The sequence below is a fragment of the Diplocloster modestus genome (assembly GCF_019042245.1).
Taxonomy (GTDB): domain Bacteria; phylum Bacillota; class Clostridia; order Lachnospirales; family Lachnospiraceae; genus Diplocloster; species Diplocloster modestus.
The window spans coordinates 429,364-478,266 of sequence record NZ_JAHQCX010000002.1; the positions used below are offsets into that span (position 1 = coordinate 429,364).

Genomic DNA, 48,903 nt, shown 5'->3' on the forward strand with positions numbered 1-48,903 from the left:
TGATCCTGATATACTTCATCCAGTTCCACAAAATATCCGCTCCAGCCCCAGACCCGCACGATCAGGTTCTGGTAATCCTTCGGATGTTTTTTTGCATCCAGCAGTGTATCCTTGTTCACCGCGTTGATCTGCATCTGATGCCCGCCCATATCCAGGAAGGATTTGACCAGCATGGCTACTTTTCGGATACTCTCCCCGGTTTTGAATACCGTATCGTGCAGCTCGATGGTCAGGGGGCCTCCGTTGGCCGTCAGTTTCAGATCCGGTTTGCTAAAGGATTTGACCAGGGACACCGGCCCTTTCAGCCGGCAGAACAAGCTCGGAGAATAGTTACAGGCGAAGGCTTCCCCCGCCCGGCGTCCGTCCGGTGTAGCCGGAAGATCCTCTGACTGCCAGATATAATACATGGCGGATCCCGTTCCCGCCCGATAGATACCGCCCCGTTCATTCGTACAGCCTTCCAGCGCCTCAGCAAACCAGGCCAGCAGGCGGGAAGCGATTCGATCAGGGTCTTCCTCATCATTCCCCATCTTGGGTCCTTCATAGCGCAGCCGGTTCAGCAGCAGCTCGTGGCCTTTGTAATCCTGCGCCAATGCATCCAGCAGTTCCTGTTTTTCCACACTCTGCTCGTCGTAGACAAACCGTTTTACGGCAGCCAGGGAATCCACTGCGGTAGACAGGCCGCTGCCATGGATCCCGAAGTTGTTATATTTATTTCCCAGAGAAATATCCTTCGCCTGTGAAATACATCCCTCCATCATCAGCGACATCACCGGAGACGGTTCCAGGTACAGGTTTTTATATTTAGAAACCATCTGCACACACTGTGCCCGGATCTTCTCATGAACCACCTGTATAAAGTCTTCAAACTCCGTACATTCCGTCAATAAAGGCAGGGATTTTACTACTACATCCGCAAAAGAGAGGCCGTCGATATTGGGAATATCCATACCTTTCCCGGGTATGATGAATTCCCAGCAGGCTGCCACTACATACTGGTAAGCGTCCTCCGGTTCATACCCCCAGCGCAGAAGGGCCGGTATGACCACATCATCATTGGAATACTGGGGAAATCCCAGTCCCTGTTTGGTCATCCGGGTTCCTTTTTCATATAAGGCCAGCGGCGTATTCTTATGTACCCGCAGATTGATCTTCGGATCGATCAGCTTTAATTCCAGGCTGGCATCCATACACAGATCTGACAGGAGATTATAGCAGTCGCTCCCGTCCTGGGCACAGCCCCCCAGTACCATGCTCTGTCCATTGTCCCCCTGCTGCATTCCGGTGTACAGATCGCTGTCCCGGTTGAAGCTGATAAAGAATTCCTCCAGCAGTTCAAATGCCTCCTCTTTGGAGAGAATCCCGTTCTCCAGATCTCTCTTCAAATACGGATACATGTACTGGTCAAACCTTCCGATCGTATTGTGGTAATTAAAGGTACACCACAGACAGTAGTGAAGGAACCGGAAGAACTGAAGCGCTTCTTCAAAGCTTTGGGCGGCCTGGGCCGGAATTCTGCGGAAAGTCTCCGCAACTTTTAAGTTCCCGGCTTTCTCTGCCGCCTCCCGATAACGCCCGGCAAATAAGAGCATCTCGTCTGTCATACGGAGCATTGCTTCCAGATAGGTATACTCCTCCTGCTCCTTCTGACCTTCCGCCGGCTCCCTTTTTTTCATTTCTGTCTGAATTTCTTCCTGTTTCTTTAAAAGACCGGTTCCGATTACCTTTGCATAGCAGGGGTTGATATTGCAGACTTTGCCCTGCTCGTGGATATAGTGCTCTCTGCCAATCGTTTCCTGTTCTTTCGGAGTATGTATTTCCGGCAGCGTCACTACCGTACGGATCATCGCGATTCGTTCGAAAGGATAGACCACCGGCTGTTCCTTTTCCAATACATAGGAAAAACGCCGTACTACCCGCTCCAGATCTGAATATCCTGCCTTTTCAAATTCTCCGGCCAGGCGGAACGGATCTTCTTTCTGCTGGCGGAATGTGTGATGTTCCTTATTCCGTATAAAATAATCCAGCTGATTCCTGATATTTTCTGTCATAAAGTACCTCCTTTCTTGCTTCTGGCTGTCTGATGTCATAGGTGCTTACTATTACATGTCCATGTGTAGGTATAAGGCCGTATCTTGTTACATAATCTTATAGGGAATTCCTCTTTTTTCAAATGGGTCCATATGATATTGCGGCTTCTGTTCCGTCTGAAATTCAGGCTGATAGTTTTTTCCCACCATGCCGTATTTTGCGCCCGCTGTCTTATGATAGGGGAGCAGTTCCACCCGGACCAGCGGACCGGCGTTTGTAAGAAGAGCGGCTGTCTGCTCCATATTTTCTTCCGTATCATTGACTCCTGGTATCAATGGGATCCGTATCATATATGGAGTATCTCCTGTTTTAAGCTGTTCCAGGTTAGCCAGAATCTTCCGGTTGCTGACACCGGTATAATAGCGGTGCCTGTCATCGTCCACCAGCTTGATATCCATGATTACAAACTGCAGCATCCCGACGATCTTTCTGAACTGTTCCCTTTCGCAAAATCCACTGGTTTCCACACATGTATGCAGACCGTTTAACTCACGGATACACGCTTCCAAAAATTCCGGCTGGGCAAGTGGTTCCCCGCCGGAGAAAGTCACACCGCCTTCATTTTTCAAAAGGAATTCCCGGTCTTTCAGAAGCCGGCCTGCCAGTTCCTCAGGTGTCACAGCTGTCCCGCAAATTTTCCGAAGGCGCATGGGGCAGACTTCTATGCATTTACCACAAACCAGGCATTTTGAAGGAGAAGGGCATACCTGTATACACCGTCCGCAATGCAGGCAGCCATTGGGACTGGTCATCCGTTCCGGCGCAAAGCTCATGCCCTCCGGATTATGACACCACATACATTGAAGCGGGCAGCCTTTGAGAAAGACAGTGGTACGTATCCCAGGCCCGTCAAATACAGCAAACTCTTTGATATCAAAAATAATCCCGTTCATTATGTTCTTTTATAATTCCAGAATCCGATGCTCTTCTTCCGGGATCTCCACTTTATGGCAGTCATTAAAATAAGTCCGTTCCGGCAGCAGCACGATCGAAGTCACCGGTTTATCTTCCACCGGCATCTGCGCATAATGCCATACTCCCGCCCGAATCCAGATCATAACGCCGCTGGGAATGTAGAACGCCTCCAATTCATTAAGCGGGATCTGTTCATCCGCCGAAGCCGGTGCGAACGCCATCACCACATCGCCGTCCAGCATCATAAAAGCCTCTCCTGTATGGGTATGGTACTCCATGATCTTAACTTTCTTCTCTCCTGGGAGTGCCACCCCCGCGGAGATCGAAACCTGACCCCCAGCCTCAATCTGCATGATATCCCGGTAAAAGCAAACTGGATCTTCCTCTGTGCCCAGGTGCGGTGTGTCAGGATTCAGAACTTTTGCATAGCTTCCGAATTTATAAAAGCTGTCTAATGTCAATGATTTTACTTTAACCGATTTCATTTCGCTCCTTCTTTCTATCCTGCCTTATCCACAGAATAATCCTGCAGAATCCTACCCCAGAATCTCATCGATTCTGGCCAGCTCATCGGCAGTGAACTTCTGGTTCTCCAGCATTTTCACATTTTCAATAATCTGTTCCTTACGGCTGGCACCCAATAATACGGATGTGACTCCGCCCTCCCTGACGTCCCAGGCCAAAGCCATCTGTGGCAGAGACTGCCCGCGTTCCTTTGCCATTTCGTTTAACCGTATGACCTTATCCAGGACTTCCGCCGTGATGTCCGCTCCATTTAAGAACGGGCAGTTCTGATTGTCAGCCCTGGATCCTTTGGGAATCCCGGCGATATATTTAGTGGTCAGTAATCCCTGTTCCAGCGGGCAGAATGCCACGGAACCGATCCCTTCCTGTTTCAGCACATCGAAGAGGCCTTCCTCCGGAATACGGCAGAACATATTATACCTGGGCTGATGGATCAGCAGTTTTACACCCATATCCTTAAGCATCCGGGAAGCTTTCCTTGTATCCTCCGCATTATAATTACTGACTCCCACATACAGCGCTTTCCCCTGCCGGACAATATCGGCAAGCGCGCCCATCGTCTCTTCTAACGGTGTATTCTCATCCCGCCTGTGATGATAAAAGATGTCCACATAGTCTAACTGCATCCGTCTAAGACTCTGATCTAAGCTGGCCATCAGGGATTTTCTGGAACCCCAGTTTCCATAAGGGCCATCCCACATCTCATATCCGGCCTTGGTGGTAATCACCAGCTCATCCCGGTAACCCTTCAGGTCCCGCTTCAGAACTTCTCCCAGTACCTCTTCTGCACTTCCCGGAGGCGGCCCGTAGTTATTTGCCGCATCGATATGATTGATTCCCAGATTAAAAGCGGTCAGAATCATTTCCCTGCTGTTCTCGTAAGGGTAGGCTTTCCCGAAATTATTCCAGATACCCAGACAAAGCTTCGGCAGATACAGGCCGCTGTCACCGCATTTCACATAAGACATATTTTCATAACGGTTTCCCGCGATCATCTATACTCACTCCTCTGTCATTTTCTTATAATCTTCCACAATCCGGATTCCGGAACTGGTTCCGATTCTGGAAGCACCGGCATCGATCATCGCCAGCGCCGTCTGTACGTCGCGGATACCGCCGGCTGCCTTTACCTTTAACCGGTCTCCGACCACGGACTTCATCAGACGTACATGCTCCGCTTTAGCCCCGTACTCGCCGAAGCCTGTGGAAGTTTTAATAAAATCAATTCCGATCTCCAACGCGATCTCGGCCATCTTAACGATTTCCTCCTCCGTCAGATAGCAGTTCTCGAAGATCACCTTCGATGTCACCTGATATTTCCGGCACATCTTAACGATCCCGTCCATTTCTCTGCGGATGTAGTCATAATTCTTATTCTTAAGTTCCACCAGATTCGCTACATAATCAATCTCACCGGCCCCTTTACGGATCGCATCCTCTGTCTCGAACACTTTCGTTTCCAGCGTGGACTGTCCAAGGGGGAACCCTACGGCGCTGTCCACCAGTACCGGTGAATCCTTCAGCTGTCCGTAGCAGATTTCTGTCGTCGCACAATTAATCGCCACAGTTTTAAAATTATATTGCTTTGCCTCATCACACAGCTTCACAAACGCCTCATTCGGTACATACTGTTTCAGATTCGTATGATCGATCATGTTCGCTAACTGCTGCCAGGTCAAATTTTTGTCACTCATCCTTTTCTCTCCTTATACGATACTTTCATGTTTAAACCTCTATCAGGTCCTGTTCAAAATCAGATGCGGTTCAGCTGATGATAAACCGGTTCCAGCGCGGCATACGCCTCATTGAACAGATGGTACATCTTCTCATAAACCTCATAATTCTCCGGCTGTGGCTCAATCACCCGTTCCACAGGATTCAGCGTATGGATCACTCTAAAATCCGGAAATGCGCCGATACCCACTCCTGCGCATACGGCTGCTCCCATGGAGGTCGCCTCCTCCACATATCTGGGAATCAGAATCCGTTTCTGCCAGATGTCCGCCAACATCTGTGCCCATACGGTACTGGAAGCCCCGCCGCCGATCAGTGTCAATTCTCCCGCCGGAAGATTCCTCTCTAAGATATCCAGAATCACCTTCAGATTATAACCCACACCCTCCATAACGGAACGTATCATATCATCTTTCGTATGAATCGCACCTAATCCGATAAAAGTCCCTCTCGCATCCAGATTCCATCTGGGGCTTCGCTCTCCCAGTAAATAAGGAAGAAACAACAGACGATTCGCCCCTGCCGGCCGTGCCGCCGCCCGCTCATTCAGATATTCCGGGAGTTTACGCCCTTCTCTCTCAGCGAAATCCTTTTCATAGTCACAAAGAGTCCTCATCATCCACTGAAACGAATACCCCGCGGCCTGCATAGTTCCGCAGGGCGTATATAAGTTCTCATCCAGTGCCACCCAGTTAAAAGTCCGCATGTCCCCGTCAAATACCGGGACCTTCGCAGCATTGGAAATCCAGGACGAAGACCCCAGCACATTATACATCCGGCCCTCTTCCACCGCGCCTGCGCCTGCAGCCGCACAGCTGCCATCCCCGCCGCCCATGATCACCGGAGTCCCTTCGAGAAGCCCTGTCTGCACCGCAGCCTCCTTCGTGATTCCTCCGATCCTGTGAGTGGATTTATAAAGCTCCGGCAGCAGATCCATCCGCAAACCATATGCATCCACCATCCGTCCGGACCATTCTTTTTTCTCCAGGTCCAGCAGGTTCGTTCCCGAAGCGTCTGAATAATCCGTAGCGAATTCCCCGGTCATCCTGCAGATCACATAATCCTTCGCGTTGAGAAGCTTAAAAGCTTTCTCATAAACTTCTGGCCTTCTATCCCTGATCCAACAACATTTAGCCGCAGAATAAGACGCGCTCAGCCGGTGTCCCGTGATCCGGTAAGCCTCCCGGCTGTCCACCTTATCTTCCACCCGGGCCATAAGTCCATCCGCCCGGGTATCCGCCCAGATTAAAGCCGGATGCAGATGCCTGCCTTCCTCATCCACCAGCACGCATCCCATCATCTGTCCGCTGAATGTCACGCAGGCCACCTGGTCTCCCCCGATACCCGCGCGTTCCATCAGCTCCTTGCCCGATCCGCAGACCGCCTTCCACCATTCTCCCGGATCCTGTTCCACGAACCCGTTCTGCGGCGTCTGTGTCTCATAAGGAGCCGTTAAACTGGCCGCCAGTTTTCCCTCCAGATCGTACAGCGTAGCCTTATTCCCGCTGGTCCCCAGATCATGGGCCAATATATACTCCTGCATCCCTCATCACTCCTTCCATAAATTCTCCGCAGCTATTATTTCCCGCGGCCCCCCCTTCAGAAAGTAACCATAACCTTAAACGCTTCCTGGTTCGCAGTCATCGCAAATCCATCCAGGATCTTTTCGAAAGGTACCACGTGAGAATAAAATTCTTCCGGATGCAGGATCCCGGTCTGGATCCAGTTCATCACCTGCTGATGCGCCTGCGCCTCCTCCCACTTGGTGGGCCACTGAACGAACTGCAGCTGCCAGTTATACTCTGAATTCGTCCAATCCAGTTCCATCGAATTATTCGGAGAGATCCCGTAGACACAGATCTTGCCGTTAAAAGTCACCAGGTTCATGGCCTGATTAATGATCTGGCTGCGGCCTACCGCATCCACCACATAATCCACACCCTGGGGGCAGATCGCCCGGATCTTCCGGAGTAATTCCGGATCCGTACTGCTGAAGGTTTCATCCGCCCCAAGAGTTCTGGCCTTCTGCATCCGTTCTTCGGTCAGGTCACACACGATGATCGGCCCCAGTCCCAGAATCTTGGCAAACTTGGTAAAGGAAGCCCCCACCGGTCCGCATCCATAGATCACAATACTCTTATTAGGCTGTAATGCAAAGGTTTTCATAGCGCTCAAAACTTCCCGGAACGTAATCATCATCGATCCATGGACCGGGTCCATGCTTTTCGGAATCACCTTCTGGGTATATGCGGACACAGGAAAATCCGGGGAATCCTGCGAAACCCCGCTCTTTACCAGCGCTTTCCAATCCCAGCAGACCGCATACTCCGCGAATGCGCCCCATCCGGAATGGTAAGGACCGTTCATTCCTTCCTGGAACGGGCAGAGCACATGATCTCCCAGTTTAAAGTTCTCTACAAAACGTCCCATCTCCACCACTTCTCCGACACCTTCATGGCCCAAAATGGCCGGATATGTATGGAATCCTTTGAATTTGCCATGAATGATTTTGGCATCGGTCCCGTTACAAATTCCACCGGCCAGCATCCTCACTAACACCTGATAATCATTTATTTTCTGTTTTTCTATCTCTACGATGTGAAGCGCACCGTTTTCTTCTACCGATAATGCTTTCATAACCATTACCTCCAATGCCGCAATTTTTCTTATTATGCATTATTCTGTATAATTCCGGATCACTTCCTCCGGAATATAGGCTGATTCCCGGATCACAATCTTCTGGGGCAGCACCTCATGGGCCGTCCGTTTCTTGCCCTTGATCACACTCTTGAACAGCTGATAGCAGCTGCGTCCCAAAAGTTTTTCATCCTGAGATACCGTTGTCAGGGACGGATTGAAATATTCCGACACGGTGATATCATCGAATCCCACCACCGCAATATCCTCCGGCACGCTGATCCCCATTCTGCGGGCCGCACTCATAAAACCGTGGGCGATCATATCGTTGGAGGTTAACACCACCTGAGGCCATTCCTCCCGCGGTATCGAATGCAGGAATTTTTCCAGCAGGGTATAGGAAGTCTGTACTTTTAAATGATGCAGTGTATTATCCAGAATCGCCGTAGAATCCTTTTCATTGACCCGGCAAAGCTTCAGCCCTTCCAGATAGCCACGGTATCTGGCTTCCAGGTTATCCTGAACCGTAACCGGCTCTCCCGCATATGCAAACCGCCGGTATCCGGCATCGTACAGCGCGCACACCAGGTTCTTCACCGACTGCTCATTGTCAAATTCCACCGACGGAAGCTCCCCGTGATGCCTGTCTCCTAAGACCACCGGTACATTGGCGTCCAGGCAGTCTTTGATAATATCGTCATCGTTCCCGCCGCCAATAAAGATCAGGCCGTCCACCCGCCGCTCGATCAGCGCATGTACTCCTTCTCTTACGTTATCATTGTTAAAGGATGCGTCGCATAAGAGCACCACATAATTATCTTCCCTGGCCGCTTCCAGTATACTGGCCGCACACCGGGCGTAAAATTCACTGGAGATATCCTGAAGGACCACTCCGATCAGACGAGTTCTCTTCTGCCGCAAAGCCCTGGCCAGCGCGTTGGGTGAATAGTTCAGCCGTTCAATGGCCTCCCACACCCGCTCCTGAGTCTCCGCCGATATCGGGGCTGTCCCGTTAATCACATGAGATACTGTCGACGGCACTACCTGCGCCAGACTCGCCACATCCTGAATGGTCGCTTTTTTCTTTTTTATCCCGGTTTTATCCAAATTTGTACTCACAATATCAACTCCATATTTCCTCATTTTCATTTATCCTAATACTAACATATTTCTTCGAATTTTCAAAGTTTACCGGACAAATGCCTGAAGAAATATCATACCGGTTTCGTATAGTACTGTTTAACTCTGGCAGATCTTCTCTGGAAGCAGAATATGTGTCTGCTCCAGAATCTGGGAGCGGGCCTGTTCCATCATCAGGAAATGTGCCTGGCCTTCCACTGAGGTACCGGGATACAGGAAATCAGGCGAGCTGGCGCAGTCCATCAAAAGTCCCTGATCCGAAACTTTATCTAGAACCGCCTGCCGGATCTGATCCGCCCGGTCCAGATATTTCACAGGAAGATTCTCCTCCCGCACCGCCCGGTAGATAATATAGGCCACCATCTCGGAAACTTCGGTTTCCTCAAAGGAGTCCGGCCGGTCCAAAATATCGTGGAACAGATGATTTTCATTTTCCCACAGCAGCATTTCATCCAGCAGTTCTTTAAAATTAATGTAAGTATCCCGTTTTTCTTCCCGGCAGCTGTCGGGAAGTTCCAGATAAAGCCGGTACAGGCCGGTCAGAATCCAGCCGTTCCCAATTCCCCACAGTACCTTTCTGCGGTATTCACCGGTATCCTCACACCATACATGATAATAGAGCTTCTTTTCACTGTCATATAATTTTTTCAGATAACCCTTCATTTGTGCAAAGGCTTCCCGGTAATGTCCGGTACGGGCCAGCGCGGCCGGTGTAAATGCGGCGGAATCTGCCCAAATCTCCTGGGTCCCCAGCATGTGGCAGATCACGCCATCCGGTGTCCGGGGCGCGTGATGCAGCAGATAATCCATATTTTTTTCCACTGCCTCTATGTACTTGCTCTGCTGTTCCCGGCTGCCGATCTCCAGTACCGGCAGCACGCAGAAGGTGGAATCCGTGACCGCAGGCGTATTTTCCACATTGCAAAGCCTTCCGTCCTCACTCTGTCTTAATACCATATCCCGAACCAGAAGGCTTAACCGCTCATAATCCCCGGTCTCCAATAGTGCCTGCGCCGTAATCCCCTGCTCCCAGCATTGCCTCGTCATACATAACATTGCTTTCTTAACCTTCAAAACAACACTGTTTTCATTCATATTTTCCTCCATGTGTGCGTTTTTCAAGCACATATAGGTATGGGTGAACATCTTTTTGTTCAACCGTTCCCGCCTTGCAAATTATTTTTACGCCTTGGATTTGGATGAACGCAGAGCGTCGATAAATACAGCGAAGATTAAAACCAATCCCTTTACCACCTGCTGCCAGTAAGCCTGCACGTTCAAAAGAGTCATACCGTTTACCAGAACCGCCAGCACCAGAATACCGATCAGGGTACCGCCGACTTTTCCTTTCCCTCCGGCCAGGCCGATGCCGCCTAAGATAACAGCAGCGATGCCGTCCATATCATTTCCGTATCCATGGTTGGGCATAGCGGAGGAAGTCTGGCATACGGTGATGATACCGCCCATCACGGCAGTCACACCGGCGATGATGTGGGAAATGAATTTTACCCGGTTCGCATTGATACCGGCCAGCTTCGCCACCTGAATGTTGCCGCCTACCGCAAATACCTGGCGACCGTACTTTGTGTATTTAAGCAGGTACCACACGATGATATAGGTGACCAGCATCACCATCAGACAGAACGGGATTCCGAAGATCTTGCCATTGCCGATGAAATAATACACGGGATCATCAATCCGGATATACCGGCCGTCGGTGAGCAGGAACGCCGCGCCGCGGAAGATGAACTGGGTTCCCATGGTGGCAATGATGGGATTTACCCTCATGATGGTGATGATAAACGCATTGATACAGCCGCCCAGGATACCAACCAGAATGGTTACGATCAGGGTAATGGGAACGGAAAATCCCGCTTCAATCATCATACCCATGATCATACCGGCCATAGCCGCCAGGGAATACTGGGATACGTCAAGGCCTCCAAGTAGCATGGCTACGGTAAGGCCGGCCGCCATGGTACCCATAATGGAAGCATAGGTCCCGATGTTCATGATATTTCGGAAAGTAAAGAAATACTCCGACTGAACTCCGAAAATGATACATAACACAATGAGCATAATGATGGTGCTGAGTTCGCTCTTTGAGTTTTTCATTAAACTTTTTACTTTCGACATGGTTAACACTCTCCTATCGCATATTTTAAGAGGCCTTCCTGTGAGTAGTCACCCTTGCTGACCTCTCCGGTAATTTTCCCTTCACACAGTACATAAATGCGGTCACTCAGCGCCATAATCTCAGGAAGCTCCGACGAAATCATGATTACGGCTTTATTCTGGGAGCACAGCTCATTGATCAGATTGTAGATCTCCACCTTGGCGCCTACGTCGATCCCTCTGGTCGGTTCATTCAGGATCATGACACTGGGGTCCGTATTCAGGCTTTTCGCTATAACCAGCTTCTGCTGGTTACCGCCGCTCAGTGTTCCGGCTTCTGTCATCACCGACGGTGTTTTTACAGATAATTTTTTCACCCATTCTTCCGCCAGCTGTGTTTCGTATTTGAGATCCAGTTTGCCTTTTCTTTTTATCTTATCCAGATTGGACAAGGTGATATTATCCCGGACCGGCGCCACCAGGTTGACCCCTTCCGTCTTCCGCTCCGCTGGTACATAGGAGATTCCGCGTTTCAGCGCTTCCAGCGGTGTCGCATTCATGAATTCCTGTCCGTTCATCACCAGCGTTCCCGCATCCGCTTTCTGCGACCCTACCACACAGCGGCATACCTCGGATCTTCCTGCTCCCATCAGCCCGAACAGTCCTACCACTTCTCCCGCGCGGACCTGGATACTGATATCCTTTAAATAGGAGGTAGAAAGTCCCTTTACCTCAAAGGCTACATCGCCGATCTTACAATCCCTGGACGGATACATGTCGTTGACTTCCCGTCCAACCATATAAGCTACGATCTCATCTGTATTTGTCTCTTTTACATTCAGAGTTGTTATGTATTTGCCATCCCGCATGATTTCCACACGGTCCGCGATCTGGAACAACTCCTCCATACGGTGTGAAATATAGATAACACCCACACCGTCTTTTTTGATATCCCGGATCAGTTCGAACAGTTTCTTGGTCTCCACCTCGTTAAGCGCGGAGGTTGGTTCGTCCATCACCAATATTTTGACGTTTCTGGAAAATGCTCTCGCGATCTCAATGAGCTGCTTTTCCGCAACGGATAATTCCGATACCATATCCGTGGGTTTCCGATACCCTAATCCGACCCGCTCCATGATCCCCTTTGCCTTTTCAAACATATTCTTGTAATCTATCTTCTTTAAGGGGCCGGAGGTCGGAACCTGACCCAGTAATATATTCTCTGCGATCGTCAGGTCGTTCAGATAATTCAATTCCTGATAAATAATCCCGATTCCTAAATCGATTGCTTCCTTCGTGGTAAATTCCTTATAAGACTTTCCGCCGACTATAATTTCTCCCTCGTCCGCTTTATACATACCCGATAAGATCTTGATCAGTGTCGATTTTCCCGCACCGTTTTCGCCCATCAGGGCCAAAACCTCGCCTCCGTACAGATCCAGATCCACCTTGTCTACTGCCACGACACCGGGAAATGCTTTGTAGATGCCTTTCATTTCCAGTACTTTTTCCACCACTCGTTCACCTGCCTTATCTTCTTTCCTATGGGATTTCCAAACCTCTTATCCGCCCAAACGTTCTATGAATCCCCTTTTATGGATATCAATGGACAACTGAATGGACATGTCCCTAACCGGAATGGACATGTCCCAAACTGAAATGGACATGTCCCCGGTTTACCTTTTCCAGTCCTTGTTGCTTATTGCATTGCGGCAATCGCAGCGTCTCTGTCTTTTACGTATTCATTTACATTGTCCAGTGTTACGATTGTCACTTTGGTGTATCCGTTCTGCTCTACTTCTTCTCCGTTCAGGATCTTGGTCGCCATGTCCATGATCTGCTCACCGTACAGATGGGAGTTATAGGATGCGGTCGCCACCCATGCGGTATCTTTGTCCTCTACATGTTTCTGCAGATTTTCAATGGGAGCCGGGTCAGCGTTGTGCGAAACTACGATACAGTCATCTTTTCTGCTTTCGCCTTCTACCGCTGCGTTGGCTGCGTAACCCCTGTCATCATTCTGCCCTACGATTACGATCTTCGTGGCGTCGGGATGGGAGTTGAGCCAGTCTTTTGTCATGGTCTGGGATTTTACATCGTCCTGTTTGGAATCCAGCCATACCACATTGTCATCGGGCACGCCGTATTTTTCCTGAAGTACGTTTACAACACCGTCGTTTCTCTTTTTGATCTCATCACCGGAAGCCGCATCGTATACATTTACGATATATTCCAGTTCTCCGCCGAATTTGGAGTCTACGTACTCAGCGGCAGTCTGTCCCAGTATCTCGCCGGCTTCCAGGTTGTTGACACCGAAGAAGTAAGCTCCGTCATAGATACAGTCCACGCTCAGCATCGGGATATCTTCTTTGGCCAGATCGGAAGCGATCGCAGAGCCTGCTTCAGCCATTACGTTAAAGTCGATGATGATGTCTGCGCCTTTGGTTACCAGTGCTTCAATGTTCTGTTTCATCTTGGTAGCGTCACGGTCGGAAATCGTCGTATTGTATACATATCCGGCATCTTCCGCCGCTTTGTGAATTCCGCCTTCTACCGTAATGAAGAAATCTTCTTTTAACTGCATATTGCTGTAGCCGATATTATAGGCTTTTCCTTCGGCGGAACCTTCGTCACTTCCGGTTGTATCTGCCGGAGCCTCTGTGGTGTCTGCTTTCGGCGCGCTGGTCTCTTCAGCCGGTGCTGCCGCCGGTTCTTCTTTCGATCCGCACCCCGTCATCATGGTAGCTGCCATAGCCGCACACAACAATACACTTAATAGTTTTTTCTTCATCTGTTTTGCCTCCCTTGGACTTTTTGTTTGTTTTTCTGTTTTATATTGAATGCATGAATGCATTAATACCTATTGTTTGAAATAATAGCTTTAAAGAATATCCGTCAGTATCGTTTCGTATTCATGTACACCCGCGCCCGCCTCATAGGTCTGTGTTCCCCGATCGGAGGGCAACTGAATCTGTGCCTTTGTATTTCCCGGAATCTTGCAGGTAAGTTTCAACCGGCCTTGTTCCCATATCCAATCCACGGCGATCTCACCGTAATTGCTCCAAAGAGTAGCCCTTGCCCGCGTGACTTCCCGGGATGGCCCCGGCTGGATCAGTATCCTCCGGAATCCAGGTGCTGCCGCATCGATACCGGCCAGACCGCTGATCAGATACTCTCCCACTGTGGTAAAACCGATGTGGCTCCAGGCGTTCATGGGCTGCGGGTGCATCGTCCCGTCCTCAAACAGGGCATCCCAGCGTTCCCACACAGCGGTGGCGCCCATGGCAATCATGTAGCCAATGCCTGGATAGCGGACGGAGCTTAAAAACTGATTGGCAATTCCTGTTTTTCTGTATTTTCTCATCACATACAGGAAGTAAGGACTGGTGGATGTACCGCCTTTCCAGCGGACAAAGCCGTCTTTTGTAAGCTCCCGGACCAGATGATCCACTGCCTGATGTTCGTATTCCGTCGGGATCAGCCCGGCTGCCAGCGCCATCACATAGTCTCCCTGACCGCCTCTCCTCAGAGATCCGTCCCGGGCAACAAAGTTCAGGCAGAACGCCCTGCGGATCTGCTCATAAAGCTCTCCGTAAAACTTAGCCCGTTCCGGCTCTCCCGCGGCTTTTAAAAGCCTCTGCATCATGCAGACTGCCACCGCGTAGTGAGCGGTACCGATCATACCCGGCGATCCGTCTCCGTAACCGTGCAGGATGTCCGAGTGGTCGGTCTCTTCCAGTATTCCCAGCCAGTCACAGCCGGTTGCGAACCGGATATGCCGGTCCGCATTTCTTTCCAGAAATTCGAAATATTTTTCTGCCTGGCTCTGATACCTGCGGAAGGTACGGATGTCTCCATACATCTGCCAGAGCGCATACAGCATGTGAATGCCGTGATTGGACTGAAGATCTCCCACGAACTGCTCGATATCCTTCATCATCATCGATGGGGCGATGGCTTCCAGGCCGCCGTCCTCGTGCTGGCCATCCCAGATGTCCGTGGTCCACTTCCGGATAAAGGCTTCCTGATGGCTGAAATAGCTCATGGCATAGGTGAAATGATTCCCCTCTGTCCCCCAGCCCAGTCTCTCATCCCTGGCGCAGCAGTCCGTAGGCACCTCGAATTCATTGCACAGCTGTGTATTTTTTATAATTTGAAAAACCTGGTTTACTGTTTCATTGGAGCAGTGAAACTCCGTAGGCTTTATAAGTTCCGTGCTGATCCTGACTGCCCGTACTTCCGTAATCTCTATCCCCGGTGTCAAAATAATCTCGGCATAGCGGAATCCGTGATACGTGAAGCGGGGCTGACAGCTCTCTTCCCCGGTGCCTTTTAAAATATAGGTGTCCAGGCATCTGGCGGAACGGTTGCCCCGCAGATAGAGCTTCTGGTTCTCATCCAGCATTTCCGCATGCCGGATCGTTACTTTACCACCCTTCGGGCCTTTTAACTTCAGTGCCACGACACCGGTTAAGATCTTGCCGAAGTCCAGGATCATGCTGTGATCTTTTGCCGTGACGGTCTCTGCCGGAGGGATTCTTTCCTGTTCCACAACCGGAGGGCCCGGATGTACTATCGGATATACTCCTGGCGCCCGTTCATCTCCCGTAACCACCGGTTTCCAGTCACGGTCATCGAATCCTGCTTCTGAGAATCCCGTCAGTTCCCGGTTCGCATCATAGGTTTCCCCCTGGAAGATGTCGCTTTCCAGTAATGGCCCGTAGGAGGCTTTCCAGCTTCCGTCGGTTACTATGGTCTTGGCTGTACCGTCATCAAAATACAACTCCAATTGTACCATTGCCCGTGGCTTGCTTCCATACCATTCTCTGGAAGTTAAGCCCATATATCCGGCATACCAGCCATCCGCCAGGATGACACCGACTGCATTTTCCCCTTCGCGGACCAGATCGGTAACATCGTAAGCCCTGTAGTATACCGTGTGCTTGTAGTCCGACAATCCCGATACAAAAAGGTCCTCTCCCGCTTTCCGGCCGTTTACCTGTACTTCCAGAAGTCCCAGCGCAGCCATGTAGATTCTGGCTTTCTTTATCTTTTTATCGGCCCGGAATTCATGCCTCATGTATGGGAGCGGCGGAAGATAATATTGGTTGCTGCCTTTTTCAAAATCGTCCGCGCAGTAAAATGTCTGGCTGGGATCATAGGGATTCCCGTTCTCTTCGTCGTAGCCGATCCAGTCCGCTTTCCATCCTATTCCCATCAATCCGGTTTCGAACTGTGCCGCATCACTCCACTCGGATTCCTCATCCTGCTCATTCCAGAACTTCACTTCAAACTGATATGTACTGAGACATTTAAGCGCCTCTTCCCCCCGATAGGGATTCTGAATGCTCTCGCCGCTCTTTATTCTCCCGGAATCCCAGATCATTCTCCACTTATTCGATTCGATATCTTCCTGGTATAATCGGATCTGATATGATGACTGTGCTGCTGCATCCTCTGCCGGAAGTTTCCAGCCGAATACCGGAGCCCCGTCTTCGATCTGTATGGAATTCATCTGTCCATTACAAGTCAAATCAAATGCTTTCATTGTGTCTCTCCTTCAATTTCATGAAATCCTTTTTATTAACAAAAAATAAACTATTTTCCTGAAATTCGTCCATTTTTTTAAGTATTTAATGAAATCTATTTCATGATATTTTCTCAATTTCAAGGCCGTTCTAGTTAGGATAATTATATTTTATACCACCATAATCATGAAATGGATTTTATTACGAAAAAAATATAAAATTTATCTCTTATTTATTTTTTGCAATGAAATGGTTTTCATGATCACATTATAAGATGGTTATTCACGGATGTCAAGAACTTTTTGTAATTTTTTTATATTTATTTCCCGGTCCACTCTCTTACGCTATCCATATTCACGAAAATCCGGCTGTGAATCCGGATCACCGTATACACAGTGACCATGTGATATGCCGGTTTACGCGCAATATTATTTGATATCATAGGGTCGGCTATACTCTTCCTCATCAGATAACAGTTAGTATCACCGCCGTATATTTCTCACAAATTAGAACGTCCCTGATATTCGCTTCGGATAATTCGATCCATCTCTTCCGGTGTTTCTTTACAGCCGCCGGCCAGCCACATTTTCACAATCGCATTAAACCCGCTTCTGAAAAACTCGACGTGGTATTCGATATATTGATTATCGAAATGGCGTTTGGCCTGCTGCATGTCATAATCCTGAAGCTTGAATTGGTTATCATACCCGAGCTTGAAATAAGTACGGTAAAACAATTGATTTTCCTGGATATGGCAGAACAGCCGCAAATAATTATTGCTGTTGAATTTCTGTTCCTTTTCCATCTCATAGAGGCGGTTAACTTCTTCCTCTAAATGGGCCCTCACCTGATCCGCAAGATCATAAAGATCCATATAGTTGGCGTAAAAGGTACTGCGGTTCAGTTCACACCTTTTGCAAATATCGGAAACCGTTATCTCATTCAACTCTTTTGCTTGAAGCAGTTCAATAAAGGCCTTTTCGATTCGTTCCATCGATTCACGCCGGCGGCGGTTATTTTTCGTATTCATAGGATCCTTCTTCCATTATTCCAACACATGTGCATAGATTGATGATTGTTTTTACATGCCGACACAATTATACTTTATTTACAAAAGAACAACAACTGATGTTTTAATTGGAGGTGCTTTCAAATGAAGAAAAGCAGTTTTACCGCAATGGTATTAGGAACCGTCAGCGGAGTTTTTTTCGCCCTTGGAATATGTATGGCGCTGATCCCAGAATGGGACGCATTTAAGCCGGGGATAATTTTCGGCAGCGTAGGGCTGCTGCTCGGGCTGGTAACCTTACTTGTATGGAGAAGAATGGAACACAAAGAACCTGTCCATTTTTCATCAAAAACAGTCCTGACGATGACCGGCGGTATCGTCGGCGCCCTGGCGCTGGGAGTAGGTATGTGCTTTAGCATGATCTGGGGGAAAATGGTTGTAGGCATTGTGGTCGGCCTGGCAGGTATTGTTATTTTGCTCTGTTTAATACCGCTGACTAAAGGCATAAAAGCATGAATTTCTTAATACCGAAAGAGAAAGGGCAGTTCAGGCGGCGGCTGATACAGGCCACGCCCTGAATGTAGTATTCAGGTTTGGTGTATGGGTATCCGGCAAAAGATATTTGATAAAATTGAACGTTCAAAGATCGGAAAGAGAATGATAACTGACCAAAGATATCGAATTATAACAACTGCGGCTTTCAGTTTTTTCATCAATCTGCTGTATGCTCTCTACAACGGGGTACTCGGTATGATGAACCGGTCTATATGGTTTATCTCCATGTGTGCGTATTATACCATTTTGAGTACCCTGCGCTTTTCAGCCGTTTTGTGCGGACGCAAAAGCAATTCCACTGCTTCGGTTGATACAGAATATTTTGTGATGAAGCTGTCCGGCGTATTGCTTGCAGTATTAAGCTTTGTTTTGACCAGCGTAATTTATATCAGTTTAGTGGAAAATATTGCTGTAAGGCATGATACGGTTGTTATGATTACCATTGCCGCCTACAGCTTTTACAAAATCACAATGGCCATCATACGCGCAATCAAACAGCGCAAAAATCCTTCACCATTGCTGGCGGTCATCCGCAGCATTGGCTATGCGGATGTCGCCGCGTCTGTTTTAACTTTGCAGAGATCTATGCTTGCGTCCTTTGGTGAATCGTCTGATCCCCAAGCGCATACGATGAACATATTGACCGGGGCTGCTGTCTGCCTATTTATATTTACGCTCGGAACAATAATGACGATCAAGGGGATAAAAAGGAAAGGAAAATCAATATGGCAAAGTCCAAACTCATTAAGGCAAATGAAAAAATTGCCGAGAAAGTCGTAGGAACTTTCGAAAAAATAGAGGATACCGTTGTTGGCGGGTATACCAAAATAGAGGATGCATTCGTTGACCGCTATCTCACCAAAGACGGTGAGAGCATTGAAGAAGCAAAGGAACGTTTGAAACGGGAAAGTAAAACCTTAAAATAATACCATATTACCAAACGCCCATGCCGCTGTGTGCATGGGCGTTTACCATAACGGACTCTGTCCCTCTGCCGTTCCGCTTGGTTAATCGGCTTTCTCAGTGATAGGTTCATCCCGGTATTTCAAAAACTCCACAATTTCTCCCGACGGTCCATAAACGGCTCCCAGATGCATAGACTCCGGGATATCCACATCTTTGATTTCTCCCTTTAACCTGGCACCATATTCCAGAGCACGTTCCACCGCGGCCTCTACATCTTCCACGATCAGTGCCAGGTGAATAAAGCAGCCGTTTCGCTCTTCAAAATCATCTGGCAGTTCTTCCCGGCCTTCACCCAGGACTTCCAGTATACCTCCCGCGTTCAGCCGGATCATACAGGCCGGAAATCCTTTCGGATGATTCCATTGGGCATAGCAGGTACCGCCCAATCCCTCGGTATAGAACGCTTTTGCTGATTCAAAGTCCTTCACCCGGACAGCCAGATGATGGATTCCTATTTTTTGTCCCATGTTGATTTCCTCCTGATCTTTATGTATCCTAATTTTGACGATCACTTTTTTTACGTTCTGTTTCTCTTTCCCGTTCACGTCACATCTGGTCTTATGGCAGTCCTCGGGAGTGAACACCGCGTAATCTCCCTCCTGGAGAATCAAAGCGACAGACTTTGGTGTTTCCTGGTAGAACACGATGTCTTCCTCCGGACGATAGGGAACAGCCTCTTGGTGAAAATTTTCAATGTTACTGATGAGAATTTTCTCCGTTCCCTCAATTATGTACTGAACATCCAGATATGCACGATGCGCTTCAAATTTTAATTCCTCTTCCCCCGAAGTTTTATAGACCTGGACGACCGCGAACATTCGGTCGCCGTCTATTTCCACCCTACCTTCGGGCAGTGTTTTTAAATCTGTATGTTTCAGATAGTCCAGCGCTTTGGCAAGCTCCTGACCTATCCAGCCGTATGTCCCGGCAGATTCCAGTTTTTCGATTATCATATTCTCACCTGCTGTTATTCTGATTCTTGATGATTTTATTTAGACTCTGACTTTAACTACCGCTTTCCTGATCCGGACGGTTTCACCGTTTTTGGGAAAACAGATCATTTTGTGGGCATCCTCCGGGAACAGGATCGACATTTCCCCCTCTGACAACCTCACATGGGCAGCATATTCCCGTGGCTCATAGAACTGTACATCCTGTTCTGTGTCGTATTCTCCGTTTGGAGCAAACTCAGAACGGTCCCCAATCAGCAGTTCCAATTCTCCATTTAACACATATTGAATATCGATGTATTTCCTGTGCGTTTCATATGCCGCGTCAATAGGGGTTTCAACGCAGAAACTTTGCAGCATCATATAGATTTCTTCACCGTCTATTTCATAGGTGCCGTCTTCCATGGCATTCAAATTGTGGTCTTTTAGATATCGCACCGCTTTATGGATGCGGGCGGTCAAATATCCATAATCTCTCTCCCATAAAATACTACCCGTTATCATAATTTCCTCCAGTGTCGCATTTACTGCGACTAGATTCAGGTATGCGCTTCCGCGCTTTCCTCCAGTGCCAGCGGTCCCCATTCTGTCGGCCGTCGCACAAGATGCAGTTCCCTGTGTTCATAAATGACGATCTCTGCCAGATAAATTACACGGCACCCTGGTTCCAGATGGCCGCCCACCGCTTTTTCTTTATCGGAGACAACGGCGTGAATATGAGCTTCGCCGTCGGCAATGATACCAGTCATGGATACCAGCTCCAGCGGATAATCCTGCCAGGTCGGGAAATCCTCCTCGGCCGGAAATCGGTCGATCGTGTTGATCATGTGCAGAGTACATCTGTCCAGCGTACCGTACCCGCAGACAAGCGTACCGTCTTTTATTTCCTGTTCGCGAATTACCTGTTCAATGGATTCCCTTAACAGATCACCTTTGTTCAGACGGATCACAAAAACCCGTCCTCCGCCCTCTGACGCATAACATTTCATAAATTATTCTTCCTTTCTCAAAAGTTAACACCTGCCGTGTATTTAAAACCGCATAAATAAATCCTGCCCGGTAAACCTAAGTCTGCCCGGTAAACCTAAATCTGACTGACATCTGAAACTGATACGTTATATGCGTCTGGGAAATAAAAAGATTGGATTACCATCCTTAAAATATAAGAATCTCAGAGTAGTGACGTAAATGAAAAGGAGATCCACAGTCATTGCTGTGGGAAGGAAAAACAGGTTGGGATAATATATAGAACGAGTTCAGCAGGTATATACAAAGGAACCGATCATGAATCTCTGCGATACAGCAGCCTGCTGCCAGGCTGCCGGACCGCCTGCAGTGTACTGCTGCAGGGTCCGGATCGGCTCTTCTGTCAGATCAATTCTTTCGCCTGACCCACAATGTTATACAGATCTTCCACGATGCTGTTGATCGTATATTGGAAAATATTTTTCATGGGTCCGGCCAGACCGATCGACGCCAGTATTTGCCGATTATGATCCAGGGCTGGAACGGCGATACAAGTCTGTCCGTCACTTTCCTGCTCGAGTTCGATTGCGTATCCATTATTTTGTATGGTATTAAACTCCCCGTCTAAGGCTTCCCAATCCGTGAGCGTATTAGGCTTGAGCTTGACCAGCGGATGCTTGCGGTATTCCTGCAGAACTGCATCCTCACTGTAAGCCATCAGGCATTTGCCAAGGGCGCTGGTATGGCTGAGTACAATCGCACCTTCTTCGATCGCGTTGCGCGGCACATATTCGCTCCGGCATACTTTCAGGGCGATCACATGCTGGGGAATCGCCGGAGATTGATACGACGGGATCGCCACATAGACCGTCTCCTTATACTTCTCCGCGATCCTGACAGCCATATTCTGAAATACATTTACCAATGGAATATTTTCCTTGACGGTCTTGCCGATGGTATACAAACGCAGGCCAAGACCGTACTTTGCATTTTTCTCATTCTGGTAAACATATCCTCTGGCTTTCAGCGTGGAAAGCATACGGTAAACCGTGCTGCCAAACAGCTGGGTCCCATCACTGATCTCGCTGATACTGGCTTCGTGCCCGCAATGGTATAAGAACTCTATGATATCAATGGCTCTGTTTAACGATTGGATAGGTGGATTCGATGACATGGCATTTCCCTTCAATAAGTGCATAAACCCTTATAATATACAGATTATACACTTTTCTGTAATATCTTGTCAACGAGAGCTCCTCCGAATTAAGCGCCTGTTTTACATTCCTTCTCTTCGTTTCTCTTTCTGATTTCCCAGAACAGTGCATGGGCCGCATCCGGATTATACGGATAGGACAAAAGCACATCCAGCACATAGGGCCAGAATTCAAGCCCCAGTAACTCTTTTGCAAAACTCATTGCAGCTATTTCACTCAGGCACTGGACGTGTGCTTTATTTTCCAGCGCTTTTATTTTCCAGAGCACCACCGTAGTATTTCTTGTTACGATGTCCTGTTGATTCGTCATTTCGATCCAGTGGAAAATCTCATGGGCCAGAAGAATATCGGGGATTTTGTCTATCTCTATAAGCTCATCTAATTTTTCCTGCCGGAACACTTGATCCGCCCTGGTCAGGCAATCCTGATAAACTTCTATCTGATCCGGCTCGGTAAATTGGGCAAAGAGCACCTGGGTTCCCTTCTCCGGTGTTTCCGGACAGGTAACCTGCAGTCCCAGCGTTTTTGCCAGAGTCTTCGGGTCCGCCGTCTGATACTGTTCGGAGTAGCTTTTGGCATATAAGGCCCCGCAGGCAGCTGCCTGCTCCGCAAGTTCTTCTCTTTGTTCTCCGCTCAGACGCCCCCGCATTTTCTCCCGGGCAAAGGCATAGGCTCCCCAGGTCGCAGCGGGCACATCAAGCAGATAACGGCACATTTCTTCCAGCGAAAGCCTCTCCATCGCCAGCTCCGGCACTGCCATTTCCTGATACCTCTTCATATAAAAATTCCCGATTTGTTTAAACAATCCTTCTCCCATTCTTTACCTCCATGCCTGCGGTTTGGTACTATAATTGATTTCTCGCGCCCACCAATAGGATCTCATCCTCTTCGTCCAAAATGGAAATCTCGATATCCATCAGCATCAGAATCTGGTCCAGATCGTTGGTTCCATTGAAATCCACGACCTTTCCCCCGACGCATATATAATAGTCCGGCCTTAATATGCTGTCCGCATTGTAGGTCGCTATATTTTCATAGTAATTTCTGACCGCACCCTGATAGTCCTTTACCTTGACCGTCATGGCATCCCCGTCGGTCCGCTGAACTTTAATAAAGCCTTTTTTGTCCAGGATCCTGATCGGATTCTTATTTTCCTTCACTCCGCTGTATACATAGAAATGTTCGTTGGAGGTCAGAAGTTTTATATCTTTTACCTGTTCCCCGAAATCCTTCGTCGCGATTTCCCGGGCCTCCTTTTCTGAACACTCCGACATCAGATCTCCTGTCTTCACCTCCGTGGATCCCAGGGCAATGGCCGTTACTTTGGAGGTCTGGGAGTCGATCTCGATGTGGACGTCCACACTTTCCGGGGTAGCGCCGCTTTCGATGGCTTTGTTAATAGCTTCCAGTTTAATATTGCGTATATCATTTGCAGACGGGTTCGGAATGATCCGTTCCACCACGTCTCTGACCATGGCCAGTGCCACGCCAATGGAGGAAATCACTTCCGCATTCTCCGGTATGCTGTATTGCACTCCCATCTTTTTCGCGAAATAGACGATCAGTGCCGCGGCTCCTCCGCCGACTCCTACCAGGGAAATCTGTTCGGTTTCCACTTTGTATTTTTCCGCCAGTTCCAGAATGATCGGTTCGATCTTCCTGTAAGAACGTTCCATGATCTGGGCCGCCAGTTCTTCCACTGTGACCCCGAGATACTCTGCCACAGGCGCCATGGCTTTTCGGGCAGCTTCTGCATTTCCATAAGAAAAATATTCCGGGTCTACCAGGCCCAGCACATTGGCCGCGCAGGAATTGGTGATGGTGATCCGTTTGCCGCTTTTTAATTTGACAGCCACATAATCTGCCGGGTCCCCGGGTTTCGGTGAGAACAGTTCAAGCTGCGGCTCCTCGATTTCTTTTATATCGGTATAGACCGCATAGTCCAGTCCGGCGATATGGGCACTTCTGGGGCCCACATCGATCACACCTGATTTGTTCAGACGCACCATACTGCCGCCCGCGCATCCCAACACGCGCACATCCAGGGAACTGATGTAGGTCTTATGGCCTCCAACGATGGAATAATCGATGGCAGGGCGTCCGTTCTTGATCACTCCAATATTAGTTGTGGTACCGCCCACTTCAAAATATATCCCGTTGGATGCTCTCAGATAAATCAGGGAACCCATGACGGAAGCCGCCGGACCGGACAGCATGGTCAGGATGGGGCGTTTTTTTACCTCATTGATCTCCATTACACCGCCGTCTCCGCGCATGATCATAAGCGGTACCTGGACTCCTGCCTGCCGCACACTCTGTTCGGTACTGGTGGCCGTGTTCAGCATTTTCGGCAGGATACTGGCATTGATGGCCGCCGTCCTGGTTCTTCTGGTCAGCCCGTACAGCTTCGTGATATCCGCAGCCGCCGTGGAAGGCAGCTCCATTTCTTTCGCTATATGTTTGATCCGCTTCTCCTGTTCACTGTCATCCACCCCAAAAGCCATGGAAGCCACCATAACCTGGGCTCCCTGTCCCTTCAGGCTGTTCAGCTCTTCCTTGATCTTCTCATCGGTCAGCTCTTTCTTTTTGATAAAGGTATTAAATATTTCAATCACTTTCCCGGCGGCAATATCGATATCTGCGATTTTCAGCTGTTTTTTCGCCAGCAATCCCTCCAGCCCGCCTCCGGCCACACCGACGATTCCCACTTTGGCTACATCGCCCTCTACCAGTGCATTGGTGGCTTGCGTGGTGGAGTGGGCCACAAAGATAACTTCCTCCGGCCTGATGTTATTATCCGCCAGACAATTTTGAAATGCCTGAACAACTCCGGCTGCCACGCCGGCTTTATCGTCATGGGTCGTCTTGACCGAGGATTTTCCGATGATCTCGTGGGTGGTATTGTCGATTGCCACCGCCTTCGTATGCGTCCCCCCCACGTCAATCCCTATTCTTACTAGTCTGTCGCTCATGCTTTCCTCCAGTGCCGCATTTACTGCGGCATTTATTCAGGTATGCGCTTCGCGCGCTTCCTCCAGTGCCGCATTTACTGCGGCCATATCTTTATTTTACCACAGATACCAGGCATTCCGCTTACTGTTTTGACAACCGGGAAACGGAATGCCCCGGTACGATATCCTTTGAATCCACTTAGAATGCCATAGATCCAAACATAAAGTAGGTAATTACAGCCAGCACAATACAGATAATCCAGCCGCAAGGTATACTGTGTTTTAAGTAATCCTTACTCTCATTTTTTGTGTAATTTAACCCCCACACGATCCAAGACTGGGTAATACAGCAGGAAATATTCATGGTCATGGTCGGTGCGTAGAACAGCGGATACAGGATGATCGTGCTGAAACCAAGTCCTTTTAAGATTCCCAGCATAGCCGCTCCGGAGCCCGCCAGTGTAAGAGGTCCGCGGAACAGTCCCAGAGGCGCGAATACGGCAAACAGAATACAGATCCCGATCACCGATTTCGGGATCACGCCGCCGAGTACTGCGTGGAAATACGGTGCGCAGATGCTGGCCGCCTTGTTGAACGCCTGGATAAACATCATAAAGCAGAGCAGAGGTGCGGTATCTATAACGCCGTCATTAAAGTTCTTGGTGATCACTCTCGCGGTCTCTGTAAAGCTGGTCAGCCTGCCGCAAGCCAGCAGCGCCAGGAATGCCGAAACCAGAAAAGCAAAACAGATCGGAATCTTTAAAATAATAACCATGGCTACCGGAAGGAACGGAATCAACAGAGCGATTCCCGGCACCTTCTTCTCCTGAGGAGCTACTGTCTGTGCCGCCCACGCGTGGGATACGGCTTTCTTTTTCTTAGAGGCGATAATAGTGTAGACAATGCAGACTACCAGCTGAACAATCAGTGCTGCAATACCAAACTTCAGGAACGGTCCGTTGTAGACATAGCTGTCATCCCCGTAGTAGATCTGGTATTGGTTAAAGGGCAGGACATTGATATACAGGCCTGCGCCGATGGCCAGCATAAAGGAGGTCAGAGCCACTCTCTTGTTGATTCCCAGGGATAACAGGATCGGCAGTACGATTACTCCGATGGCGATTACCGCGCCGGTTCCGAACATACTGCTGAAGATCCCCGCAACCACTACGGACAGCAGCACAGAGGTGATAACCGGCTTGTCGCCGCCCAGCTCCACGGTTTTTCGGATCAGCGCCGCCGCGATACCGGTATCCAGCAGAACTCTTCCGAAGAAAGCGCCGAAGAAAAACAGGATCGTATTCGCGCCGTTATTCGTAAACGCGTTCTGGAATACCTCTTCAATGACTGACATAACCGACAGTGACGCGATCCCTTCGTTTGCGCTTAAAAACGAGTCGCTGGCAAAATAATGTCCAACTGTCGCAAATATCGCCCACAAGGTAGCCATAATCAGAACGCCCAGTGCCATGTTGCCGCCTTTGACGGCATATACTACGAGACAAACAAATGTTAAAAGCAGAAGAACCCCAATAACAAATTCCATACTATTCTCCTTTTCTCATTCAAGTTTATGCATGTTTCAAGGAAGCATTGTATTCATCGATCTTTGCCTGGCAGGCTTTCACGTGATTTGCGATAAAGTCATATTCCCCGCCCAGATTTATCATCCGGAATCCCCTGGCGATCACATCGGGTACCGCGTCCGCATCCGGCGCGTAAGCACAGCAGATTCCGGTTTCTTTGATAATTTTAGCAACCGCATCATCATTGATTTTCTTGGCTTCCGGATGTTCCGGGTGCCCGTAGTGCCCGTAGGCGCTGGCCAGATCCCACATTCCGGTATGTACTACGTCGATGTCTTTCAACGCGATAATGTTATCCAGATCATCAATGGCCGATACGCACTCCACATCTACCATGATCACGGTATTATTATTACACCAGTTCAAATAATCTTCCACACTCATTCCATGCATTCCGAAGTGGGCTGCCCTGCTGTTAAAGCAAACTCCCCTTTTACCAACCGGCGCGAATTTTACCCCGTTGATGACATCCTGGCAGGCCTTCGCATCTTTTACCATGGTGGCAAATATCCCGCTGAGCCCGCAGTCCATATAGTGGGCAATCACATTGGGATCACAGCAGGTAGTTCTTAAAATAGCCGCTTTGCCCAGAGCCGTAATCGCTCTGGCGGTATTGGAGATCTGTTCTGAGCTGAAGCATCCATGTTCATTATCAATACAGATGATGTCACTTCCCGCCAATGCCAGCGTTTCTGCCGTTCCGGGATGCGTGGATTCCAAAAATACCAGACTCACAACTTCTCCATTTCGTAGTTTCTTCTTTAACTCACTTTCCCGCATCATTTCCTTTGTCTCCTCCTTTTCTATTTCACAATGCGTAATGATATTACGCTTTAATTATTACTCCTTTTTCAGCTTTTGTCAATAACATTCAGAATTTTTGATATAAACAGCATTTTATACATATTTTAATGCTATTTTCTGTTTCTCTCCTTCCTGTTTTTGTATAATATATACAATTATTTTCGTTCTAGTTTCATCTACTTATTTCGCATTATGAAATATTCTACTTTTGAATTTGCAGTTCCGGATGTCTTTTTCTTCATGTCAGCTTATATATAATGGTTTTTTTGCCATATTCCAACCAACTTTATACTTTTTTCGTATTTTAGAATTCATATAAATATATATTTATCATTGCGTCAGTTCATTTCACATTATGTAATATTATATGTAACCTCCCCCTTTACTAATTACTGCTCAAATTTTATACTAATACTTTACTTTACAGTATCCCTTAATGCATGCCCTCCAGGCGGGGTCGCAGCTTACCTGCTCCATAAGGGATGCTGTAAAGCATGATTAACGTCTCAAATCAGACATAATGGTGTCCTATTAAATATGCTATACTTAAAAATAGGTACGAGTTCCTCGTGAACCGCCCAAATCTCGTCTTAGTTCTATCAATTAATTATTACAGGAGGCAGAACATGAGCTTTATTACGATCAACAGCGAAACTATAGAACAGGAACACCTCTGCTGCGCAATTGCAGACAAGAAACACCAGCTGGGCGTGAGCGCAAAAAGAGCTTGGTTAAAAGAACAGCTATCCGAAGGACACGTTTTTCGAAAGTTAGATGAAAGAGGCAAAGTATTTATCGAATATGCCCCTTTAGAAAAAGCCTGGGTCCCTATCGCCGGTGATAATTATCTTTATATTTATTGCCTGTGGGTCGCCGGCAGTTTTAAAGGGAAAGGATACGGGGCAGAATTATTGAACTCCTGTCTGGCAGATGCCAGGAAAACCGGCAAGTCTGGTGTCTGTGTTGTCAGTTCCAAAAAGAAAAAGCCCTATTTATCAGACAAGCAGTTTTTTATTAGAAACGGCTTTAAGACTGTGGACATCATCGGGTCAGACTATGAGCTGCTGGCCTTATCCCTTGACAGCGGTACTGTTCCGCATTTTACAGACAGCGCAAAGTCACAGCGCATCGAAAGCAATATCCTCACCATTTATTACAGTCCCCAATGCCCTTATATACCAAATTGTGTCGAACAGGTCACCGCTTATTGCCAGCAGAACAGTCTCCCTCTCGACCTGATCAAAGTAGACACACTGGAAAAAGCAAAGTCCGTTCCCTGTATCTTTAATAACTGGGCTGTTTTCTATAACGGCAAATTCGAAACCACGCAGCTGCTCAACGAAGGGCAGCTGAAAAAACTACTGGATCAGTTGCAATTATAAAATTATTCTATGAAACAGAAAATCTTTCTCTTATAAAAAGGTACTGCCAAATAACTGATTTCTCAATTATCCGGCAGTACCCTTTTTTACATTCCTTTCCCCTTTCCATTCCTCCACGCTTTATGTTCCTTCATACTTTATGTTCCTTCATACCTTCATTAAATCTATCCTGTCCCTTGCCGGTTCCGTTCCTATCGGCAAATAAGTACGTACCGGTTCAGATATCACGTTCCTCTTCCTGCCCGCTCCAGGCAATCAGTTCCTTTTCGTGGAGTGCATAATTGTTAAACTTGCGCACCACTTTCCCGTCTTCCACAACGACAATCACATCGCAGATACCCGCTACCTCGTGATAATCATTAGAAATCAGAATAATTCCCCTGCCCCGCATCTTCAATTCATTCATAATATTGTAAATATCAATCTTGGATACCGTATCAATGTTATCCGTAGGATTTGCAAATATAAAAACTTCCCCTTCGGATAAGATATTCTTGGCAATCAGTATCTTTTTCTGATGGCCGGTACTGATATGCTCTATTTTATCTTCCGGTTTTGCTTTGATGGAAAGCTTGTCCAGGTAGCTTTGACAGATCTTCGTCTGCGTTTCCAGATCCCTGCACTTTACACGGATGGCGAACGGAAGCATATTCTCCCGGACCGTCTGTCCCGGGAACAGATACTGGTCAATCACATTGGAATCCAGGAAAATCACTCCGGCTTTCATTGCATCCTGCGGGGTAACCAGGCTTATTTCTTTCTCCCGGAACAAAACGTCGCCACTCTGTTTCGGATGATATTTATCTGAAAAAAGCAGTTCCCCAAAGGAAGCCGGTCCCTCTTTTTCCAGGCCCACCACTCCGACGATTTCCCCTTCCCGCACATACAGAGAAAAGTCGCTGATCACATTATTGCTGATATGCTTCAGTTCCAGTATCTTCGCCTGCGGTTTTACAATCGTCTTGGGGGGATGTTCATTCGTAATCTTGAACATCATATCTATTACATTTTCAGGTTTCATATCGGCGACTTTCACCGTTTCCACCAGATGCGCGTCCATGATCGCGCTGATTTCATCGGAGATTTCCATCACCCTTTGTATCTGATGGGAAATATACAGGACGGCCACTCCGTCGTCCGCCATGTCCCTGATAATTTTCTTAATCCGATCCCGATAGAACTCATTCACATTTGCGTCAATTTCATCCACCACCACAACCTTTGGCGAAAACAGCTTGATGCGGAGAAGTTCCAGAATATTGCGCATGGAATTGGAGACCTGGCTGATCTGCCAATCCATATTGCACTCCAGCCCATAATGTTCTAATTCACTCTTGAGCCTTTGGACAATCTTCTTTTTATTGCGTATAACGCTTAACAGGCTCCCGTCTTTTATGCTATTCAAACCGTAGAGCATATTTTCCCGTACAGTCAATTCCGGCAGCAGCGTCGAATGATAGTCCACGATAAACACACCCGACCGCATGGCTCTGCGCACATCCCAGTTGCTGCATTCCATGCGGTCCAGATGCATATGGCCGGAGTCCTTTTGTATGACGCCTCCGACAATTTTGCCCAACGTACTCTTACCCGCGCCATTATAGCCCAGGATTCCGTGTACTTTACCCCCCTGTAATTCAAGGGATATATTTTCCAATACGATGTTGTCCCCATACTGCTTGCAAATCTCCGAAATTTTAAATACCATGTCCCGCGTCCCTATTCCTACAAATCAAATTTCTGATGCAAACGAATACCATTCTTATAAAAACATCTTTTATAGTCTTCCGGTATACTGCTGTCAGTCACTACATAATCTCCGCCGCAGATATCATCCACCTTTATCAGTCCTATCTTGTCAAACACTTTTCCCTCCATGATGACAACCATATTTCTGGACTTGCTTTTGATTTCCCTGTAGATCCAGGCATCTTCTTGTTCATTCACCGTCAGGCCATACTCCAGGTCAGCACCCTGTATATGAAGAAAGGCTTTGTTTACCCGAATATCCGGAAAAGGAATCCCAATACTGCTGTTACTCATTACTTTTTTTACATAATCCACTTCACCGCCGGTCAGAATCACCTTGTTTTTCCGGTCATGCTCCATGATCTGCAGCACCATCAGGCTGTTGGTAAACACAACAACCCCCGTGCGTTCATATAATCGTTCCGCCAAAGCGCGATTGCTCTCACCACGGCCCAAAAAGATAACATCATAATCCTCCACCAGTGTCAGGCAGATTTCGCCCAGATCCCTGGCCGAATCCGAAATCAATACAGGTTTCACAGCAGACTGCATGTGCTGTATCTGCCCCGTTTGGGATGAACTGGCTGTGTCATTGTTCAGAATCGCTCCACCATAGGTTCTCTTCAAAAAACCTTCCGATTCCAGCTTCTCCAGATCACGCCGGATCGTTACTTCCGACACTTTCAGGTAGCTGCTCAGCCAAATGACATCCGCCGATTTCTGTTCCGTGAGTATTTGCTTAATTTTCTCTAATCTCTCTATTTGAAACACCAAAGACACCCTTCCATATTCAGTCCTACAAAGTTTCGTTCTTCAGGTACTCTTTTTCAAAATTCATAACCGCTTCTTTTGTCGGAAGACTGGGGCTCGCCCCCTTCTTTGTCACTGCGATTGCGCCGCATTTGGTCGCGTAATCAATCGCGTCTTTTGTACTTTTATTTTCAAGGACACCTACCGCGAAGCCTGCGCTGAAGCTGTCGCCCGCAGCCGTCGTGTCCACCACATTCACTTTATAGCTCTTTTGGCGTATTCTCTCATCCTTGCTGATATAGAGGCAGCCGCTGCCCCCCAATTTCACCAGCACGCATTCCACATCCAATGTCAGAAGTTCTTCCGCCGCCTTAACAATCTCCTCTTCCGTCTGTACTTTGCGTTCAACCAGGGCCCCCAGTTCCGTCTCATTGGGACTGATACACCAGGCTCCCCGCAGCTGCCCCGCTTTGCACCCACGGATCGGGCCGGCATCTACAAATACTTTCACTCCATGTTCTTTTCCCAGCTGCACAATCCGCTCCACACATTCCAAAGGAATCTCCAGCTGTGTCAAAATCATATCCAGCTCCGATATCAAAGGAAGGATAACCTGATCAATGTCTTCAACCGTCATTTTCTCGTTGGCGCCCGGGGATACCAGGATCCGGTTTTGGCCGTCGCCTTCCACTATGATATAGCATTGTCCGCTTCCGCCGTCTTTCACTTTCATATAGCTGGTATCGATTCCACTGCGTTTCAGCGTATCGATCAGCCTTTTTCCATTCTCGTCCTGGCCCACACACCCGAAATACACGGTATCCAGCCCCAGCTTCGCAGTTGCTCCTGCCTGATTCGCCCCTTTTCCTCCGCAAATCAGTTCCACATCATTTACATACACATTCTCTCCACCAACCGGCATATGTTCCACGCCAATGACGATATCCATATTAATACTGCCGATCACAAGCACTTTACCCATGCATGCTCCTCCTTTAACCCGTTTTTATCTTCACCAAACCGCTGAAAACGGCAAAAATTACTCTTCCAAATAATCCGGTCTCTCTTCCAAAGGGTCCGGAACTCTCTTCCGCGAACTTTTAACAACTCTTCCGCAAATATTCAGCAATACTTCGACAAACCTATGAAATTTTCGACAAAAAACTTCCTCTCCTTACTATAATAGAATAAGAGGTGGATTGCAAGAAGCAAATCCACCTCTTAGAGATTCATTTCAATAGATCAGCCGCTAGCTTGTTTCTATTGTCGCAACATGCAGTTACCTTAGAATCTTATTCATTATTTTTTCTCGTAGTCATCCGGAGGCCCCATAACGACGATCTTGTCATTTTCCATTACCAGAGGGCTGTCCCAACCGTCGATGGTAGCACCGTTAGATAAGGTATTGCCATCAAGCAGAGCTTTTGCACAAGCAACGGTTAAGTATCCAAGATTCTGGGTATTCCACAGCATACCGCAATCCAGAGAGCCATCAGATAATACATCCTGGCAGTCTTCCTGTACGCAGGTACCAACTACAGTAACTTTATCCTGTAATCCCAATTCACGAACAGCCTGAGCGGTTCCGATCGGAGCAGGTGTAGACATACAGATGAATCCTTTCAGATCCGGGTAAGCTTTCATAACGTCTTTTGCAGTAGACAGAGCAACATCCTGTTTCTCATCTGTCGGGTAGGGATCTTCAACTAATTTCAGGTTCGGGAATTTTTCTTCTGCATATTCTCTTGCATATTTGATCCATGCATTTAAGTTAGCAGCGGAAAGTCCACCGGTGATGATCGCATATTCGCCTTCGTCAGTTCCCATGTACTCAACCAGTTTGTCTACGCAGTGCTCGCCAAGTTCTTTATCAGAAATCTGATGAATGGAAGCGTCTACAAGAGCTTCGGTTGCAGGAGTATCCCAGTCAAGAACTTTGATTCCGGCTTCTTTTGCTTTTTTCAGAACCGGATCCAGAGCTGCGGGATCGTTAGGAGCTACACAGATAGCGTCTACGCCCTGTGTAATATAATCTTCAAGCATTTTAACCTGCTCTGCAGCATCAGCTGTGGTAGGTCCGTTGTAGATTACGTTAACGCCAAGGTCTTTACCAGCTTTTTCAGCACCCTCACCAGTCTGGTTGAAGTAAGGGATACCAATCAGTTTCGGCATAACTACGATATCATAGCTTTCGCCGGAAGCAGCAGGTGCTTCACTTTCAGCCGGAGCTGCGCTCTCTGCAGGTGCTGCAGGCGCTTCGCTCTCTGCAGGTGCCGGAGTCTCAGCCGGAGCTTCCTCTTTGCTTCCGCATCCTACCAAGGACATGGTCGCAACCATTGCTGTTACCAGTGTTAAACTAAGTAACTTTTTCATTTTCATTTCATTTCCTCCTTTTTTTGAATGAAAATTGTTGCTCATTTTATGTAAAGACCGCGGGAGGGCTTAGCCTCCCAACTGGCCTTCGAGCCTGTTCTATCGGCTTATTTCGCAGCAGCTGCTGCTCTTTCTTTGATCTTTCTGTTATCCTCCATCACTTTGGTGATATAACGAAGTGCCAGAACTACGATCAGGATACCGCCGGTAATGATATTGATGATATAGCGGTTTACACCCAAGATATTCAATCCGGTAGAGATTACCTGTACGATGGCGACAGCCAGAACTGTTCCCGCTACCGTGCCATGTCCGCCGGAGATACTGGTTCCGCCCAGTACTACCGCGGTAACCGCCTGCATCATATAGGAAGAGCCGTAATCCGTCTTCGCAGAATTATATCTGGAAGAAATCAGAATCGATGCAAACCCTGCCATAATACCCGAGTAAATATAAACCTTCATGAGCGTTTTCTTTGTATTGATTCCTGAGAACCGGGTTGCAATCTCATTGCAGCCTACCATATATACTTCCGTACCCCAGGCGCTTCTCTCAATCAGAAGGTAGCTGACAATAATAACTACGATGTAAAGAATGATGGGGAAAGGAATTCCCAGCACCGAACCGTTGCCCAGGAAGGAATATGCTTCCGGGAATCCGGAGATGGAACCGCCTTTTGTAAAGGCGAGGCCCAGTCCTTCAAATAACGTCTTGCTTCCCAGCGTAACCAGCATGGCGGCAACACCGATATAGGCTACCACATAACCGTTGATCACACCGCAGATCACCGCTACTACCATACAGGCAATAAGTCCCAAGATAATTCCCAGCGCATTGTTGTTCTGGCTGAACTCACTGGACAGAATAAACGCACATACGATACTGGAAAGGGCGGCGCCTGTGGTGATGGAAAGGTTAATCCCACCGGTCAGAACCGCGATCATCATGGCGATCGCCATAAGGCCGAATTCCGGCATCTGGAACATCATTGTCTTAATATTGTTTCCGGAAAGGAACTTATCCGGCGATAAAATACTCATCAGAACAAAAATACCGATAAAGATGATTGCTAATGTCAATTCATTGGAATGTTTGGATCTCAAATTTTTATAAAATTTCATTTTATCAATTCCTCCTATTCCTCAACATCGACACGAACAAGTTTCGCCTGTTCACGTTTCCGGTTAATAACATCTACAGATACAGCTATAATAATAACGAGACCCATAACAACTTTCTGCCAATAGTTGGGGATTCTGGCCAGAATCAGACCGTTTTTCAGAACTGCCATCAGGATCACACCTAAGGTCGTTCCAAAGACGGTACCTGTACCACCCATAACGCTGGCGCCACCCAAAACTACGGTGGAAATAACGTCCAGTTCATATCCGGTATAAGTATTCGGGTCAACCTGACCTACGATAGAGATATGAGCCGCAGCTCCCAGGCCAGCCATCATACCACAGAAAGCATAGATAAAAATCAAAATCCGGTTCACATTGTATCCGACACGGACTGCGGAAGACTGGCTGCCGCCGACTGCGTAGATACCACGTCCAACCAGCGTAAACTTCAGGATCAGCCATGTAACCAAACCGGCAAATATCAGCATGAAAAGCTGTGTCGGAACGATGCCAAAAAGCTTAAAGGATCCAAAGCTCACCCACCACTGGGGCAGACCGGAAATCCAGGCGCCGCCGGTTCCCAGAAGAACCGCGCCGTTTACGATCGTCATAACACCCAGCGTCGTAACGATCGGAGGAATATTAAACTTGGTGATAATCAGTCCATTGATTACACCTACCGCTGCTCCCACAATCATAGCCACCAGAATTACGATAACCGGATTGGAATTCGGGAATGCCAGCATAAACTTACCTATTACCACAGCGCTAAGTGCGATCGTCGCAGATACCGACAGATCGATACCGGCGGAAATCAATACCGGCAGCATTCCAAATGCCATAATACCATATACGGAATTACTCTTCATAAAGTCCATGATATTGGTTACGGTCAAAAATGCGCTGCTCAAAAATGTCAGAATTACGGATAAGATCACAACGATCAGTATAATACCGAATTCTTTTCTTTTCACAAAATTCTTAGCGAAATTCTTCACGTTTCCTTACCTCCCTATCTTTTCGTTAAACAACGGCCTTACTCATGATCATTTCCTGCGTCAGGTCTTTATTCAGGAATTCTCCTGCAATTCTGCCCTTACGCATGACTAGTATCCGGTCGCTGACAGATAAGATTTCAGGAAGCTCCGAAGAGATAACGATTACCGCCGTACCCTCACTGGCCAGTTTTCTGATAATCTGGTGAATTTCTGCTTTTGCTCCGACATCGACACCGTTCGTAGGTTCATCCACGATCAGGATCTTTGCCTGGGTAGAAATCCATTTTGCCAGAACTACCTTCTGCTGATTACCGCCGGAGAGCTGCATCGCCAGCATATCCGGGTCATTGGGACGGACATCCAGCATCTCTACCCATTTATCAACGGAAGCACGCTGAGTCTTTCGATCGATTAATCCTATTTTATTTCTGTATTTTTTCAGTACCGGAAGAGTAATATTACTTTCAATCGTCTTCGGTAATACCAGTCCCTGGGTCTGTCTGCTTTCCGGGATATAGGCGATACCGTGCTGCAGCGCCTGCGCTGGTGATTTGATATGTACCTCTTTGCCCCGCACATAAACCTTACCGGAATCCGGAGGGTTGATACCAAATATCGCCTGTGCCATCTCACTACGTCCGGCACCTACCAGACCTGTAATGCCGATCACTTCACCCTCGTGAAGTTCAAAATTGATATTCTTGAAGTTACCCTTCTTCGAAAGTCCCTCTACCTTCAAGGCAACCGGACCTTTATTTTCCAGGTTCGCGTAACTCTTGATCTCTACCTTACGGCCAACCATCATGGACACCAGATCATCCTCAGTAACATCTTTTGCATCCACCGTATCGACATACTGCCCGTCACGGAAGATCGTAAAGCGGTCGGAAACATGGAATAATTCTTCCATCTTATGGCTAACGAACATGATCGCAATGTTCTTTTTCTTCAGATTATCAATAATGTCATATAATGTCTCTACTTCGTTTCTGGACAATGCCGATGTGGGCTCATCCAGGATAATCATTTTGGCGTCCTGCGCAACGGCACTGGCAATCGCTACCATCTGCTGTTTTGCCACCGAGAGGTTCTCAACGATTTCCTTCGGATCAATCTCGGCTCCTACGATAGCCAGGGCCTTAACTGCTTTCTCGTTGATCTCTTTCCATTTCAGTACCGGGCGGTTTTTCTCGATAATCTCATTGATACCGATATTTTCCGCAACGGTCAGGTTCCCAAACAAACTGAAATCCTGATAAACAACCGATATACCCTGACGGATGGCATCCATAACACCGTTCAATTTTGTTTCTTTTCCCTCGATCACGATCTTGGCACCCAAATCCGGTTGTTGGAAACCGGACAGGATTTTGATCAATGTCGATTTGCCGGCACCGTTCTCACCAACCAGTGCATGTACCTCACCGGGAACGATGTCAAACTTGACGTTATCAAGCGCCTTCACACCAGGGAAAGTTTTACTTACGTTTGATATTTCTAAAAACTTTTCCTTCACCTTTCCACCTCCGCGAATCATGAACAAACTTTTGCAATTATGTCTAGAATGTGCATTTGCTTTCGTTTGTGATTATTATAATTTCCTTCGGCAGTATTGTCAACAAAATAAATCATCAAACAGGCCATTTTGCCTATATGTCTAAAAACATCGCTCTGTTTTTGTGTATTTTGCCAGTTTCAATCCATGAATTCGAACTTTTTCCGGTTTTTTCTTTTTCCCACAATGATTTATTTAATCTTCCAGTAATTGGATTTCCTCAACATATTTCTCGTTTTTATTCACGATTCGTTCATATTTTATTTAATTTTTGTTTTGAAACGATCAAAGTCGAAACTTTCGATCCGAAAATTCCCAAACACAGACCAGAGTAGTCTTATTACCTTCCCAAATCAAAAAGAAATATGCCCAAAAAAAGAACTAACTACAACCCAAATTTAAATCCATAATATAACAATAATCTAAGCAGATCGTCCTCCCACTTCCGGCATCACCAAAGCAGGAGCGGGCTGGCGCAAGGAAGAGACTTCCGGGGGCGCAGGCTCAAAAGAATCGGGTGCAAAACCGCTTGAGGCCGGACCTTAGAACGGGTTACGCAGATGGAGGGAGAACCTCGCAGGGCCCGGGACACTGTCCGAGCCGTCCTTTGGCGAGTTTGTCCCGGGCCCTGCAAATAAGAGGTTCTCCCTCCATCGGAGTTACCCGTTCTTAGGTCCGGCCGATGCGATTTTGCACCCGATTCTTTTGAGCCTGCGCCCCGGAAGTCTCTTCCTTGCGCCAGCCCGCTCCGGCCCCAAAAAAAAGAAAAATGCCGCCCTGCTATGCAGTACGGCATTGAATATTTTTCCTAAATTCCCGCTTCCATTCACCAGTGAGGCCATAAAGCTCCCTCCTGTCATCATCTGCGGATTGAGCAAGCACACATTCCAATTCCCTGACATCTGCGCCTGATCGGTTCAGCTCCTTTAGTTCCTGAATCCGTTTCTCCACTTCATCCGCCTGCTGTTTCGTGGCCTGCCCTCTCTTTATCAGACCGGCGTAAAGCTCTTGTGGAAGCCCCAGCCGCAGGGCTGCCGTAAACTCCAGCATCACTTCCGGATCTTTTTTCAGACGGTAGGAATGCATATAATACTCTGAGGCCTCTTTAAACCGGAACATTCTGGCACAGGCCGTACCCAGATTATGGTACACCTGGGCATAAAAACCATCATAAGCCTCAGCCCCCTCATCCTTAAGGATCTGCCTGTATTCCCTGATCCCCGCTTCATAGCGGTGCAGTTCCACGTAACGATCGCCTCTTTTTTTGCGTTTTACACTCTCAGGCTCGTTCAGGATTGTCCGCAGCATTTTTCCGGCCCTCTGAATCTCCTGGGCATTCAGATATGGGGCATCTTCGAAGATCCGCTCCAAAATGTGAATCAGTCCCGTATTCTGCCTGACCATCTCCCGGATATCGCCGGCCAGCCCCGGAAGTTCCAGTTCCCGATCCAGCCAGCGCACAAAGTTCTCCGTCAGCATCTCACGTTCGAACAAGTACAGATTATGATACAAAAAATAACACAACTCTTCATAAGAATAGAGCCTGACATCCGCCTGTTCCATATAATATGGAACCGCCGCTGTCTTCCCATGGCATAACCAGATTCCGCCCATCACTGTTTCCTCCTATATCGGGATATCTTTTTCCCAGCTCAGTCCACTGGGCGAAAAGAATTCGCCGAATCCAATGTCTTCTACCAGCACATGGCAGCATCGCACATTTTTACAGGTAAAGGTAATCTTAAGTCTCGTAGTCCGCTTCGGACGCCTGGGAAGACCTGGAATGGGGATGACTTCCTGTCTGGATTCTCCCGTATAAGCCGACTGTACCACCAGTCCGATCTCTTCGGTATCGTCCGCCATCACCTCGCACACCACACGGCAGGTTCTCCAAAAAAGCCCGGCTGACATCACTTCTCTGCACTCTTTTCCGATCCTAGCTTCGGTCAGTATACCGATAAAACTCTTCGTGTTCCGTTCCCCCAGATAGATAAAGGGCACTTCCCCACCGCCGGATCCCCTTTTCTCCATCGTAAAGTCCAGTGCCGCATAGCAGGCTCCTTTGGAAAACAGATTTTTTCCCTGGAATACCCTTCTGCCGGCACACAGTACTTTTAATGAGCGTTTCATCCAGTTTCCTTCAAACTCTTCTCCTGACAGGAACACGGAAGACACCAGTTTTTTTCGGAAATAATTCATCGCGAGCTCAGCAAAAGCCTCATCCATACCGTCATTCCCGTCAAAAACTTTCACCGGCCCCGGATAAACCTGTACCAGGTATGGCCTGGTCTGGCGCTTCATAATCATCTCATAGCTCTTGAGCACTCCCTGCTCCAGCGTAAACAGCACTACCGCGTGGTTCCACAATTCCGGCTCCTGATGCACCACAAAATGCACAAAACTCTCCAGATAATCCTGCACGTAGATCACCGATTCCGGTATCCCGGCGTTTTGTATTTTCTCAACACATTCCACGGTAATATCCGAATCCGGATCTTTAGCCGTCAGGACAAAAGCCTGCACTTGTTCCGGCTCACAGGCTCCCGCCACCGCGCAGTCCTCTTTTTCATGATTGATCGGTATCGTAACAGTCATAGGTTCCTCATCATTACCCACAAAGCTCAGCCGGATATCATCTTCCGTTACATTGCATCCAAAATGTCTTCTCTGCTGTTCTGCCAAACGTGTCACCCCGCTATTCCTTCAGCTCAAATAAATGTTCGGTCAGCATATTAACTTCCTGATATTCCTTCATCCTATCCGTAAGCTTGTCCAGACGCTCTTTTTGCAGTCCGTCTGGCCGCATGCCTCCTGTTTCCTCCTCTTCCTCCAACATCAGCACCGCGTTCAGCATATCGTACTTCATGCCGGCTGCGACGGTGTCCGATGCGCCCTGCAGGTAAAATCCGATATCGGATTTGATCTTTGTCCCGTCACTTCTGATTTCGGTAAAATAATACTGCAGTGTTTCCCCATAAAACATGGGAATCCCTATCACAAAAATTCCTTCCAGCATATGTTTCATCTCTTCACAGGAATACGTTTCATCCCTGGCATCACCGCTGTTTATTGTATATGAAAAAATAACGGAACTTTTCTCATCCGTCCGGTATTCCAGATAAGTGTTTCTGGACAGATCCTGCGGCAGCCGGATCTTTTTCTTCAACTCCTGGTATATGGCAAAATACATATCCCGCTCCGCAAATAACCTTATTATCTCCAGCGCCATCTTCTGCTCTTCGTCTGACAGAGCTTCTTTTTCACCAGCCCAGGCCAGAATTGCCAAAAGGCACATATCCGAAAGCCTTTCCTTCTGCCTGTACTCTCTGGCCAGAAGATCCATCACCGGAGCATCCGGCTTCTTTCCCTGCATGATGTAGAGCCAGGATTCCCATGCCAGATAGGCCGACGCAAGCCTGTGTTTCGGCCCTTTCCGGCAGTAATCAAGAAACATGGTATCGCCCTGTACACTCGTCTGTTCCGTGAACAGGATCTGCATCAGTACTCGTTCTTCAAATTCATAGGTATCGATCTCAAACTTACGGGCACAGTTCCAAAGCTCAAACAGCTGTTTTTGCGGTCCTTTCAAACAGGCCAGAAGATACTGAAGGATCACCGCATCATACTTGCTGTTTTCCCACACATATGCGCAAAGGCCCAGCAGATACCGGTCCGGTTCATAATCATTCATCATCACCAGCCTGGCACACAGTTTCACCAGCATCCGCAGAGGCACTCTCTCATAACCATAAGTATTGACCGCCGTATAGGCCTCCGGATATTTCCCGCGTTCGATCAGAATCTCTGTCAGTTTATGGGCCTCTTGTGCCGGGAACATTTCTTCCCTGCAGGTTTCCAGAAAGCCCTCGGGATCACTGCCCTCACTGTTTTCAAAATAATAATTCAGGATACCGCTGCGAAGCTGCTGCCGGAATAACCTGCTGATTCCCGGCTGAACCGACAGGACTTCATAGAACGCAATAGTTTCATCATTATAACATAGCGGCCTGCCCTGTTCTTCACATACATGCAGCAGGATCCCCATGTGGTCACCCGCCAGTTCCTTACATTTTTCAAGGAAATCACCGTTCTTCATCACACGGATACATTGAGAAGTTGTGAACGCCTCACACCAGTGTTCTTCCCCATCGTCCAGCAATACCACTGCATTTTTCGTATACAGCCGGACGTAGGCTGTTCCCTGCAGGACAGGGACCCGGCGTTCTTTATCAAGACCCGGGTGAAGCACGGTAGCATATTTTACCTTCGTATCCTCTGTATTCAGCCTGCAGGTAAATAGCACATCCGCCAGCGCACGAGCCAGTTCGCCTGTGAACTGCGTCTCCTTCAGCATTTGCTGGTATACTTCCGCCAGATTTTCATTGATCCGCCTCTCCATCAGCTGTTCCAGGGCAAAGCGCTCCATCAGCGGCACAAACTTCTGATAAACCGGAAGGTTCTGCTCCCGGTAACGGATCACATTCGCATAGAGCTGTGCCTTCTTCCGGTAGTCCAGCTGGCTGTGATAAGCGAAATATAAAAGAATCTGCTGCGGCAGGGGCTGCGCGTAGTCCTGCGGGAGGGCATACATATAATACTCGTACAGCCTGGTAATCTTAAGCTCCTGTTCCACACCCAGCGCATACCACTCAAACGCACCGGTATCCGTTACATTCCCTTTGATCAGCAGGGAACAGATCGCCGCAGCCGTGTCCTTCATTTCGAACTCCCGATAACAGTAGATCAGGATCCGGTATAGAATCTCCTCATATTTTTTATATTTGGCCGCCAGCAGAGATACCCGCTCTGCGATCTCCCTCGTAACTACCCCGTGCTTCACGGCATAGCTTAATATCTGCAACTCAAAATTCTTAAGCTTATTGAGCCGGCCCGGATTTTTTCGGATCAGATCATATGCTTCCAGATATATCATAGGGCTGAAGCAGCCCTGCACAAATCGCTGTTCGATCAGTTCCAGTTTTCTCTGCTGATTGCGTTCCAGATTCTCATCCATGTAGAGCAATACCCACAACAGCTTCCAGCTGCCCGGGCATTTCCCGCAGAGCTCCTTGACCTCGAAAGACACTTTATTGATATAGCTTCTGTCCCGGGAATACAGACTTTGCAAATACAGATAATACCCCCTGGCCTCAGGCTGCGCTTTGATCTCCGCATTGCCATCCAGCTTATTCAGCATATGCCTGGCCTCTTCGTTATTGCGTTCCGCCAGCAGCAGCTGGATCTTTACCAGGACGTAGAATACATTTCTGTCGTCAGCCTTTTCCAGCCATTCGATCTCTTCTCTGGAATGGTCCGTCCAGGTCTTTAGCGGTATCTTCCGCTGTTTAAAATCCATATACAGCTGCATGAGCCGTAACTGGCGCCGTTTTACCTCCAGCCTGCGTTCTCTTTTGCGGCGGACGTCCTCATATACCGTTTCCGCTACTTCTACTTCATAAGCAAGCTCCTGTCCCGGGGCCTCCAGGGTAATCCTTCCAAAATTCTTACCGCTGTGCATCAGCCCGGCATCAATTCGATAATGCAGTTCATATAAGTCATTATGGAAAGTTCCGGAATGAATCAGGGGTGTGTCGGGAATTATCCAGGGCACGTCTGCCGATACCCGGACATTCTGATATCCCGGCACACTTTTTCGGATCGGCAATACCTTCTCCTCCGTGGTATCCGACTTGTAACAGCGGATTTTATAACTATCGATGGAAATCCGGGCATTTGGTTTCAGGCCTGCCGCTACCAGGAAACCTTCCAGGACCTGTTTTTCCGTCGTGGTTTTCAGGCAGCCCCGGTAGATTTCCCGGTACTTCTGATCCCTGTCGTTTAACAGCTGTTCAAAATCCCTGCGCACAAAAAAACGATAAGCTTCCTCGTAATCTTCCGCCGCCAGTTTTACAAAAGCTTCCAGCGTATCCACAGGCAGGATCGCTTTGTCCGCCGTCTGCTGTCTCACCGACGCCAGAAACGGCAGTTCATACTCGCCCGCATCAGAAATCACCCAGAAACTGCCGGCCGCTTCTTCTCTGTCTAACATACCCGCAGCGTCAAATATGTATTCGATCTCAATCGTACTGTCCTTAAATTCCGGGTTCAGAACCTGCATTCTCGGTGAAGAGGAGTACACTTCTCCTTTCACCAGCCGGTCATTTTCCTCTTTCATAGAAAACTTTCCAGTGTAGGTCTCTGCTTTTTTTAAGACTATTTTTACCGGTTCCTCCGGCATTACAAGCTTCAGGGTTTCATACCGGAAAACCCCTCTGGCCATCTGTTCAATTCGTCCGATCATGCAATCACCAAGCCTTACTCCACGCCTTAGAAACAGTTGCTTTTTTATTAGAATCACGCTATAGTAAATTATACACTTTAAAACAATACCGCGCAACAAAAGTTATACCTTATGGAGCAGCTATGCTGCGACCCCGCCCGAAGGGCATGCATTAAGGGATGCTGTAAAGTATACCTTGTGGAGCAGCTATGCTGCGATCCTGCCCGAAGGGCATGCATTAAGGGGAGCTTAAAATGGTATACGTGCGGCCGGAAAGGCAGATGTTATCAATGATAAAACATGTAGATCATTTTCACGGCAGCGATCTGGAAAAAATCGCTTCCGTTTACGGAATTCACAAAGAGGATATTGTAAGTTTCAGCGCCAATGTAAATCCGCTTGGGATATCTCCTAAGCTTCGGGAAGCCTTGTCGGAAAAGATCGATGTGATCACCTCTTACCCGGATCGGGAATACACTTCTCTTAGAAAATGTATCGCCCGCTATGCCCGTACAGACCCCGGTAATATCATCGTAGGTAACGGTTCAACCGAACTGATCTCTCTGTTCATACAGATCGAGCACCCCAAAAAAGCGCTTATCATCGGACCGACTTATTCGGAATATGAGCGCGAAGTATCTCTGGGCGGAGGAACCTCTTTGTACTATCCGCTGCAGGAGAGCGAAGACTTTAAACTGGACGTGGAACATTTCTGCGGTAAATTAAACGAGAGCATTGATCTGCTGATCATCTGCAATCCGAATAATCCCACTTCCACCTCCATCACCCGCTCCGACATGCGCCGGATCCTGGACGTGTGCAAACAGCATGATATCTATGTTATGGTAGATGAAACCTATGTCGAGTTCGCGCCGGACAGCCTTGATGTCACTGCGGTACCACTGACGGAATATTATAACAACATCGTCATCCTGCGGGGCATCTCCAAATTTTACGCCTCTCCGGGGCTGCGTCTGGGTTACGCCATCACCGGCAATGACGATCTGGTCAAAAAGATTAACAACCGAAAAAACCCTTGGACCATCAACGCTTTGGCGGAAGCAGCCGGAGAGCTCATGTTCCAGGACACGGATTATATAAAGGCCACCAGGAATCTGATCTCCACGGAACGCAGCCGGATCTATCAGGAATTAGGCAGCTGGGATACGTTGAAGGTTTATGAACCCACCGCGAATTTTCTTCTGTTCCGTATCCTCGAGGATTCTGTAACCGCACAGGATATCTTTGAGTCCTGTATCCGCAGCTGTATGATGGTCCGCAACTGTTCTACCTTCCCGTTCCTGAATAATAAGTATGTGCGGTTCTGCTTTATGAACCCCGCCCAGAATAACGAGTTAATCAGGTGTATCCGAGGGGTGCTGGATGGGAGTGCAGCACTGTATTAAGGGATGCTGTAAAGTATACCTTATGGAGCGGCCATGCCGCGAACCCGCCCGGAGGGCATGTATTAAGGGATGCTGTAAAGTATAATCATAAAGTTATAGTCATGCCGACTCCTGTTTCGGTTATTGGGACTGCTTGGTGAATTTTTGCCTTTGCCTTAAATGAGACACAATGGCTGGGGTACAGGTTTTTAAGCTGCAGGTTTTCCAGATACGTTATTGTACTATCCAGCTGCCTATTTTCATGAAACAGATGGAATCCCCCGAGAATGCCTGCTATTCTATGGATTCCCGTTACCTTTCGGGCATGTTCGACAATGTTGCAGATACCGCTGTGGGAACACCCGGTGATCACGAACAAGCCGTCTTTTCCGATGTAGGCCAGGGCGGAGTCTTCCGTTACCAGATCCGGGATGCGCCCCTGGGAAGTATATTTCCATCCAATCTGGCGGCGCGGTTCGAAATCATTGTATGCTGGGATCTCTCCTAAATAAAGCAGGTTTGGAGCCGCCCAATAGGGCTGTGTCGTAAAGGTAACTCGGAATCGTTTGCGAAGCTCTTCTTCCCGGTATGGAGCGCCTATGGGCCCGCCATCGTACTCTTTTTCCCAAAAGGTTTCGGGGTGGGCGATCAGTTCTAAATGGGACGTCTCCATCCATCCACACAAATACCTCAGGCCGCCGGTATGATCGTTATGGCCGTGTGAAATAACCACTTTGTCAAGCATTGTCAAATCAATTCCCATACTACAGGCATTCTTTAAAAACACATCTGAATATCCCGCATCAAACAGGATTTTCTCTTCCCCAGCTTCCAGATAAAAACAGGCTGCCGGTTCTCCTAAATAATACTGATCTATAAATGTATAGTTATCCACCAACACGGTCAATTTCACGCTTCCATTCCCCCATCACTTAATTACACTCTATAATTACTACTATCACTTATCACTAGTAACAGTGTACCATTAGATACTTCAACCATCAACTGTAAAAGGGGCGGCACCAGTGCAGGAACTGGTGGCTGCGGAAGGGAAGGGATGGTTCGTTAGCCGTTCTTAGGTCCGGTCGAAGTGATTTGCCCCCACAAGATGAGCCGCCCGGTTCCAAGGCCCCGCCGCGTTCCTCTCTTCCCGGACTTTATTTGGTTTTCGGACAGTCTCTCCTTATTCCATACCCTTCAACGCTTTATCCCCGGAACAAATCGTTAAAAGCCTCACTCATAGTGGGATGGGTATAAATCGCATCCCGCAAGACCGTATATGGAAGTCCTGCATCTATTGCCAGTTTTATCAGGTTGATCATCTCATAGGATTCCTCGCAGAACAGATGTGCGCCCAGAATCTGTCCGGTGCGCTGGTCGATGATAGCTTTCAGCATTCCAGTGGTTTTTTGCAGCACCTGGGCTTTTGGGATCGCCATAGCGGGCAGGCGGACGATTTTTATCTGGTAACCTTTCTCCCTGGCCTCCTTTTCGCTCAGACCTACCCGCGAAAATGGCGGATCCAGGAATACGCTGTATGGTACCATTCCCCGGTTTTCTGTGGTACGGCTGCCGTCTCCCAGCACGGCTGAACTTACGATCCGGTAGTCATCCAGGGATATGTAGGTGAACTGGAGACCTCCGGTTACGTCTCCCATGGCCCAGATATTAGGAGCGGTGGTTCTCAGGTGGATGTCCGTTTTGACCGCCCCTCTTTCCGTCAGCTCCACACCGGCAGCTTCAGGATTCAGTCCGGCTGCGTTCGCCCTTCTTCCGGTGGCGACTAGAATGGCTTCCGCCTGCAGGGTCAGCTCTTCATCCTGCGTGGTGACATTGAGAATTGCATGCTCTTCGGTATCCGTGATTTTTGTCGTTTTAGTGGATAACAGAACCGTGACGCCTCTGTCTCTTAGGCTTTGCAGAACGGCTGCTGCGATTTCTTCGTCCTCACGCGGAAGGAATACCGGGTCATCCTGGATAACAGTGACCTGGGAACCAAAATTCTGATACATGGATGCGAATTCCATTCCGATATAGCCTCCGCCTATTATCACCAATCTTTTGGGCAGCTGCTCCAGATCCAGAAGCGTTTCGCTCAGATAGGCATATTTACTCTCTTTTAGGCCCGGAATCGGAGGTATGAAAGGGCTAGCCCCTGTATTAAGGAAGATTAGGTCTGTTTTCAGTTCTTCTTTTACTCCGGCCTTTTCTACAATGACTGTATGCGCATCCTGCAGGCTTCCCTGGCCTATATAGATTTTTACATTGGACAGATCATCCAGTTTCTTATAATTTTTTTGTCTGAGTTTTGCAGTCAGCTTGTTTTTTTCCGCCACAGCCTGCTCATACCGCTGCGATTTTTCTGCAAAGCTTCCGCCCATATTCCAGGATAAAGCTGCGCTATGTACCAGAGATTTGGATGGAATACATCCCACATTAATACATGTTCCACCAAACATTTTCTCAGACCGCTCAATCAATGCCACATTTTTCCCGGCATCGGCCAGTTCCTGTGCCAGCGTTTTTCCCCCTTTCCCGAATCCAATGATTACTGCATCATATTTTTCCATTTTCGCTTCCCCTTTTCTATAACTGTTTAATTATTAGTTGCAGTTCTATATGTAATTATATTAGTTACAGTTTATTTTGTCAATAGTTTCTGGAAAAATACGCACTTACCATCCTAACAGAAAAATCTGCTATTCCTTATAATATTTGAAAATGATTTCGATGAAACCGGATTTTACCTTCCTTTTGAAGTTTACCCAGTTCACAGGATAAAGCGCTCCGGTCCACAGCCAGATAATCTGCCAGTTCCTGTCGATTAAAAGGCAGATCAAAACTGCTGCCGTTTCGAAGCGCCTGCGCAGACAAATAGGTCAGCACTTTTTCCCGTATGGACCTTTGGGTTACAATCTCAATCTTCCGATTCATCTCTATAGTCTTTCGCGCCAGAATCTGTACCATATTCCGGATAAGCCTGCTGTGATGTCCACAGGATGCCGGACAGGTGGTCATCACTCTTCCATAATCCAGCAGTAGTATCCTGCTGTCCTCAGCCGCCAGGATATTGACTGGAATCTCTTTTATTCCTCCGCAGACGAATGCCTCTGCAAAAAGCTCACCCGGCCCAAGCTGTGCCATAATCAACCGGTTGCCCCAGAAATCTTCCTTAAGAATCTGCAATTTCCCTTCCAGCAGTACCCCGACGCTTCGAATTTCGTCTCCTGCTGTAAAAACCATATCATTTTTGGAATACTTCTTCTTTTCTACCCGCAGACATCTTAACAGTTCAGTAATTTCATCAGGTTTCATATTCTCAAACAAGGAACATTTCATCAGAATCTCTTCCATAATCATGTCCTCCTTTCATGAAAAAGATTTTTACTTGGGCAGCTCTTAGCCTGCGGCGGGCCGCGTTAACGACATCTTCCTTTCCGCCGCTGTTCAAGCCCCCGGAGTTTTTTTATTCAACAGAACGCACCTACCTATTGAAAAAGCCGCCGGATCTCCTCTCCGGAAACCCAACGGCTTTCATCAAATAAAAAAAGCGCGAGACGGGATTCGAACCCGCGACCCTCGCCTTGGCAAGGCGATACTCCACCACTGAGCCACTCGCGC

40 protein-coding genes and 1 tRNA gene (1 of these 41 only partly in view) are annotated in these 48,903 nt (G+C 47.9%); 5 read left to right on the top strand and 36 right to left on the bottom strand.

The genetic code is table 11. The annotated features are described in order from the left end of the window. The 14 genes from KTH90_RS04810 to KTH90_RS04875 form a co-directional block, all read right to left on the bottom strand. On the bottom strand, positions 1 to 2,051 hold the 5' portion of the coding sequence (locus KTH90_RS04810; RefSeq protein ID WP_238726350.1) for a pyruvate formate lyase family protein. It extends 31 nt beyond the left edge of the window; only the first 2,051 of its 2,082 coding nucleotides appear in the window; it begins with the start codon at positions 2,049 to 2,051; the stop codon falls past the left edge of the window. Positions 2,052 to 2,138: 87 nt separating this feature from the next. After that, entirely contained in the window at positions 2,139 to 2,984 is an 846-nt protein-coding gene (locus KTH90_RS04815) for a glycyl-radical enzyme activating protein (RefSeq protein WP_238726351.1), read from the bottom strand. Between the two features lie 9 nt (positions 2,985 to 2,993). Beyond that, entirely contained in the window at positions 2,994 to 3,491 is a 498-nt protein-coding gene (locus KTH90_RS04820; RefSeq protein ID WP_158349949.1) for an ureidoglycolate lyase, read from the bottom strand. Between the two features lie 51 nt (positions 3,492 to 3,542). After that, positions 3,543 to 4,526: an aldo/keto reductase gene (locus KTH90_RS04825; protein ID WP_158349950.1), complete on the bottom strand. Its 984-nt coding sequence runs from the start codon at positions 4,524 to 4,526 to the stop codon at positions 3,543 to 3,545. 6 nt (positions 4,527 to 4,532) lie between these two features. After that, positions 4,533 to 5,225, bottom strand: a complete 693-nt coding sequence (gene deoC / locus KTH90_RS04830; RefSeq protein ID WP_158349951.1) for a deoxyribose-phosphate aldolase — start codon at positions 5,223 to 5,225, stop codon at positions 4,533 to 4,535. A gap of 59 nt (positions 5,226 to 5,284) precedes the next feature. After that, a complete protein-coding gene (locus tag KTH90_RS04835; protein WP_238726352.1) occupies positions 5,285 to 6,808 on the bottom strand; it encodes a xylulokinase in 1,524 nt (507 codons plus the stop codon). Between the two features lie 56 nt (positions 6,809 to 6,864). Next, entirely contained in the window at positions 6,865 to 7,902 is a 1,038-nt protein-coding gene (locus KTH90_RS04840) for a zinc-dependent alcohol dehydrogenase (protein WP_238726353.1), read from the bottom strand. A gap of 39 nt (positions 7,903 to 7,941) precedes the next feature. Beyond that, positions 7,942 to 9,021 (bottom strand): LacI family DNA-binding transcriptional regulator, encoded by a 1,080-nt coding sequence (locus tag KTH90_RS04845; RefSeq protein ID WP_238726354.1) that lies wholly within the window; start codon positions 9,019 to 9,021, stop codon positions 7,942 to 7,944. Between the two features lie 120 nt (positions 9,022 to 9,141). Next, complete coding sequence (locus KTH90_RS04850; RefSeq protein WP_238726355.1) at positions 9,142 to 10,137, bottom strand: glycoside hydrolase family 88 protein; 996 nt, start codon at positions 10,135 to 10,137, stop codon at positions 9,142 to 9,144. Between the two features lie 87 nt (positions 10,138 to 10,224). Further along, entirely contained in the window at positions 10,225 to 11,178 is a 954-nt protein-coding gene (locus KTH90_RS04855; protein ID WP_158349956.1) for an ABC transporter permease, read from the bottom strand. Positions 11,179 to 11,180: 2 nt separating this feature from the next. Then, positions 11,181 to 12,671, bottom strand: coding sequence for a sugar ABC transporter ATP-binding protein (locus KTH90_RS04860; protein WP_158349957.1), 1,491 nt, complete (start codon positions 12,669 to 12,671; stop codon positions 11,181 to 11,183). Positions 12,672 to 12,856: 185 nt separating this feature from the next. Then, positions 12,857 to 13,948 carry a sugar ABC transporter substrate-binding protein gene (locus KTH90_RS04865; RefSeq protein WP_238726356.1) on the bottom strand — a complete coding sequence of 364 codons (1,092 nt, stop codon included), beginning with the start codon at positions 13,946 to 13,948 and terminating at the stop codon, positions 12,857 to 12,859. A 90-nt stretch (positions 13,949 to 14,038) separates the two neighbouring features. After that, positions 14,039 to 16,705: a family 78 glycoside hydrolase catalytic domain gene (locus KTH90_RS04870; protein ID WP_238726357.1), complete on the bottom strand. Its 2,667-nt coding sequence runs from the start codon at positions 16,703 to 16,705 to the stop codon at positions 14,039 to 14,041. A gap of 479 nt (positions 16,706 to 17,184) precedes the next feature. After that, positions 17,185 to 17,715 (bottom strand): TetR/AcrR family transcriptional regulator, encoded by a 531-nt coding sequence (locus tag KTH90_RS04875; protein ID WP_158349960.1) that lies wholly within the window; start codon positions 17,713 to 17,715, stop codon positions 17,185 to 17,187. A 123-nt stretch (positions 17,716 to 17,838) separates the two neighbouring features. Here KTH90_RS04875 and KTH90_RS04880 point away from each other — a divergent pair, with 123 nt between their 5' ends. The 3 genes from KTH90_RS04880 to KTH90_RS04890 all read left to right on the top strand — a co-directional run bounded on the left by KTH90_RS04880 (position 17,839) and on the right by KTH90_RS04890 (position 19,175). Beyond that, positions 17,839 to 18,210, top strand: a complete 372-nt coding sequence (locus tag KTH90_RS04880; protein WP_158349961.1) for a hypothetical protein — start codon at positions 17,839 to 17,841, stop codon at positions 18,208 to 18,210. 84 nt (positions 18,211 to 18,294) lie between these two features. Continuing rightward, positions 18,295 to 19,029 (top strand): hypothetical protein, encoded by a 735-nt coding sequence (locus KTH90_RS04885; RefSeq protein ID WP_158349962.1) that lies wholly within the window; start codon positions 18,295 to 18,297, stop codon positions 19,027 to 19,029. After that, positions 18,975 to 19,175, top strand: coding sequence for a hypothetical protein (locus KTH90_RS04890; protein ID WP_158349963.1), 201 nt, complete (start codon positions 18,975 to 18,977; stop codon positions 19,173 to 19,175). Before KTH90_RS04885 ends, KTH90_RS04890 begins: the two co-directional genes overlap by 55 nt. Positions 19,176 to 19,256: 81 nt before the next feature. Here KTH90_RS04890 and KTH90_RS04895 read toward each other — a convergent pair whose 3' ends face one another. The 8 genes from KTH90_RS04895 to KTH90_RS04930 all read right to left on the bottom strand — a co-directional run bounded on the left by KTH90_RS04895 (position 19,257) and on the right by KTH90_RS04930 (position 27,665). Continuing rightward, entirely contained in the window at positions 19,257 to 20,168 is a 912-nt protein-coding gene (locus tag KTH90_RS04895; protein ID WP_158349964.1) for a YhcH/YjgK/YiaL family protein, read from the bottom strand. Positions 20,169 to 20,207: 39 nt separating this feature from the next. Continuing rightward, positions 20,208 to 20,669 carry a YhcH/YjgK/YiaL family protein gene (locus tag KTH90_RS04900; protein WP_238726358.1) on the bottom strand — a complete coding sequence of 154 codons (462 nt, stop codon included), beginning with the start codon at positions 20,667 to 20,669 and terminating at the stop codon, positions 20,208 to 20,210. Positions 20,670 to 20,704: 35 nt separating this feature from the next. Beyond that, positions 20,705 to 21,154 (bottom strand): PPC domain-containing DNA-binding protein, encoded by a 450-nt coding sequence (locus KTH90_RS04905; protein WP_158349966.1) that lies wholly within the window; start codon positions 21,152 to 21,154, stop codon positions 20,705 to 20,707. A 380-nt stretch (positions 21,155 to 21,534) separates the two neighbouring features. Then, positions 21,535 to 22,305 carry an IclR family transcriptional regulator gene (locus tag KTH90_RS04910; RefSeq protein ID WP_238726359.1) on the bottom strand — a complete coding sequence of 257 codons (771 nt, stop codon included), beginning with the start codon at positions 22,303 to 22,305 and terminating at the stop codon, positions 21,535 to 21,537. Positions 22,306 to 22,394: 89 nt separating this feature from the next. Beyond that, positions 22,395 to 23,162 (bottom strand): hypothetical protein, encoded by a 768-nt coding sequence (locus KTH90_RS04915; protein ID WP_158349968.1) that lies wholly within the window; start codon positions 23,160 to 23,162, stop codon positions 22,395 to 22,397. A gap of 28 nt (positions 23,163 to 23,190) precedes the next feature. Continuing rightward, positions 23,191 to 25,317, bottom strand: a complete 2,127-nt coding sequence (locus KTH90_RS04920) for a hydantoinase/oxoprolinase family protein (RefSeq protein WP_158349969.1) — start codon at positions 25,315 to 25,317, stop codon at positions 23,191 to 23,193. 178 nt (positions 25,318 to 25,495) lie between these two features. Then, a complete protein-coding gene (locus tag KTH90_RS04925; protein ID WP_158349970.1) occupies positions 25,496 to 26,842 on the bottom strand; it encodes a citrate transporter in 1,347 nt (448 codons plus the stop codon). A 25-nt stretch (positions 26,843 to 26,867) separates the two neighbouring features. Further along, a complete protein-coding gene (locus tag KTH90_RS04930) occupies positions 26,868 to 27,665 on the bottom strand; it encodes an HpcH/HpaI aldolase family protein (RefSeq protein ID WP_158349971.1) in 798 nt (265 codons plus the stop codon). Between the two features lie 647 nt (positions 27,666 to 28,312). On the opposite strand from KTH90_RS04930, the gene KTH90_RS04935 reads away from it, so the two are divergent. Beyond that, positions 28,313 to 29,068, top strand: coding sequence for a GNAT family N-acetyltransferase (locus tag KTH90_RS04935; RefSeq protein ID WP_158349972.1), 756 nt, complete (start codon positions 28,313 to 28,315; stop codon positions 29,066 to 29,068). Positions 29,069 to 29,285: 217 nt separating this feature from the next. Here KTH90_RS04935 and KTH90_RS04940 read toward each other — a convergent pair whose 3' ends face one another. The 10 genes from KTH90_RS04940 to KTH90_RS04985 form a co-directional block, all read right to left on the bottom strand. Beyond that, positions 29,286 to 30,776, bottom strand: coding sequence for an ATP-binding cassette domain-containing protein (locus KTH90_RS04940; RefSeq protein WP_158349973.1), 1,491 nt, complete (start codon positions 30,774 to 30,776; stop codon positions 29,286 to 29,288). 17 nt (positions 30,777 to 30,793) lie between these two features. Continuing rightward, a complete protein-coding gene (locus tag KTH90_RS04945; protein ID WP_238726368.1) occupies positions 30,794 to 31,588 on the bottom strand; it encodes a DeoR/GlpR family DNA-binding transcription regulator in 795 nt (264 codons plus the stop codon). A 25-nt stretch (positions 31,589 to 31,613) separates the two neighbouring features. Further along, on the bottom strand, positions 31,614 to 32,549 hold the full coding sequence (locus KTH90_RS04950) for a ribokinase (RefSeq protein ID WP_158349975.1): 936 nt from the start codon (positions 32,547 to 32,549) through the stop codon (positions 31,614 to 31,616). 317 nt (positions 32,550 to 32,866) lie between these two features. Beyond that, positions 32,867 to 33,946: an autoinducer 2 ABC transporter substrate-binding protein gene (locus KTH90_RS04955; RefSeq protein ID WP_158349976.1), complete on the bottom strand. Its 1,080-nt coding sequence runs from the start codon at positions 33,944 to 33,946 to the stop codon at positions 32,867 to 32,869. A 101-nt stretch (positions 33,947 to 34,047) separates the two neighbouring features. Next, positions 34,048 to 35,061, bottom strand: a complete 1,014-nt coding sequence (locus KTH90_RS04960) for an ABC transporter permease (protein ID WP_158349977.1) — start codon at positions 35,059 to 35,061, stop codon at positions 34,048 to 34,050. A gap of 14 nt (positions 35,062 to 35,075) precedes the next feature. Further along, the gene (locus KTH90_RS04965; RefSeq protein ID WP_158349978.1) at positions 35,076 to 36,062 is read right to left on the bottom strand and encodes an ABC transporter permease; all 987 of its coding nucleotides are present in this window, start codon (positions 36,060 to 36,062) and stop codon (positions 35,076 to 35,078) included. 25 nt (positions 36,063 to 36,087) lie between these two features. After that, positions 36,088 to 37,578 (bottom strand): sugar ABC transporter ATP-binding protein, encoded by a 1,491-nt coding sequence (locus KTH90_RS04970; RefSeq protein WP_238726360.1) that lies wholly within the window; start codon positions 37,576 to 37,578, stop codon positions 36,088 to 36,090. 819 nt (positions 37,579 to 38,397) lie between these two features. Further along, complete coding sequence (locus KTH90_RS04975) at positions 38,398 to 39,231, bottom strand: tetratricopeptide repeat protein (protein WP_158349980.1); 834 nt, start codon at positions 39,229 to 39,231, stop codon at positions 38,398 to 38,400. A 12-nt stretch (positions 39,232 to 39,243) separates the two neighbouring features. Beyond that, a complete protein-coding gene (locus KTH90_RS04980; RefSeq protein WP_158349981.1) occupies positions 39,244 to 40,308 on the bottom strand; it encodes a DUF5716 family protein in 1,065 nt (354 codons plus the stop codon). A 4-nt stretch (positions 40,309 to 40,312) separates the two neighbouring features. Further along, positions 40,313 to 43,918 carry a DUF5717 family protein gene (locus KTH90_RS04985; RefSeq protein WP_158349982.1) on the bottom strand — a complete coding sequence of 1,202 codons (3,606 nt, stop codon included), beginning with the start codon at positions 43,916 to 43,918 and terminating at the stop codon, positions 40,313 to 40,315. A 269-nt stretch (positions 43,919 to 44,187) separates the two neighbouring features. On the opposite strand from KTH90_RS04985, the gene KTH90_RS04990 reads away from it, so the two are divergent. Beyond that, positions 44,188 to 45,303 (top strand): pyridoxal phosphate-dependent aminotransferase, encoded by a 1,116-nt coding sequence (locus tag KTH90_RS04990; protein ID WP_158349983.1) that lies wholly within the window; start codon positions 44,188 to 44,190, stop codon positions 45,301 to 45,303. 85 nt (positions 45,304 to 45,388) lie between these two features. On the opposite strand, the gene KTH90_RS04995 is transcribed toward KTH90_RS04990, so the two are convergent. The 4 genes from KTH90_RS04995 to KTH90_RS05010 form a co-directional block, all read right to left on the bottom strand. Beyond that, positions 45,389 to 46,195 carry an MBL fold metallo-hydrolase gene (locus KTH90_RS04995; RefSeq protein WP_158349984.1) on the bottom strand — a complete coding sequence of 269 codons (807 nt, stop codon included), beginning with the start codon at positions 46,193 to 46,195 and terminating at the stop codon, positions 45,389 to 45,391. 292 nt (positions 46,196 to 46,487) lie between these two features. Then, positions 46,488 to 47,852 carry an FAD-dependent oxidoreductase gene (locus KTH90_RS05000; protein WP_158349985.1) on the bottom strand — a complete coding sequence of 455 codons (1,365 nt, stop codon included), beginning with the start codon at positions 47,850 to 47,852 and terminating at the stop codon, positions 46,488 to 46,490. 136 nt (positions 47,853 to 47,988) lie between these two features. Continuing rightward, positions 47,989 to 48,636, bottom strand: a complete 648-nt coding sequence (locus KTH90_RS05005) for a Crp/Fnr family transcriptional regulator (RefSeq protein WP_158349986.1) — start codon at positions 48,634 to 48,636, stop codon at positions 47,989 to 47,991. 195 nt (positions 48,637 to 48,831) lie between these two features. Then, positions 48,832 to 48,903: transfer RNA gene (locus KTH90_RS05010), tRNA-Gly, on the bottom strand.

What these genes read in the sequence shown, in the direction of transcription:
- KTH90_RS04815 (WP_238726351.1), bottom strand. Translation starts at nt 2,984, where the DNA reads ATGAACGGGATTATTTTTGATATCAAAGAGTTTGCTGTATTTGACGGG.
- KTH90_RS04820 (WP_158349949.1), bottom strand. Translation starts at nt 3,491, where the DNA reads ATGAAATCGGTTAAAGTAAAATCATTGACATTAGACAGCTTTTATAAA.
- KTH90_RS04825 (WP_158349950.1), bottom strand. Translation starts at nt 4,526, where the DNA reads ATGATCGCGGGAAACCGTTATGAAAATATGTCTTATGTGAAATGCGGT.
- deoC (WP_158349951.1), bottom strand. Translation starts at nt 5,225, where the DNA reads ATGAGTGACAAAAATTTGACCTGGCAGCAGTTAGCGAACATGATCGAT.
- KTH90_RS04835 (WP_238726352.1), bottom strand. Translation starts at nt 6,808, where the DNA reads ATGCAGGAGTATATATTGGCCCATGATCTGGGGACCAGCGGGAATAAG.
- KTH90_RS04840 (WP_238726353.1), bottom strand. Translation starts at nt 7,902, where the DNA reads ATGAAAGCATTATCGGTAGAAGAAAACGGTGCGCTTCACATCGTAGAG.
- KTH90_RS04850 (WP_238726355.1), bottom strand. Translation starts at nt 10,137, where the DNA reads ATGAATGAAAACAGTGTTGTTTTGAAGGTTAAGAAAGCAATGTTATGT.
- KTH90_RS04855 (WP_158349956.1), bottom strand. Translation starts at nt 11,178, where the DNA reads ATGTCGAAAGTAAAAAGTTTAATGAAAAACTCAAAGAGCGAACTCAGC.
- KTH90_RS04865 (WP_238726356.1), bottom strand. Translation starts at nt 13,948, where the DNA reads ATGAAGAAAAAACTATTAAGTGTATTGTTGTGTGCGGCTATGGCAGCT.
- KTH90_RS04870 (WP_238726357.1), bottom strand. Translation starts at nt 16,705, where the DNA reads ATGAAAGCATTTGATTTGACTTGTAATGGACAGATGAATTCCATACAG.
- KTH90_RS04875 (WP_158349960.1), bottom strand. Translation starts at nt 17,715, where the DNA reads ATGAATACGAAAAATAACCGCCGCCGGCGTGAATCGATGGAACGAATC.
- KTH90_RS04880 (WP_158349961.1), top strand. Translation starts at nt 17,839, where the DNA reads ATGAAGAAAAGCAGTTTTACCGCAATGGTATTAGGAACCGTCAGCGGA.
- KTH90_RS04885 (WP_158349962.1), top strand. Translation starts at nt 18,295, where the DNA reads ATGGGTATCCGGCAAAAGATATTTGATAAAATTGAACGTTCAAAGATC.
- KTH90_RS04890 (WP_158349963.1), top strand. Translation starts at nt 18,975, where the DNA reads ATGGCAAAGTCCAAACTCATTAAGGCAAATGAAAAAATTGCCGAGAAA.
- KTH90_RS04895 (WP_158349964.1), bottom strand. Translation starts at nt 20,168, where the DNA reads ATGATAATCGAAAAACTGGAATCTGCCGGGACATACGGCTGGATAGGT.
- KTH90_RS04900 (WP_238726358.1), bottom strand. Translation starts at nt 20,669, where the DNA reads ATGATAACGGGTAGTATTTTATGGGAGAGAGATTATGGATATTTGACC.
- KTH90_RS04905 (WP_158349966.1), bottom strand. Translation starts at nt 21,154, where the DNA reads ATGAAATGTTATGCGTCAGAGGGCGGAGGACGGGTTTTTGTGATCCGT.
- KTH90_RS04910 (WP_238726359.1), bottom strand. Translation starts at nt 22,305, where the DNA reads ATGTCATCGAATCCACCTATCCAATCGTTAAACAGAGCCATTGATATC.
- KTH90_RS04915 (WP_158349968.1), bottom strand. Translation starts at nt 23,162, where the DNA reads ATGGGAGAAGGATTGTTTAAACAAATCGGGAATTTTTATATGAAGAGG.
- KTH90_RS04920 (WP_158349969.1), bottom strand. Translation starts at nt 25,317, where the DNA reads ATGAGCGACAGACTAGTAAGAATAGGGATTGACGTGGGGGGGACGCAT.
- KTH90_RS04925 (WP_158349970.1), bottom strand. Translation starts at nt 26,842, where the DNA reads ATGGAATTTGTTATTGGGGTTCTTCTGCTTTTAACATTTGTTTGTCTC.
- KTH90_RS04930 (WP_158349971.1), bottom strand. Translation starts at nt 27,665, where the DNA reads ATGATGCGGGAAAGTGAGTTAAAGAAGAAACTACGAAATGGAGAAGTT.
- KTH90_RS04935 (WP_158349972.1), top strand. Translation starts at nt 28,313, where the DNA reads ATGAGCTTTATTACGATCAACAGCGAAACTATAGAACAGGAACACCTC.
- KTH90_RS04940 (WP_158349973.1), bottom strand. Translation starts at nt 30,776, where the DNA reads ATGGTATTTAAAATTTCGGAGATTTGCAAGCAGTATGGGGACAACATC.
- KTH90_RS04950 (WP_158349975.1), bottom strand. Translation starts at nt 32,549, where the DNA reads ATGGGTAAAGTGCTTGTGATCGGCAGTATTAATATGGATATCGTCATT.
- KTH90_RS04955 (WP_158349976.1), bottom strand. Translation starts at nt 33,946, where the DNA reads ATGAAAATGAAAAAGTTACTTAGTTTAACACTGGTAACAGCAATGGTT.
- KTH90_RS04960 (WP_158349977.1), bottom strand. Translation starts at nt 35,061, where the DNA reads ATGAAATTTTATAAAAATTTGAGATCCAAACATTCCAATGAATTGACA.
- KTH90_RS04975 (WP_158349980.1), bottom strand. Translation starts at nt 39,231, where the DNA reads ATGGGCGGAATCTGGTTATGCCATGGGAAGACAGCGGCGGTTCCATAT.
- KTH90_RS04985 (WP_158349982.1), bottom strand. Translation starts at nt 43,918, where the DNA reads ATGATCGGACGAATTGAACAGATGGCCAGAGGGGTTTTCCGGTATGAA.
- KTH90_RS04990 (WP_158349983.1), top strand. Translation starts at nt 44,188, where the DNA reads ATGATAAAACATGTAGATCATTTTCACGGCAGCGATCTGGAAAAAATC.
- KTH90_RS05000 (WP_158349985.1), bottom strand. Translation starts at nt 47,852, where the DNA reads ATGGAAAAATATGATGCAGTAATCATTGGATTCGGGAAAGGGGGAAAA.
- KTH90_RS05005 (WP_158349986.1), bottom strand. Translation starts at nt 48,636, where the DNA reads ATGGAAGAGATTCTGATGAAATGTTCCTTGTTTGAGAATATGAAACCT.